Annotated in this window: 48 protein-coding genes (1 of these 48 running past the window's edge); 19 read left to right on the forward strand and 29 right to left on the reverse strand. The window is 60.8% G+C overall.

The window, feature by feature from the left end:
- Positions 1–630, forward strand: a 630-nt coding sequence (locus BN1115_RS09455) for a pyruvate kinase (RefSeq protein ID WP_042656176.1), incomplete at its 5' end; no start/stop codon positions are given.
- A gap of 555 nt (positions 631–1,185) precedes the next feature.
- Positions 1,186–5,061, forward strand: coding sequence for a DEAD/DEAH box helicase (locus BN1115_RS09460; RefSeq protein ID WP_042656950.1), 3,876 nt, complete (start codon positions 1,186–1,188; stop codon positions 5,059–5,061).
- 156 nt (positions 5,062–5,217) lie between these two features.
- Here BN1115_RS09460 and BN1115_RS09465 read toward each other — a convergent pair whose 3' ends face one another.
- Positions 5,218–6,111 (reverse strand): DNA replication terminus site-binding protein, encoded by an 894-nt coding sequence (locus BN1115_RS09465; RefSeq protein ID WP_042656951.1) that lies wholly within the window; start codon positions 6,109–6,111, stop codon positions 5,218–5,220.
- A gap of 523 nt (positions 6,112–6,634) precedes the next feature.
- Between BN1115_RS09465 and BN1115_RS09470 the strand changes: the two genes are divergently transcribed.
- Together BN1115_RS09470 and astE are read left to right on the forward strand one after the other, a co-directional pair.
- Positions 6,635–6,844: a DUF1127 domain-containing protein gene (locus tag BN1115_RS09470; RefSeq protein WP_042083987.1), complete on the forward strand. Its 210-nt coding sequence runs from the start codon at positions 6,635–6,637 to the stop codon at positions 6,842–6,844.
- Between the two features lie 295 nt (positions 6,845–7,139).
- Positions 7,140–8,165: a succinylglutamate desuccinylase gene (astE, locus tag BN1115_RS09475; RefSeq protein WP_042656952.1), complete on the forward strand. Its 1,026-nt coding sequence runs from the start codon at positions 7,140–7,142 to the stop codon at positions 8,163–8,165.
- A gap of 154 nt (positions 8,166–8,319) precedes the next feature.
- Here astE and BN1115_RS09480 read toward each other — a convergent pair whose 3' ends face one another.
- Entirely contained in the window at positions 8,320–9,870 is a 1,551-nt protein-coding gene (locus BN1115_RS09480; protein WP_042656953.1) for a lytic transglycosylase, read from the reverse strand.
- 70 nt (positions 9,871–9,940) lie between these two features.
- On the reverse strand, positions 9,941–10,705 hold the full coding sequence (gene gloB / locus BN1115_RS09485; protein ID WP_042656954.1) for a hydroxyacylglutathione hydrolase: 765 nt from the start codon (positions 10,703–10,705) through the stop codon (positions 9,941–9,943).
- A 72-nt stretch (positions 10,706–10,777) separates the two neighbouring features.
- Between gloB and BN1115_RS09490 the strand changes: the two genes are divergently transcribed.
- On the forward strand, positions 10,778–11,500 hold the full coding sequence (locus BN1115_RS09490) for a methyltransferase domain-containing protein (RefSeq protein ID WP_042656955.1): 723 nt from the start codon (positions 10,778–10,780) through the stop codon (positions 11,498–11,500).
- Here the strand turns inward: BN1115_RS09490 and rnhA are convergent.
- Positions 11,488–11,952 (reverse strand): ribonuclease HI, encoded by a 465-nt coding sequence (gene rnhA / locus BN1115_RS09495; protein WP_042656956.1) that lies wholly within the window; start codon positions 11,950–11,952, stop codon positions 11,488–11,490. The genes BN1115_RS09490 and rnhA overlap by 13 nt on opposite strands.
- 79 nt (positions 11,953–12,031) lie before the next feature.
- Here rnhA and dnaQ point away from each other — a divergent pair, with 79 nt between their 5' ends.
- Together dnaQ and BN1115_RS09505 are read left to right on the forward strand one after the other, a co-directional pair.
- A complete protein-coding gene (dnaQ, locus tag BN1115_RS09500; RefSeq protein ID WP_042656957.1) occupies positions 12,032–12,766 on the forward strand; it encodes a DNA polymerase III subunit epsilon in 735 nt (244 codons plus the stop codon).
- Positions 12,763–14,028 (forward strand): TIGR03503 family protein, encoded by a 1,266-nt coding sequence (locus BN1115_RS09505; protein WP_042656958.1) that lies wholly within the window; start codon positions 12,763–12,765, stop codon positions 14,026–14,028. The genes dnaQ and BN1115_RS09505 overlap by 4 nt, the downstream gene beginning before the upstream one ends.
- Before the next feature lie 93 nt (positions 14,029–14,121).
- Here BN1115_RS09505 and BN1115_RS09510 read toward each other — a convergent pair whose 3' ends face one another.
- On the reverse strand, positions 14,122–15,639 hold the full coding sequence (locus BN1115_RS09510) for an HD domain-containing phosphohydrolase (protein ID WP_042656959.1): 1,518 nt from the start codon (positions 15,637–15,639) through the stop codon (positions 14,122–14,124).
- Positions 15,640–15,960: 321 nt separating this feature from the next.
- Here BN1115_RS09510 and BN1115_RS09515 point away from each other — a divergent pair, with 321 nt between their 5' ends.
- The 6 genes from BN1115_RS09515 (at position 15,961) to BN1115_RS09540 (ending at position 22,985) form a co-directional block, all read left to right on the forward strand.
- On the forward strand, positions 15,961–16,764 hold the full coding sequence (locus BN1115_RS09515) for a siderophore-interacting protein (RefSeq protein ID WP_042656960.1): 804 nt from the start codon (positions 15,961–15,963) through the stop codon (positions 16,762–16,764).
- Positions 16,765–17,042: 278 nt separating this feature from the next.
- On the forward strand, positions 17,043–19,010 hold the full coding sequence (locus BN1115_RS09520) for a TonB-dependent receptor domain-containing protein (RefSeq protein WP_042656994.1): 1,968 nt from the start codon (positions 17,043–17,045) through the stop codon (positions 19,008–19,010).
- 109 nt (positions 19,011–19,119) lie between these two features.
- The gene (locus BN1115_RS09525) at positions 19,120–20,136 is read left to right on the forward strand and encodes a FecCD family ABC transporter permease (protein ID WP_042656961.1); all 1,017 of its coding nucleotides are present in this window, start codon (positions 19,120–19,122) and stop codon (positions 20,134–20,136) included.
- Between the two features lie 7 nt (positions 20,137–20,143).
- Complete coding sequence (locus BN1115_RS09530; protein ID WP_042656962.1) at positions 20,144–21,181, forward strand: FecCD family ABC transporter permease; 1,038 nt, start codon at positions 20,144–20,146, stop codon at positions 21,179–21,181.
- Positions 21,181–21,984 carry an ABC transporter ATP-binding protein gene (locus BN1115_RS09535; protein WP_042656963.1) on the forward strand — a complete coding sequence of 268 codons (804 nt, stop codon included), beginning with the start codon at positions 21,181–21,183 and terminating at the stop codon, positions 21,982–21,984. The genes BN1115_RS09530 and BN1115_RS09535 overlap by 1 nt, the downstream gene beginning before the upstream one ends.
- 83 nt (positions 21,985–22,067) lie before the next feature.
- Positions 22,068–22,985 (forward strand): ABC transporter substrate-binding protein, encoded by a 918-nt coding sequence (locus tag BN1115_RS09540; RefSeq protein WP_042656964.1) that lies wholly within the window; start codon positions 22,068–22,070, stop codon positions 22,983–22,985.
- Between the two features lie 116 nt (positions 22,986–23,101).
- Here BN1115_RS09540 and BN1115_RS09545 read toward each other — a convergent pair whose 3' ends face one another.
- From BN1115_RS09545 to BN1115_RS09560, 4 genes are all read right to left on the reverse strand, one after another.
- Positions 23,102–23,455: a copper-binding protein gene (locus BN1115_RS09545; RefSeq protein WP_042656965.1), complete on the reverse strand. Its 354-nt coding sequence runs from the start codon at positions 23,453–23,455 to the stop codon at positions 23,102–23,104.
- Positions 23,456–23,499: 44 nt separating this feature from the next.
- Positions 23,500–26,628, reverse strand: coding sequence for an efflux RND transporter permease subunit (locus tag BN1115_RS09550; protein ID WP_042656966.1), 3,129 nt, complete (start codon positions 26,626–26,628; stop codon positions 23,500–23,502).
- The gene (locus tag BN1115_RS09555) at positions 26,625–28,133 is read right to left on the reverse strand and encodes an efflux RND transporter periplasmic adaptor subunit (protein WP_042656967.1); all 1,509 of its coding nucleotides are present in this window, start codon (positions 28,131–28,133) and stop codon (positions 26,625–26,627) included. The genes BN1115_RS09550 and BN1115_RS09555 overlap by 4 nt, the downstream gene beginning before the upstream one ends.
- 300 nt (positions 28,134–28,433) lie before the next feature.
- Positions 28,434–28,919: a hypothetical protein gene (locus tag BN1115_RS09560; protein ID WP_244152251.1), complete on the reverse strand. Its 486-nt coding sequence runs from the start codon at positions 28,917–28,919 to the stop codon at positions 28,434–28,436.
- 408 nt (positions 28,920–29,327) lie between these two features.
- On the opposite strand from BN1115_RS09560, the gene BN1115_RS09565 reads away from it, so the two are divergent.
- The 3 genes from BN1115_RS09565 (at position 29,328) to BN1115_RS09575 (ending at position 32,201) form a co-directional block, all read left to right on the forward strand.
- Positions 29,328–30,515 (forward strand): OmpP1/FadL family transporter, encoded by a 1,188-nt coding sequence (locus BN1115_RS09565; RefSeq protein WP_042656969.1) that lies wholly within the window; start codon positions 29,328–29,330, stop codon positions 30,513–30,515.
- 148 nt (positions 30,516–30,663) lie between these two features.
- On the forward strand, positions 30,664–31,119 hold the full coding sequence (locus tag BN1115_RS09570; RefSeq protein WP_042656970.1) for a hypothetical protein: 456 nt from the start codon (positions 30,664–30,666) through the stop codon (positions 31,117–31,119).
- On the forward strand, positions 31,116–32,201 hold the full coding sequence (locus BN1115_RS09575; RefSeq protein ID WP_042656971.1) for an HlyD family secretion protein: 1,086 nt from the start codon (positions 31,116–31,118) through the stop codon (positions 32,199–32,201). Before BN1115_RS09570 ends, BN1115_RS09575 begins: the two co-directional genes overlap by 4 nt.
- A 60-nt stretch (positions 32,202–32,261) precedes the next feature.
- Here the strand turns inward: BN1115_RS09575 and BN1115_RS09580 are convergent, their stop codons facing one another.
- The 5 genes from BN1115_RS09580 to BN1115_RS09600 all read right to left on the reverse strand — a co-directional run bounded on the left by BN1115_RS09580 (position 32,262) and on the right by BN1115_RS09600 (position 40,612).
- Positions 32,262–35,366, reverse strand: a complete 3,105-nt coding sequence (locus tag BN1115_RS09580) for an efflux RND transporter permease subunit (RefSeq protein ID WP_042656972.1) — start codon at positions 35,364–35,366, stop codon at positions 32,262–32,264.
- A gap of 9 nt (positions 35,367–35,375) precedes the next feature.
- Positions 35,376–36,575 (reverse strand): efflux RND transporter periplasmic adaptor subunit, encoded by a 1,200-nt coding sequence (locus BN1115_RS09585; RefSeq protein WP_042656973.1) that lies wholly within the window; start codon positions 36,573–36,575, stop codon positions 35,376–35,378.
- A 322-nt stretch (positions 36,576–36,897) separates the two neighbouring features.
- Positions 36,898–37,704: an exodeoxyribonuclease III gene (xthA, locus tag BN1115_RS09590; protein WP_042656974.1), complete on the reverse strand. Its 807-nt coding sequence runs from the start codon at positions 37,702–37,704 to the stop codon at positions 36,898–36,900.
- A 236-nt stretch (positions 37,705–37,940) separates the two neighbouring features.
- Entirely contained in the window at positions 37,941–38,903 is a 963-nt protein-coding gene (locus BN1115_RS09595; protein WP_042656975.1) for an ion channel, read from the reverse strand.
- Positions 38,904–38,965: 62 nt separating this feature from the next.
- Positions 38,966–40,612 carry a tetratricopeptide repeat-containing response regulator gene (locus BN1115_RS09600; RefSeq protein ID WP_042656976.1) on the reverse strand — a complete coding sequence of 549 codons (1,647 nt, stop codon included), beginning with the start codon at positions 40,610–40,612 and terminating at the stop codon, positions 38,966–38,968.
- A gap of 412 nt (positions 40,613–41,024) precedes the next feature.
- On the opposite strand from BN1115_RS09600, the gene BN1115_RS09605 reads away from it, so the two are divergent.
- Positions 41,025–41,333, forward strand: a complete 309-nt coding sequence (locus tag BN1115_RS09605) for an Hsp20/alpha crystallin family protein (protein WP_244152253.1) — start codon at positions 41,025–41,027, stop codon at positions 41,331–41,333.
- A 51-nt stretch (positions 41,334–41,384) separates the two neighbouring features.
- Here the strand turns inward: BN1115_RS09605 and BN1115_RS09610 are convergent, their stop codons facing one another.
- Positions 41,385–42,443: an FAD:protein FMN transferase gene (locus BN1115_RS09610; RefSeq protein ID WP_082034823.1), complete on the reverse strand. Its 1,059-nt coding sequence runs from the start codon at positions 42,441–42,443 to the stop codon at positions 41,385–41,387.
- A 336-nt stretch (positions 42,444–42,779) separates the two neighbouring features.
- On the opposite strand from BN1115_RS09610, the gene azu reads away from it, so the two are divergent.
- Positions 42,780–43,220 (forward strand): azurin, encoded by a 441-nt coding sequence (gene azu / locus BN1115_RS09615; protein ID WP_042656977.1) that lies wholly within the window; start codon positions 42,780–42,782, stop codon positions 43,218–43,220.
- A 119-nt stretch (positions 43,221–43,339) separates the two neighbouring features.
- Here the strand turns inward: azu and BN1115_RS09620 are convergent, their stop codons facing one another.
- From BN1115_RS09620 to BN1115_RS09665, 10 genes are all read right to left on the reverse strand, one after another.
- Positions 43,340–43,897: a HutD family protein gene (locus tag BN1115_RS09620; protein ID WP_042656978.1), complete on the reverse strand. Its 558-nt coding sequence runs from the start codon at positions 43,895–43,897 to the stop codon at positions 43,340–43,342.
- 85 nt (positions 43,898–43,982) lie between these two features.
- Positions 43,983–44,642, reverse strand: a complete 660-nt coding sequence (locus BN1115_RS09625) for a YceH family protein (RefSeq protein ID WP_042057879.1) — start codon at positions 44,640–44,642, stop codon at positions 43,983–43,985.
- Positions 44,643–44,780: 138 nt separating this feature from the next.
- Positions 44,781–46,919, reverse strand: a complete 2,139-nt coding sequence (locus tag BN1115_RS09630) for a GGDEF domain-containing protein (protein ID WP_042656979.1) — start codon at positions 46,917–46,919, stop codon at positions 44,781–44,783.
- Positions 46,916–48,109: a sugar ABC transporter substrate-binding protein gene (locus BN1115_RS09635; protein ID WP_042656980.1), complete on the reverse strand. Its 1,194-nt coding sequence runs from the start codon at positions 48,107–48,109 to the stop codon at positions 46,916–46,918. The genes BN1115_RS09630 and BN1115_RS09635 overlap by 4 nt, the downstream gene beginning before the upstream one ends.
- Before the next feature lie 161 nt (positions 48,110–48,270).
- Positions 48,271–48,486 (reverse strand): HP1242/YdcH family protein, encoded by a 216-nt coding sequence (locus BN1115_RS09640; protein ID WP_042057872.1) that lies wholly within the window; start codon positions 48,484–48,486, stop codon positions 48,271–48,273.
- A gap of 276 nt (positions 48,487–48,762) precedes the next feature.
- The gene (locus BN1115_RS09645; RefSeq protein ID WP_042656981.1) at positions 48,763–49,374 is read right to left on the reverse strand and encodes a hypothetical protein; all 612 of its coding nucleotides are present in this window, start codon (positions 49,372–49,374) and stop codon (positions 48,763–48,765) included.
- Complete coding sequence (locus BN1115_RS09650) at positions 49,371–50,732, reverse strand: MATE family efflux transporter (protein ID WP_042057867.1); 1,362 nt, start codon at positions 50,730–50,732, stop codon at positions 49,371–49,373. Before BN1115_RS09650 ends, BN1115_RS09645 begins: the two co-directional genes overlap by 4 nt.
- A 105-nt stretch (positions 50,733–50,837) precedes the next feature.
- A complete protein-coding gene (locus BN1115_RS09655) occupies positions 50,838–52,661 on the reverse strand; it encodes a SulP family inorganic anion transporter (RefSeq protein WP_042656982.1) in 1,824 nt (607 codons plus the stop codon).
- 71 nt (positions 52,662–52,732) lie between these two features.
- Positions 52,733–53,323, reverse strand: a complete 591-nt coding sequence (locus BN1115_RS09660) for a nucleotidyltransferase family protein (protein WP_042656983.1) — start codon at positions 53,321–53,323, stop codon at positions 52,733–52,735.
- Positions 53,310–53,570 (reverse strand): GNAT family N-acetyltransferase, encoded by a 261-nt coding sequence (locus BN1115_RS09665; protein WP_005337747.1) that lies wholly within the window; start codon positions 53,568–53,570, stop codon positions 53,310–53,312. The genes BN1115_RS09660 and BN1115_RS09665 overlap by 14 nt, the downstream gene beginning before the upstream one ends.
- A gap of 194 nt (positions 53,571–53,764) precedes the next feature.
- Between BN1115_RS09665 and BN1115_RS09670 the strand changes: the two genes are divergently transcribed.
- Positions 53,765–54,061 carry a hypothetical protein gene (locus BN1115_RS09670; protein WP_128821643.1) on the forward strand — a complete coding sequence of 99 codons (297 nt, stop codon included), beginning with the start codon at positions 53,765–53,767 and terminating at the stop codon, positions 54,059–54,061.
- Positions 54,062–54,064: 3 nt separating this feature from the next.
- Here BN1115_RS09670 and BN1115_RS09675 read toward each other — a convergent pair whose 3' ends face one another.
- The 4 genes in view from BN1115_RS09675 to BN1115_RS09690 are tightly spaced (at most 18 nt apart) and all read right to left on the reverse strand, a layout consistent with a single transcriptional unit that may run on beyond the window.
- Positions 54,065–55,249 (reverse strand): iron-containing alcohol dehydrogenase, encoded by a 1,185-nt coding sequence (locus BN1115_RS09675; RefSeq protein WP_042656985.1) that lies wholly within the window; start codon positions 55,247–55,249, stop codon positions 54,065–54,067.
- A gap of 18 nt (positions 55,250–55,267) precedes the next feature.
- A complete protein-coding gene (locus BN1115_RS09680; protein ID WP_042057858.1) occupies positions 55,268–55,786 on the reverse strand; it encodes a hypothetical protein in 519 nt (172 codons plus the stop codon).
- Positions 55,767–56,387, reverse strand: a complete 621-nt coding sequence (locus BN1115_RS09685) for a TetR/AcrR family transcriptional regulator (protein WP_042656996.1) — start codon at positions 56,385–56,387, stop codon at positions 55,767–55,769. Before BN1115_RS09685 ends, BN1115_RS09680 begins: the two co-directional genes overlap by 20 nt.
- Before the next feature lie 11 nt (positions 56,388–56,398).
- On the reverse strand, positions 56,399–57,671 hold the 3' portion of the coding sequence (locus tag BN1115_RS09690; RefSeq protein ID WP_042656986.1) for a coniferyl aldehyde dehydrogenase. It continues 173 nt past the right edge of the window; only the last 1,273 of its 1,446 coding nucleotides appear in the window; its start codon lies off the right edge, out of view; it ends in the stop codon at positions 56,399–56,401.

A 57,671-nucleotide genomic window follows, 5' to 3' on the forward strand; every position in this document is an offset into this window, starting at 1 on the left:
ATGATCATCGCCAAGTGCAATAAAGCCCGCAAAGTGGTTATCACTGCCACCCAGATGCTGGACTCCATGATCAAGAACCCGCGTCCGACCCGCGCCGAAGCTGGTGACGTGGCCAACGCCATCCTGGACGGTACCGACGCAGTGATGCTGTCCGGTGAATCCGCCAAGGGTAAGTACCCGCTGGAAGCCGTGACCATCATGGCCACCATCTGCGAGCGTACCGATGCCGTGATGCCGTCCAACCTGTCTGCTGCCAACGACAGCAACAAGCTGCGCATCACCGAAGCCGTATGTAAAGGCGCCGTAGAGACCTCCGAGAAGCTGGACGCCCCGCTGATCGTGGTCGCTACCGAAGGCGGCAAATCTGCCAAGGCCATTCGCAAGTACTTCCCGAAAGCCTGGATCCTGGCTATCACCACCAACAAGAAAACTGCTGCCCAACTGGTGCTGACCAAGGGTGTGGTTGCTCACGTGGTTGACAGCATCGCCTCTACCGACGATTTCTATCGCATCGGTAAAGAAGCCGCGCTGGAAATCGGCATGGGTCTGAAAGGTGACGTGGTTGTGATGGTCTCCGGTGCTCTGGTACCGAGCGGCACTACCAACACCGCTTCTGTTCACGTTCTATGAGTTAGTTGTACGCAATATCGATAACACGTCCTTTAATGAGAACTTGATGGTTGTTCACTCGGGATTCTCGGGTGGTTGATTCGTTTGGCACCTAAAGTTCTCCAGAAATGCCCCGAGTGAACAATCCACAGAGAGAGTACACCAAGTGAATTTAGCCACCTGACGCGAGGTGACATGCTCATCCTGTACACGGAACGGGTATTTATTCCCACTCCCTGTGAGGGTGAACAAGGCGGTTGAAGTGTGGTTCATTGGGTGCGAAATAATGGTATCTTGCCGGTAAATGTTGAAATCGTTTTCAGAAATCCTTTTCAACTGTGATCCGCTTCAAAGCTTTTTCGGGCGCCAACCTCTAGCATTGGCTCCACGAATTAGGGGCTTGCGCTCCCGATTTTCCCGCTGTGGGAGGTAACCGGATGATCCGGCTATTTCCTTCGTTACTTTCGACGGTCATCATGGATGGCCGTTTTTTTTTTGAGTTATTTCACGGTAAAGGGTCGAGCCGCTGGCGCTTTACCGTTAAAATTCCGCTTTTGCACTTGCCCGTGAGTCTTGATGTCTGCGTCCACCCTCTCTTCGGATAGTTATGCCCTGCTCGCCACCCTGCAATTGCAGCGCGTCGCCAGTACCCGTTTGCTGCAAGATCAACTGGCGATGGGCCATGCCCTGATCGATAAACTGACCCGACTGCAGGATGCGGGGCTGGTCAGATTGCGCGGGGAGCAGCAGTGGAGCCTGACCGCCGAGGGGACGCTGGCGCTGATCCTGGGGGTACGTGCCGGTCTCTGCCCGGAGCCGGACTGGAGCCGGGTGCCCTCATTGACCGGGCAGGATCTCACTCATGCGGTGGTGCGCGAGCTCTGTCGCGGCAAGGCGGGGGAGGTGCCAACCTATTTTTCGGCCAGCGATCTGCTGACCCTGCTCGATACCCCGGATGCTCATCAGTTGCTGGCGGGCTCCAGCCCCGCCTGGCAGCAACTGCTGCTGGAGCACTTTTCGCTACAACTCTTGCTCGATGCCCCCTATGAAGAGCGCTGGCCGCTGGCCCATGCGCTGGTGCGCTGCGCCCCCGAGGTGCAGGCCCGGGCCAAAGCGTTCGAGGCGGAGTGGCGCTGGCTCTGCGGGGATGGCGAGAGTACGTCGCCAATCGGCGAGGGCAACGATGACGTCATCGGCTGGCCAGCCCTGCAGGCGCTGGCCCAGCAGAGCCAGAGCGGCCCGCTCGGCGAGCGACTACTCACCGCGTTGGGGCAGTGGCAGGCGGCCGATGAGGGCGAGGCGGGCCAGTGGCCCCGTTCGTTCAGCGCCCTGCTCTGGCTTGGCTGGTTGCAGCAGGCCGATCCCGTCATTGCCAGCGAACAGCGCAAGAAGTGGCAGCGCAGCCTGACTGGCCAGTTCCCTCTGCTTGCCGACCTGCTCAGCCAGTGGGCAGGCGATCGCCACGGTCAGGCGGTTGGCCTGTTCGATACCCTGCAACTGCCGGTGGAGGAGCTCCACTGGGGCTACCTCTGGCTCGATCTCTGCGCGCTGGCCCGTCACGGTGCCCAGAGCCCGCAAGTGGCCATGCTGCACAAGTGGGATCTCTCCCATCTGCTCGATGCCGAGCCCCATCATCGCCTGATGGCGTTTTGTCAGGATCTGCTGCGCCTGTTGTTGGGCGAAGCGGCCAAAGGGGCGCCCCTTTGGCCGCTTCGCGGCAGTGAGGAGAGTGCCCCAGAGAGCAGTGACGAGCAGGATGAGGAAGGGGATGAGGACAAAACCGCCGCCTCTGCCAGCTGGCTCAACTGGTTGCAGGGGCTGGGGCGCTCCAGCGGCGTACGCAAGCCGCAGGAGCGGCTGGTGTGGCTGCTGCATGCCGAGGGCCCCGAGCTGGAGTGCAAGATCCAGAAGCTCAGCACCAAGGGGGAGTGGACCGCCGGTCGCCGGGTCGATCCGGCCCTGCTCTCCACCCAATATGCCGCCATGCTCGATGAGCATGACTGGGCGCTGGTCCGCACTCTGCCACGGGTGATGGGTCGGTTGCCGCGGGATGTCTGGGCGCCGCTGGCCGATCACCCCCGCTTGTTCAACGCCAAGGGGCAAAAGCTGCAACTGGCCATCAGCGCCCCCCTGCTGCAGGTGGTCGCCACCGAACAGGGGATGAGCGCGCAGCTCTGTCCCGATGCGGCCGCCCGCGGGGCCCATATCATGCCGCTGGCACAAGATCTGTGGCAGCTGATCCTCACCCCGCAGCCGCTGCTCGCCCGCTTGCCAGCGCTCGAATCCATCCCGCTGCTGCCCGCCGAGGGGCTGGCCGAGCTGCAACGCACGCTGGATGCCATTCCCGAGCTGCCCTGGCACAGTCAGGTGGAGGGGCTTAGCGGCAACGCCCAGCTGGCTCCCTGGCCGGGTATTCCTTCGGTGCAGCTGGATTGGCAGGATGGTCAGCTGTCGGTCAAGCTGGTCACCCGCTTTGACGATCTGCCGCCCCAGCCCCTTGGCAAGGGTGAGCCCATCGTGCGGCAGGGGATCAAGGCGTACCACTACTGGCAGCGGGATCTGGCGGCCGAGAAGCTGCAGGCTCAACTGCTGCGCAATCAACTGCCCATCGGCCTGCCCGGCAGCGAGTGGCTGCTGCAGGGGGAACAGGCGCTGGCGCTGGTCAATGCCCTGCCCGAGCTGGTGGATGCTGGCGTGGTCATTCACTGGCATCAGGACAGCGCTCGCCTCAAGAGCCTCGATGAAGCGGCCCTGAGCCTGCGCATCGAGCGGCGCCAGGACTGGTTCCAGGTCGAAGGGGCACTGGCGCTCGATGAGCACCAGATCCTCGACCTGCGCCTGATTTTGCGTCAGATGACCCCGGGCCAGCGCACCGTTCAGCTTGACGAGAAGACCAGCCTGATGCTGAGCGACAAGCTGGTGGAGCGACTCACCATGCTGGGGGCCATGCTCGATGAAGAGCAGCGCATCAACAACAAGCTGGCCTATCCGCTCACCCGTCTGCTCTCGGTCATTACCACCGAGGGGGATGCGGCGTGGCAATCCCTGCAGCAGGAGTGGCAGCAGGAGGTCGAGTGCCCTGATGAGTTGCTCACCGGCCTGCGGGACTATCAGAAAGAGGGGGTGTGCTGGATGGCGACCCTGGCCCATCACGGTTTTGGTGCCTGTCTGGCCGATGACATGGGTCTGGGCAAGACGCTGCAGGCGCTGATTGTGTTGCGGATGCGCCAGCACCTTGGCCCTGCGCTGGTGGTGGTGCCCAAGTCAGTGGTCACCAACTGGCAGGAGGAGGTGGCCCGTTTTGCTCCCGAGCTGGATGTGGTGGTGTTCGAGAACCCGGCCGAGCGGGAGGGGATCATTCGCGAGGCCAAGGCCGGTCAGGTGATACTCATCAACTACGGCATGCTTGGCAGCCTGGCGGAGGCGCTCAAGTCCCGCCGCTGGTCCAGCATGGTGCTTGATGAGGCGCAGCAGATCAAAAACGCCGGCACCCAGCGCGCCAAGCTGCTGTTCCAGCTGGAAGGGGATTTTCGCCTCGCCCTCTCCGGCACTCCCATCGAGAACCATCTGGGTGAGTTGTGGAGCCTGTTTACCTTTATCAACCCGGGGCTGCTTGGCAGCCTTGGCGAGTTCAAGCGCCGCTTTGGCAAGGCGGTCAAGGATCCCCAGCACATGGCGCTGCTGCGGGCGGTGATCAGCCCCTTCATCCTGCGGCGCCTCAAGCAGCAGGTGCTGACCGAGCTGCCGGACAAGACCGAGATCATCCACCACATCAGCCTCTCCCCCGAAGAGCGCCAGCTTTATGAGGCGACCCGACGTGAAGTGGTGCAGCAGGTGCAAAGCGCCGATGGCCGCGCCCTGATGCATGTGCTGAGCGGCCTGACCCGGCTGCGCCGTCTCTGCTGCTCGCCGGAGCTGGTGATGCCCGAGTGGTCACAAACCAGCAGCAAGCTGGACGAGGCGATGGCGCTGCTGGAAGAGGCGATCGACGGCGGTCATCGGGTGCTGGTGTTCAGCCAGTTTGTCGACTTGCTGAGCCTGCTGCGCGCCCGCATCGAGCAGAAATCCTGGGATTACTGCTATCTGGATGGCGGCTGCTCCGCCAAATCCCGTCAGGACTCCATCCTGCGGTTTCGTCATGAAGCGGTACCGCTGTTCCTCATCAGCCTCAAGGCGGGGGGCACCGGCCTCAACCTGACCCAGGCAGATACCGTACTGCACCTCGATCCCTGGTGGAACCCGGCAGTGGAAGATCAGGCGAGCGATCGGGCCCACCGGATGGGGCAGACCCAGCCGGTGACCGTATACCGGCTGGTGTGCGAGCAGACGGTGGAGGAGAAGATTGTCGCCCTGCACGACGAGAAGCGGGCGCTGGCCGATGGCCTGCTGAGCGGCCAGTCCGAGGTGCGTGGGCTGGATGTGGAGAGCCTGCGGGCCCTGCTGATGGGCTAATTGGCGCCGCTGCCTTCCATACAGCCTATTGATATAGAGAAGGGGAGAACATCCAGAGATGTTCTCCCCTTTTTCATTTGGGATGCAGATGCGGGATACGTCGTTTATCGCGGCAAGGCGGCCCAGTTATCCCTGATCCAGCTATTCCTGAGCCGGTCATCCCTGATAGAGATAGAGGTGCAGCCGCTCGATGATGGGCTCGCCGCCAATCTTGCGATCCCGCCGCGCCTGTCTGCTCTTGGGGGGATAGTTGCCCAGATGGGTGACCGCGGGCGGGCTGTCCGAGCAGAGCAGCAGCGGCAGGCTCGCCTTGATCTGCTGTTTGCGCGGGGTGCGCTCCAGCCAGAGCAGGTTGATCATCGGATGAGTCTTGACCGGACGGCGGATCCGCAGCTCGGCATCGGCCGGCAGGCGGCGAATGTCGTACACCTCCTGATCCACCATCTTGCTCCACTCCTCGTTGTTGGAGAGGGCCGGTATGTAGCGGCGGCTGCGCTCCAGCATCTCCAGCACCTGCTCGCGACTGAGGCGATTGATGGTCTGCTTGTCGGCCCAGGTAAAGCCGAGGGATTGCAGCTCCCCCGCCAACAGGGTCAGCTTGCGGTAGACCTGCAAGGTGATCACCCCGGGCAGGGCGGTATGTACCAGCTCGAACTTCTCGTCCCGCCCGCCTGCCTGCTGCACCAGTGCCTTGAAATCGAGCTTGTGCTGGTTGATTTGGTCGATCAGCGGTTGCAGCAAGAGGGCTGCGGCGGCAGGAAAGCGCAACCAGCCGGGCAGCCGGTGAGTCGCCTTGGTGGAGCAGCCGGGGCGGGCGCTGTGGTCCCGATAGGCAGCGAGGGTGGCCGCCAGTGCCTCTTTACCGTTGAGATAGCCCACCTCAATCTGCGTGATCGGGTCGTGCTCTTCCCCCTGCGCAACTGGGGGCAGGGGATAGACATGGGCCTCCTGCAGGTCGAGCTGGCCGAGCAGATCGGCCAGCTGGTTGAGAGAGGCTTCAATGGCGGCCATCTGTTGACGCAGGGCGGCGGTCGGGGTAAAGGTATCCATCGATGATCCTGTGGTTTCATCCGCCGTTGACGGCATAAGCTATGGCGTCAGGGCAGGGGAGTAAACTACTGTATAAATAACCATACCAGTATGCCGGTTGCGCGCCAAGGGGCGCGTTTATGAGTAGTCATTGAGGATGCTGCGCGGGAAGAAACGTAAGTTTGTTTTATGTTTCATGGTGTTAATTGCATATCACCAAGAGATCATTGAATTAACAATCGAATGTAATGACGGGGTTGCCAGCCATGGCGCGTCCATTGGTGAGTGCATAGGCAATGCGGTAAATTGCATATGTAAGATGGTGCCATGCAGCACAATATGCTGCGGGCAGTGGATGGTCGAACGGTGATTTAATTATTCGTTATAAATCAAAGCATTAAAATTGTATCAGTCATTTTTTTACTATTAGTTTTACTAATGTAATGTATCAAAATTCGTCAATTGAGTCGGCTCAGCTCCCTGACTAAGCTTTGCGCATCAAATAAAGCCCAGTGCGTAAACACATATTCCGAGGAGCCACATCATGGCCAACATGACTTATACCGAAACCGGTTACCAGCATTCCAGCCAATTGAATCTGGCTGCTCGCGTTAAAATGACCGTTCTGACTTGGCTGGAGCGCAGCCGCAGCCGTCGCCAGCTCTCCGAGCTGCCCGAGTACCTGCTCAAAGACATCGGCCTGAACGAAGCTGACCGTTATCAAGAGACCACCAAGCCGTTCTGGCGTGGTTGATCAGCCGGGCATGGATGCCTCGTTTTTCTGCTGATCCGTTTGCTGCTCTGCCCCTGTGGCGCCCGGCTATCAGGCGGGCAATAGTCTGTTTTATCTCCCCCCGTTTTTCCCCTGTTGTGCGTTGATCCTCTTTCCTCTCCTCTTTATTTCACATTGCTATAGCGCCTCGCTGTCGTCGCTCGATTGTTATCACAATTGTGTTGTTAATGTTTGAATTTGTTTAAAAAACGATTTGAAGCCGCGATGCCTTGCGTATAATCCGGCCATAGTGTTCCAAAGCAAGAGGGTGAGACGGATGATTCCCCAGCACGATTTTTTGGCCCTGACTCGCAGCAACGAGTGGCAGCTTGAGCCCTTTGATTTTGAGCTGCCCGATGGTACGCGGGTCAGCGTCTGGGATACCGGCGTGCTCTGCCTGGAGCCTGCCAGTGGTGCGGGTGATCAGCCCGGGGGATACAAGGATATCGTCCTCTCCTGCGGCATTCATGGCAACGAGACCGCACCCATCGAGATCTGTAACCAGTTGCTGAGCCGTCTGCTCGCTGGCGAGCTGAGTGCCCGCCATCGGGTGCTGTTCCTGTTTGGCAATCCGGCGGCGATGAATCTGGGGCTGCGGGAGGTAGAAGAGAACATGAATCGGCTCTTCTCCGGTGCCCACAGCAAGGGGGAGGGGCTGTGCAATCGGGAGCGGATCCGCGCCATGCGCCTCGAGCAGTATGTGAGCCGCTTCTTTGCCGATCCGGCTCGTCCCCGCTACCACTACGACCTGCACACAGCCATTCGCGGTTCGCGCCACGAGAAGTTCGCCGTCTATCCCTTCCCCCACGAGCGGCCCCACTGCCGCGAGCAGGTGCAGTTCCTCGGCGCCTGTGGGGTACGCACCATTCTGCTCTCCGCCAGCCCGACCACCACCTTCAGCTACTACAGCTCACGCCAGCATGGGGCCCATGCCTTCACGGTGGAGCTGGGCAAGGTACGGCCATTTGGCGAGAACGACATGACACGTTTTATCGAGACCCGGCAGGCACTGCAGGAGCTGGTCACTCAGGATGAGGTGGCGCTGGAGCCGTGGCGGGCGGATGATTTCACCCTGTTTGCCATCGATCGGGCGATCACCAAAAAATCGGAGCAGTTTCGCTTCCTGTTTGCCAGCGATGTGGACAACTTTACCGAATTCCCGCAAGGGTTCGTGCTGGCTGAGGATGGCGAACTTCGCTACACCGTCGAGCAGCTGCGCGAGGCGGTGGTCTTCCCCAATGCCAACGTGGCGATTGGCCAGCGCACCGTGTTGCTGGTGGTGCCGACAAGGCTCTGGGAATAGTGGTGGAGCGCTTTGCCCGCAGCGCGGCGTCCGCAGGCGGCACCAAACCATTGTTTGAGTGGGTGGCTCGGATACAGCGGTTAGCCGCAGGAATAAAAAAACGGGGCCAGTCAGATGACTGGCCCCGTTTTGTATCGGGTTCAAGCGGTGAGGCTTAGCTGTTGTTCTTCACAAACAGGGTCAGCTCCTGACCGGGCTTGAGGTAATCCCCTTTATCCAGCTGGTTCCAGCGCATCACATCGTTGATGGCCACCTGGAAGCGAGCTGCGATGGAGGAGATGGAGTCGCCACGGCGAACCTGATACACCATCGATTTGTCGTTCTTATTCCCTTGCTTGGGATAGACCACCAGCTTCATGCCCGGCTTGAGTGCCGACTTGGCGTTCAGGCCGTTCCACTTGGCCAGCTCGGCATGGGAGACGCCGTGCGCCTGGCTGATGCTCCACAGGTTATCACCCGAGCGCACCTTGTAACTGACCTTGGCCTTCTGGCTGCCACGGCTGGCCAGCTGCTGCGGCTTGCTGGCGGCACTTGCCTTGCTGCTGACCTGACCATGGGTCGGGATCACCAGTTGCTGACCGCGACGCAGGCTGTTGCTGCGCAGATTGTTGGCCAGCTTCAGCTCGCTCACGCTGACGCCGTGATTCTGGGCGATGCGCGACAGGGTATCGCCACTGGTGACCTGATAGGAGCGAGTACGAATACGTTCGCGCTTGGGCAGATCGGTCAGTGCCAGCTCCAGGGTATCGGCATACTCGATCGGTACCAGCAGGCGGTAAGGGCCACGGGGTGACATCACACCACGGCTCAGGGCCGGATTGACCTCCTTGAGCTCTGATGTGCGCAGTCCCGCCAGTTGGGCGGCCACGTTCAGGTCGAGCTGGCTGCCTGTCTCCACCACCCGCAACTTGGGCTCGTTGGCGAGCACTGGCAGCGTGACGTTGTATTTGTCCGCATTGCTGATCATGTCCGCCATGGCGAGGATCTTGGGTACATACATCCGGGTTTCGCGGGGCAGATCGAGCGACCAGTAGTCAGTCGGTTTGCCGGCACGCTGATTGCGCTGGATGGCGTTGCGCACCCGGCCTTCACCGGCATTGTAGGCGGCTAGCGTTTGCAGCCAGTCGCCGTCAAAGAAGCGGTTCAGATACTCCAGATAGTCGAGCGCCGCATTGGTGGAGGCCAGCACATCGCGCCGTCCGTCATACCAGTTGTCGTGGCGCAGACCGAAGTTCTTGCCTGTGGCGGGGACAAACTGCCAGAGTCCAACCGCATTGCTGCGGGATCGGGCATGAGGATCAAACATGCTCTCGATCATCGGGACAGTAATAAGCTCCATTGGCAGCTCACGCCGTTCTATCTCCTCTACCATCAGATAGAGGTAGGGTTCAGCCCGGCTGGCAATGGTCGCCAGATGCTTATCATTACGCAACAGCCACTCTCGTTGTTGGCGGATGCGGGCATTATCCGGGGTTTCCAGCTGCATATCATCGCTGATGCGCACCCACAGATTGTCCGTATCTTCCATTTCGTCCAGCTGTTCATCGCCAAACAGGAAATGGGAAGAGTGTTTTTTATGCGCTTTTTTCTTGACCTGGGGGGACTTGATCGGCTCGATTGCCGTTAGCGCCCGGTCATCCTGATGGCTCAGGTTTTGGCAGCCGCTGAGCAACAGCGCTGCCAATAAGGCCGTTCGTACCTTCATCTCGTTCCGGTCATTTTTAGGAAAAACAGCCCGCATCATAAGGGGCAATGGCCCCCTGATCAAGGTTTGTTCAAAAAACGTCCTTCCACTGGCGTAGGATGGTGAAGGTATCTACCGGATTTTTCACGCATTTTAGCCCGTGATTTTCAGCAGAAAATTTCACTGAATCCTGCTCGCAGCGCAGAAAAATGTTGAAAGTGCGTTCATCCCCCAACCGGGTTGGCAGGCTTGGCAGCCCTTGTTGCCGCAGTTTGCTGATCAGCCCGATCTGGCGGCGGATCGCCGGGTTGTCCGGCTCGACCGCATAGGCAAAGCGCAGGTTGGAGAGAGTGTACTCGTGGGCACAATAAATGAGTGTCTCATCGGGCAGGGCGGCGAGTCGTTGCAACGAGTGGTACATCTGCTCCGGCGTCCCTTCAAACAGGCGGCCACAACCGGCCGAGAAGAGGGTATCGCCACAAAACAGCATGCCGTTGCCATGGTAGGCGATGTGGCCGCGGGTGTGACCGGGCACATGGATCACCTCGAGGGCGAGGCCGTGCCAGTTGATCTGATCGCCATCTTCGAGCCACTGACCGTGGTGATCCGGCATCGGGTCCAGTTTGGGGCCATATAGCCGGGCATGGGGAAAGTGGCGGAGCAGGTCGGTGACGCCCCCGACATGGTCGTGATGGTGATGGGTCAGCAGGATGGCGTCGAGCACCAGCCCCAGTGCCTCGAGCCGCTCCAGCACCGGGGCGGCATCGCCCGGATCGACCACCAGACAATGATTCTCGTGGCGGATCAACCAGATGTAGTTGTCATTAAAGGCTGGAACTGTGATCACTGGATACATGAGTCTGCTTCTCTTTAGGGAGGGTATCTTATATAACAGGATGGCGTTCGAAACCCCGAGTTGAGCCCTATTATGCAGGTGGCACGTACCGAACAACAAATCGAGATCCCGACCAGCTGGTCTGCATTGCCTATGGGGGACTGGGTGGCGGCCGAGATCCAGGAGCGGCTCGACAACTGGTGCCCCAATCTGTTTGGCTATCATCTGCTGAAAATTGGCGCCCTGAGCGCCGAACTCTCCTGCAAACGCTCCTCCATCCGTCACCAGATCGGGGTTGCCCCCGGTGGACGGCTGCTCGACATGTATGGCGATCCCCTCGATCTGCCGGTACGCACCGGCAGCGTCGATGCCTGCCTGCTGGCCCACTGCCTCGATTTCTCTGCCGATCCCCATCAGGTGCTGCGCGAGGCCGAAAGGGTGCTGACCGACGATGGCTGGCTGATCATCAGCGGCTACAACCCCTTGAGCCTGGTCGGGATCGGTCATTGTGTGCCGTTCTTGCGGCGCAGGATGCCCTGGTCGGCACGGATGTTTACCCCGGGGAGGGTGACGGACTGGCTGCATCTGCTGGGATGCGAGGTAATGTTCGACGAGCGCTTTGGCTACTCGTTTATGGGGAAACAGAGCTGGCACAGCTGGTGGCAGGAAAGCATCGGGCGGGATTACTGCAGGGTGTTTGCGTCGGTCTATGTGATTGCGGCCCGTAAACGGCGCTTTCCACTGATCCCGGTGCGGCGGCGCTGGCAACTGCCCAAATCCCTCGCCACACCGGGAATGGCCCGTCAGGGCTGGTAGCCGGTATCCTCGGCCAGATCCTTGCCGCAGGCGGCATCTCTGGCCAGTTCGTCGCACCGTTCGTTCTCGGGGTGGCCGGAGTGACCCTTGACCCAGAGCCACTCAATCTGATGGCGAGCCACTTCCGCATCCAGCTCCTTCCAGAGATCGACGTTCTTGACCGGCTGACGGTTGGCGGTCATCCACCCTTTCTTCTTCCAGCCTATGATCCACTGGGTGATCCCCTGACGAACATACTGGCTGTCGGTAGTGAGGCGCACCTTGCACGGTTCGTTGAGGGTGCGCAGGCCCATGATGGCGGCCATCAGCTCCATCCGGTTATTGGTGGTCAACTTGAATCCGGCGGAAATCTCTTTGCGGTGGGTGCCGTAGACCATCACGGCTCCGTAACCACCCGGGCCCGGATTGCCGAGGCAGGAGCCGTCGGTATAGACATCAATCTGTTTTAACATGAGCAATCAATCTGTTTTAGCATGAGGCTTGGGGTAAACTAGCGAGTAAGTAAAGCCGAAGTTTGACATAGATTGGATCATGAACACACCCCAACTGAATCGCCAGATCATTCTGGATACTGAAACCACAGGTATGAATACGGCAGGCGGCCCTGTCTATCTGGGTCACCGCATTATCGAAATCGGCTGTGTGGAGGTGATCAACCGCAAGCTGACCGGTAACCACTATCACGTCTATATCAAGCCTGATCGTCTGGTCGACCCGGAAGCGATCCAGGTGCACGGTATCACCGACGAGTTCCTGCGTGACAAGCCATCGTTCAGCCAGATCGCCGACGAGTTTATCGAATTCATCCGCGGTGCCGAACTGATCGCCCACAACGCGCCGTTTGACGTGAGCTTCATGGACTACGAGTTCAGCAAGCTCGGTCTCGGCTTCAAGACCGCCGATATCTGCTCCATCACCGATACCCTGGCGATGGCGCGGGATCTCTTCCCCGGCAAGCGCAATAACCTGGATGTGCTCTGCGATCGCTATGGCATAGACAACTCTCACCGGACATTGCACGGGGCCTTGCTCGATGCGGAGATCCTGGCAGATGTCTACCTGCTGATGACCGGTGGCCAGACCAAACTCAATCTGGCCAGTGAAAGCAACGAAAACGAAAGCAATCAGGACACCAGCATTCGCCGGCTGGAGAGCAATCGGCCCGCCCTCAAGGTGGTGCGCGCCAGCGCCGAGGTAGAGGCCCTGCACGAGGCGAGGCTGGATCTGGTGCAGAAGAAGGGAGGAAGTTGTCTGTGGCGGCAATGAGCAAGTGGTGTGCCGGTCTGCTGTTGTTGCTCTCGCTGGGTGCGTCGGCGACCGAGGTGTTTGCTCCCTCCGATATCCCGCTGCTGGATAACCGCTTTCGCATCGATTACGGGGTGAAGGAGATCACCTTCATCGTCAAGCGCAAGCCGGGCACCCCGTCGGTGATCCTGGTTCGTCCCGATGGCAGCAAGCTCTACGTGGGCAAGGTCAAACCCGCCGAGGTGGGTTGGTTGGCACTGCCGGAGCACGATCTCATTACCCTGCGCAATCCCATGCCGGGTCCCTGGCAGGCGATTGGTGAGGTGGACCCCGACAACCGGGTGCGTATTCTCTCCGATATCCGGCTCGATATCGCCGCCCTGCCGATGCAGCTCTATCAGGGGGAGGTGGTCAAGCTCAAGGCGTGGTTGCTGATCAATGGCCAGCCGCCGAAAGATAAATACTATCTCTCTGACCTTGGCATGACCGTCAAGCTGCAATCCTTTAGCGATGCCAGCCAGCAAAAGGTCGTGCTGGATCAGGTACTCGGCCACTATCGCGATGACGGCAAGGGTCTCGATGAAGTGCCGGGTGACGGTATCATGACTGCGGAAGTGACACTGCAGGATATTCCCGGTGGCAAGTACCGCGCCATGTTCAGTACCGGTAATCAGGTGTTTGTCCGCGCCCGTTATCAGGATGTACTGCTCTACCCCTATCCGTTCAGTTATAACCTGGCGCCGCCTTCGGAAGAGCTGGGTGCCAAGTTGTCGCTGCTGATCGACCGTGATGAGCTGGCTCCCGCCTCCGTGGTGATCAAGGGGAGTGTGACCAGCAATGTGGGCGGCCTCTACGAGTTCAGCGAGACTGCCAGTGAGCCCAAGCTTGATATCGATCTCTCCATCATCAAGGAGGTCGGTCAGCATGTGGTGAAAGCAACCCTCTATGGCACCACTCGCCTCGGCCGCGAGCTGAAAATCGAGTTGCCGGTCAAAACCTTCAATATCTTCCCGCCGCCTCCCCCTCCCGTAGAGGTGGTATCGGCTGCCGCACCGGCATCCAGTGCCGAGTCAACCCATGAGGCTTCGGCAGGGGAGGAGATGGGCTGGCTGATCTGGGTATTGGCGGGTGGTGGCGTGCTGTTGGTGATGCTGGGTGGTGTCGGCTTTGTGGTGATGCAAAAACGGCGAGCCTTCAAACGCGCATTGGCGGCGGCACAGGCCGAAAGTCAGCAGTCCGGGCAGCCGGCAGCCAAGCTGGATCTCAACCTGCCGGAGCAGTAACCGTCGCTCTGCAGTGGCGTGATGCCAGATATAAAAAACCGCCCTGATAAGCAGGGCGGTTTTTTTGAGTTCATAAACGGAACAAACCGGATATCAGTGTTCGCCGATATAGACATCCTTGTTCTGCTCGCGGATCTCGAGGAACTTGTCCAGATTGGCCAGCATCAGCTCGACCAGCTGGGGGTCGAAGTGCTGACCCTTCTCCTCCTCAATCAGCGCCAGCACCTTGTCCAGTGGCCACGCCTTCTTGTAACAGCGATCCGAGCCGAGGGCATCGAATACATCGGCCAGTGCCACGATCCGTCCCTCCAGCGGAATATCCATTCCCTTCAGGCCACGAGGATAGCCACTGCCATTCCACTTCTCATGGTGATTGCCGGCGATGGTGGCACCAATCTGGAACAGCGCCAGATCGCTGCCGGAGAGCATATCCTGCCCCAGCTGGGCGTGGGTTTTCATGATCTCCCACTCTTCCGGGGTCAGCTTGCCCGGCTTGTGCAGGATTGCATCGGGAATACCGACCTTGCCAATGTCGTGCAGTGGTGAGGCTCTTTTGATCAGCTCGCTCTGCTCTTCACTCATCCCCAGCAGCAGGCAGAACTGCTCGGTATAGAGCGCGACCCGCTTAACGTGCAGCCCCGACTCTTTCGAGCGGGTTTCGACCAGCTCGCCGATGCGATAGATGATCTCCCGCTGATTGTCGGCGATCACCTCGTTCAGCCGGATATTTTCCAGCGCCACTATGATGTTTTCGGTAAACAGGGTCAGCAGACTGGTATCGATCTGACTGAGTTGACGAGTGGTCTCGATATGGAACAGCAGGTGGTGGCGCTGGTTCTGGCAATAGAGAACCATCTGATTGGTGCCGTACACATTGCTGCGCTTGCCCATGGCCTGGCGCAAGATCTCCGGCGCCTCGGTGAGACGAATGGCAGGGTGACCGGGTAGCAATGGCTCCAGCAGTTGATCCTTCACCTCGTAGGCGTATTGCCTGACGTCGTAGATCTGGGTCTCGCCCAGATGGAGCAGGGCACTCAGCTGCTCCTGGGCCCCTTCGACAAACTGGCGCAGCGCCCGCTTCTCAAAGATCCCCTTGGAGGCTTCGATGACTTTTTCCAGCCCCTGGCGGTTGCTCTCCAGGGTGCGGATATCCCGATAGGAGCGCAGGCTGGCCCGCAGCAGGGTACGCAGCTTCTGGGAGGTGAGCTCGGTTTTATCCTTGTAGTCGTTGATGTCGTAGTTGGTGACCACGTCATCTTCCGGCGCCTGGCCGGGTTGGCCGGTACGCAGCACGATGCGCACCATCTTGTTTTGCAGCTCTTCACGGACATATTTGACGACATCGAGGCCCGCGTGGTCGACCTCCATCACCACGTCCAGCAGCAGCAGCGCGACATCAGGGGTGATGGCCAGCAGCTTCTTTGCCTCTGCAGCGGAATAGGCATGCAGAAAGTCAATGGGGCGATTGTCAAACTCGAATTTGTTCAAGGTGATTTTGGTGATGCGATGCACTTCGGGCTCATCGTCAACAATCATCACCTTCCAGCCCGCTTGTTGCGTGTCGGGAAGGGCGAGATCATCATCATCAATAATCAGGATTTGGTCATCCATCATACAATCCTGTTTGGCATCCTGTGCTTACATTAACTGCTTCACTAAGGATAGGAAACTTATTGAGAAATAAAATTTGATCTCGAAAAACAATGGTCGAATAAGCAAATGGAACCTCCACTTCCGGTGACCGTTGGCGAGGGCTTTCTTCGCACAATCATGAGGCTGGATTGCATCCACGTCACTCGTGCTCTCGATTGCCGCACCACATCGTGCGGCTCTTGCACATCCCTCCCGCGTGGCCGACGAGAATCAATCCTATTTGATAATAATTCCTATTTGCGTGTAACATGGGCGACACACTCAACGAGGAGCCCCATCGTGTCCCCATCTCTGCCTCCCAATCGCCCCCGTCTGCTGACTGTCAAAGCCGTTACCCGGATCACCCCCCATTTGCGTCGCATCACCTTTGGTGGCAGCGAACTGGCTGACTATCCCTTTACCTGCGGTGGGGCCCATATCAAGGTGATGTTGGCCCAGCCCCATCAGGTAGAGCCGGTGCTGCCTGCCATGACCCCAAACGGCCCGCGCTGGAGCAATCCTGCGGACAAGCCGGTGATCCGCACCTACACCATCCGCGCGTTTCGCCGTGATGAGCAGGAAATTGATATCGACTTTGTGCTGCATGGTGACGGTGGGCCCGCCAGCGCCTTTGCTACCCATGCCAAGCCGGGGGATAAGGTGATCCTCTCCGGGCCGGGGGGGCCCAACCCCATGCTGCAACCGGCCGATCACTACTGCCTGGTGGGGGATCTCACCGCCTTGCCCGCCATCATGGCGATGTGTGAGGTGATGCCTGCCGAGGCCAGAGGGGAAATTGCGATTCTGGTGCCGGATCAGTCGGATGCTCAGCCGTTGACGCTGCCGGTCGGGGTGCGCTGTCACTGGTTTGTCGGCGAGCCCGAGCTTAGCGGCCTGCTGGAGCATGTGGTTGCTCTGCCGCTAGTGCGCGATGGCGGCTTCTTCTGGCTGGGTGGGGAAGAGGCGCTGGTGTTGCCGCTGCGCCGCCATTTTCGGTCTGTGCTCGAGGTGGATCGCCAGTCGCTCTACGCCGTGCCGTACTGGCGGCGGGGCAAGAGTGAAGAGGCCTATCACCAGACTCGTCACGATGTGATGGATAATTAAGCGGATGCGAAAGAATACCTGATTTACACTTGCAAATAAAAATGATTTGCATTTAGTATTGCGCCGTCCCGATGTCAGTCGGCACGGCGTTTTTGTTATTGATGGCTGCGCGTGGCATAGCACAACGCAGGCCCTGCCGTAATGCACTGATGTTCGGGGTAATGGGGTATGGACGACAGTTCATGCCAATGAACTCCATCACTTTGCACCGGGTCTGGCGAGGTCAGACAGGGATGTCGGTGGTGTTGGCCTTGGTTGTTTTATGTGGAGTGTTGATGATGCGTACATCATCCCGACGATTTGCAGTGCATCCGCTGGTGTTGTCCCTTTTTGCCCTGCCAGTTCTGGCCCAAGGGACTGCGCCTGCCGCCGCTCATGAAACTATGGTGGTGACGGCGAGTAAAACCCGGCACAGCGAGCTGACCGCCCCGGCCAGCGTCTCTGTGGTGACCCGGGCCGAGCTCGACAAGCTCAATGTCAATGATCTGACCGGCGCTCTGAAACAGTTGCCGGGGGTCAATATCAGTCCTGCTACCAGCTACGGCCGCAGCGAGATCAAGTTGCGCGGGCTGGAGGGGGATTACACCCTGTTGCTGGTCAATGGCCGGCGTATCAGCTCCCGCGACGCCCTTACCTCCGGTTATGGCAATGATTTCGATCTCTCCGCCATCCCCATGGCGGCCATCGAGCGTATCGAAGTGATCCGCGGCCCCATCTCCTCCCTCTACGGTGCAGATGCGCTGGGTGGGGTGGTCAACGTCATCTTGCGCCAACCCGGGGAGAAGACCGAGGCTGCGGCCACCTATACCTTCAGCGACCCCACCGACGGTCACGGCGGGGATATCAACAAGGCGAGCGCCTATGTGGGCGGGGCGCTGATCGACAACAAGCTGCTGGCCAACCTGGTGGTGGAAGGGAACCACAGAGATGCCTGGCAGAGCGAGCAGAGCATCAATCCCAAGGCCGATGCCATCGAGCAGCGTGAAAAGCTGGGGATCCTCTCCAACGTCAAATGGCTGATCGATGATCGTCAGGATCTGGATGTGGGGATGAACTACGCCAAAGACGATCGGGAGGCCCACTGGAACAACTACGGCCAGACGCCGCGCAATATCCAGCAGATGGAGCGCCTGGGGCTCAATGCCACCCACGTCGGCCGTTGGGATCAATTCGACAGCCGGGTCGGCTATGCCTTCGAGCAGGTTGATCTCTTTGATGACTCCGAACTGATGACGGCGCTGAGCAAGACCAGCGGCGATGTGAGCCAGACCAACCACACCTTCGATGGCCAGCTGAGCGGCAATCTGGGCAGCCACCTGCTGACCAGCGGTGCCGAGTACCGCATCACCGAACTCAAGCATAACGTCAACCTCAAGGGGGGCGATGTCAGCGTCAACCAGAGCGCGCTTTATCTGCAGGATGAGTTTGGCTTTGGCGATCTGGCGTTGACCCTGAGCGGCCGGGTCGATCACCACGAGACCTATGGCACCGAGTTTAGCCCCCGTGGTTATGCCCTCTACAGCCTGACTGACAACTGGGTGGTCAAGGGCGGCATTGGCAAGGCGTTCAAGGCGCCGACCATTGCCCAGTCCAACCCGGATTATGCGGTAGCCGCCTGTCGCGGTCGCTGCGCCGTGGTGGGCAACCCGGACCTGAAGCCGGAAACCGCCGTCAGCTACGAGTTGGGCACCGCCTACGATGGTTCGTTCTGGGGCGCGGGTGTAACGGCCTTCCACAACGATATCAAGGACAAGATCCAGAGCGAGGCATGGACCTCCACCTGGCGTCCGGCGGTGATGACCTATCAGAACGTCAGCAAGGCCCGCATCAAGGGGGTGGAGCTGAGCGGCTGGTTTGATCTCACCGATAACCTGACCCTCTCCAGCAACGTCACCCTGATCGACGGGGAAGACAAGACCAGCGGCAAGGATCTCTATCGGACGCCGGAGCATACTGCCAACGCCAAGCTGGAGTGGCAGGTCATCGAGAGCCTGAGTACCCAGCTCGGCTGGAACTACACCGGCAGCCAGATCCTCCCGGTTCCGCGCATGAGCGGCACCACCTATGAGACGACAGCAGGATTCCACACCCTGGATGTCGGGGCAGTCTGGAGCGCCACCCGGGCACTGGATCTGAAGTTCGGACTCAACAACCTGACCAATACCAAGCGTGACTGGGTTGCTACCGAGGCCGATCAGATCCTCGACGGGCGCACTGTCTATGCCGGTGTGGCCTACAAGCTGTAATGGCTGAGCGGGAGCCCGCACTGGCGGGCTCCCGTTGTCGCCGCTGTATCACCCCGGGTGACGGCTTTTATTTCAACCACATGGCATTGCAATCATAAGGAGTTAAAGGGTGTTTAGAGACCAGACCTCGCTGTTCTGGCTGGGATTGTTCCTCCTGTTCATACTGCTTTCTCTTTCGCTCGCCACCGGTGCGGGCGTCTATGGTGCCCGCGAGGTTCTCGGCTACCTGATGGGGGATGCCCGCTGGGCTGGCGACGAGAAGCTCGCCATGGTGCTCAATACCTTGCGGATCCCGCGCACCCTCTGTGCCATGGTGGTCGGTGCCTCTCTCTCTCTGGCTGCCTCCTTGTTGCAGAGCGCGACCCGCAACCCGTTGGCAGAGCCCGGCCTGCTCGGGGTCAACGCCGGTGCTGTCTTTGCATTAGTCGTGGGGCTCACCTGGTTCGGGGTGGAGTCCGCCTACGGCTATCTGCTCTGGGCCGGACTCGGCGCGCTGCTCGGCAACGTGATTGTGCTGGGGCTCGGCATGATGATTGGCCGCTCCAACCCGCTCAAGCTCATTCTGGTCGGGGTGGCGCTCTCCGCCACCTTCGGCGGTCTCTCCAGCTTTCTGCTGCTCTCCTACAAGATGGTGCTGGAGCAGTACCGCTTCTGGAACCTCGGTTCCCTGTCGGCGGCCAATCTCGATGCCATCATTGCCGTGCTGCCCTTCGTGCTGGCGGCGTTTGTCATCACCTTGCTGCTCTGTCGCCAGCTGACCCTGATGCAGATGGGGGACAGTCAGGCCCAGGCGCTCGGGATCCGCCCCAACCGGGTGCGGATCGGCGTGCTGCTGGCCGCTACCCTGTTTACCGCCAGTGCCATCGCCATCGCCGGTCCCATCGGCTTTGTCGGCTTTCTGGCCGCCTACTGTGGCCGACTGGTGGAGCCGGTGAAGCTGTCGGTGCAGGTCTGTTTCTCCGCCCTGTTCGGCATGTTGTTTCTGCTGTTGGCCGACATTCTGGCGCGCTGGCTGATCCAGCCGTTCGAGTTGCCCAATGGCGTCATTCTGGCCCTGATCGGCGCACCAGTGCTGATCGCCATCGTTCATCGCGGGGGCTTTCGAACCCTGCTGACCGTCAAGTGAGGGGCTGATGCGTACACCTACCGATATGCTCTGCCTGCGGGCAGGCAACCGCTCTTTGCTGATCCATCTGCCGAGCTGGCGCTGGCTGGCTCTGCTGGCCATGGCGCTGCTGGCGTTGGGTCTGCTGGCCCTGAGCGTTGGCGGCGGCAAGCTCGGCTTCGCCGGGGTGGTCAACACTCTGCTGGGGGAGGGGACGCGGCTTGAGCAGCTCACCCTGTTCAAGATCCGGCTGCCGCGCATCCTTGGAGTGGTGGTCGCTGGGGCGGCCATGGGGCTCTCCGGCTGTCTGGTGCAGACTCTGGTGCGCAACCGGCTGGCCACACCCGACATGGTGGGGGTCAACAACGGCGCCTCTCTGGCCATCATCGTCTTCTCCCTCTACCTGACCGTGGGTAGCTGGCCCTGGTGGGCGGCACCTATCGGCGCTATCTTCGCGGCGCTGGTGCTCTATGCCCTCTGCCGCAAACCGGGTGAACAGGGCTATCTGTTCGTGGTGATCGGCATCGGCCTCTCCGAGCTGTTCGAGGCGCTCGGCCAGTTCGTGATGTCGACTCAGGCCTTGTTGCACTTGAGCTCCCTCTATCTGTGGAATATGGGCAGCTTTATCGCCGTGGGTTACAGCACCATCACCCCCATCGCCATCCTGTTGCTGCTGCTCTGCCCGTGGATCGTCTATCTCTCCCGCTCGCTGGCGGTGCTGCGCTTTGGCCCCGAGATGGCCAGAGGGCTTGGCGTCAACGGCGATCGGGTGCAACTGGGCATTCTGGCGCAGGCCATTCTGGTGGCGGCGCTCGGCACCGCCATCGGCGGCCCCGTGGTCTTTATCGCCATGGCAGCCCCCATTCTTGCCTCCTGGCTGGTGAAAGACCGGGTGGTGCCGCTCTGGCTGGCAGCACTCAGCGGTGCCCTGCTGCTGCTTGCCAGCGATACCCTGGTCCGGGTGCTGGCCAGCCCTCACGAGGTGGCGACCGGCATCATGACCCGCATTCTCGGCGGCTTGTTGCTGCTGTTTCTTCTCGTTAACGATCGCCAGAGGGCTGACTGATGACGCTCACCGTAAATCGCCTCCACTTCGCCTATCAGCAGACCCCCATCCTGCGGGACATCTCTTTCAGCGTGCCGAGGGGCAAGCTGGTGGGGATCGTCGGCCCCAACGGCTGCGGCAAATCGACCCTGCTCAAGCTGCTATCCGGCCAGATGAAAGCCCAACGCGGCGAGATCCTGCTCAAAGGCAAGCCGCTTGCCAGCTACCCCATGAAGGGGTTGGCGCGGGAGCTCGCCTACCTGCCCCAGCGGCCAACCCTGCCTGCCGGCATTCTGGTGGAGCAGCTGGTGCAGTATGGCCGCCACCCCCATCAGGGCTGGTTCAATCAGTGGGGCGAGGAGGATGCCCGCATGGTGCGCAGCGCCGGCGAGCGGATGCAGCTTGAAAGCATCTGGCAGCAGAGCGCCGCGTCCCTCTCCGGCGGGCAGGCGCAGCGGGCCTGGCTTGCGATGATCCTGGCGCAGGACAGCGACATGGTGCTGCTCGACGAGCCCACCAGCGCCCTCGATATCGGCCACCAGACCGAGGTGATGGAGGCAATTCACCGCATCACTGCCGAAGGCAAAACCGTGCTGCTGGTGATCCACGATCTGGCGATGGCGGCCCGCTACTGTGACGAGTTGATCGCCATCGGCGAGGGGACCATTGCCGCCATGGGCCCGGCCCGGGAGGTGGTGACCAAGGATCTAATCGACCGGCTCTACCAGACCAGTGTCGACATTCTGCATGCCCCCGGCGACGGGGCGCCCATTATCGTGCCCCGTCGTCACGAACATGGCCGCGCCCTGCGTTCGGCGAGTTGAGTCATATGGGCCTGCTCTGTGGGCCAACCGAGTGTATCCTCGCGGCCGATTATCCGGGCCGTGCAACGAGAAGGAGTGAGATGATGAAGCGTTTTGCCGCCCTGGCAGCAGCCATCCTGATGCTGGCCGCGCCGCTGGTTCAGGCACAGGAGATGCGTGAAGTGACTGATGCGTTTGGCCAGAAGGTGCAGGTGCCAGTCCAGCCAACGCGGGTGGTGGTGCTGAGCGAGCTCGAACTCGACAGCACCCTGACCCTGGGGCTGACCCCCATCGGCGCCGTCAATGGCCGTGGTCAACCCACCTTGCCTCGCTATTTGCTGAACAAGGCGGGCATGGGGATCCAGGTGATCGGCGATCTCGACAGCCCCAATCTGGAGGCGCTGATTGCGCTGGAGCCCGACCTTATCCTGACAGGCCAGACCCGTCCCGAGCTGCTGACTTTGCTGGGGGAGATCGCGCCGACCGTGGTGACTAGCAAGTGGGGGGAGCCGTGGCAGGATAGCTTCCGCCGCACCGCTCACACCCTCAACCGCGACCAGCAAGGAGATACTTTCTTGCTGCAGTATGCCGAGCGGTTGACTCAGGCTCGCAGCAAGCTGGCCAAGCATCAGGGGGAGAGCATCAGCATAGTGCGCTGGAACCCCAAGGGGCCGAGCTTTATGTATCAGGGCACCTTTGCCAGCAGCGTAGTGGAGTCGATGGGGCTGGTACGCCCAAGCAAGCAGCAGGGTACTGGCGCACCCCACTCACCGGCGCTGAGTCTGGAGTCCCTCAACCTGCTGGATGCTGACTGGCTGGTGGTCGGTACCCTGAGCGCCAGCGGTGATGCGGTGGATGCCATGCGTCAGGCGGAGCAGACTCCAGCGTTCCAGCAGTTGCCGGTGATCAAGGCCAAGCGCTTTGGCGCCGTGGACGGGTCGCTCTGGACTTCGAGCGGCGGCCCGCAGGCGGCATTGCAGGTAATTGCAGATGTGGAGCAGTTGCTGGCAACCCGCAGCTGAGTGCCATGCGCACCAGAGGTTGACCCAACGAACAGGTTGACCAAAGAAGAGGGAGGCTGATGCCTCCCTCTTGCGTTGTCACTGTCTATCGTGACCTCTTGGCGAGCCAGAGCCGTTTATTGCGGCTGGATGGCTGTCACTGTGAGCTTGCCGCTCTGGCTTTCGGCATGAAAGTGGATGGCATCCCCCACCTTCAGCCCCTTGAGCTGGGCCGGATCTGCCACTCGAAAGACCATGGTCATGGCGGGCATCTTGAGATTCTCGATCGCCTCGTGCTTGATGCCGACCTTGCCGCTCCCCTCATCGAGGCGGGTAATGACCCCCTTGGTCATCACCATTGCGGCCTGTTCGCTCATCTCACCTGTCTGGCTCATCTCGTGCCCTTCATGGTGCATCATCTCTTCGGCTTGCAGGTTGGTCTGGGTGGCAAGGCCAAGCAACAGGGTCAGGGTCAGTGTCTTGTAGTTCATGATGGTTTCCTTATCGTTCAGTCAATATGGATCGTGAAATCGGGTTATTCGGATTGCGGGTTCGCGCTCTTGCCAAGGCTGCGGCTGCGCCACAGGTAATAGGCCGCTGGTAGCACCAAGAGGGTCAGCATCAGCGCGCTCACCATGCCGCCGATCATGGGTGCGGCGATGCGCTGCATCACTTCGGATCCGGTGCCATGGCTCCACATGATGGGCAAGAGGCCAGCGATGATGGTCACCACCGTCATCATCTTGGGGCGCAGGCGCAGGGCGGCGCCCTGGATCACCGCCCGATGCAGCCCCGCCTTGTCCGGCTTGCCACTGGCCACCAGGTCATCCCAGGCATGGTTGAGGTAGACCAGCATCAAGACGCCGGTCTCTACCGCCACCCCCGCCAGAGCGATAAAGCCCACCCCGACCGCCACCGAGAGGTTGAAGTCGAGCAGCCAGAGGGTCCAGATCCCCCCCACCACCGCCAGCGGTAGGGTGGTGAGAATGAGCAGCACCTCCTGAACGCGGCGAAACGCCAGATAGAGCAGCAGCACGATAATGGCGACCGTCAGCGGCACCACGTAGGCGAGGCGCGCCTTGGCCCGCTCCATGTACTCGTATTGGCCGGACCAGGTGAGGGCGTAGCCCGCTGGCAGGATCAGCTGCTTGTTCACCTCGGCCTTGGCCTGCGCGACAAAAGAGCCGATATCGCGGCCGCGAATGTCGACGTAGACCCAGCCGTTCAGGCGCGCATTCTCGCTGCGCAGCATGGGGGCTTCATCGCTGATGTAGACCCGCGCCACATCCGCCAGTGCGATACGCGCGCCGCTCTGGGTGACCACCGGCAGCAGCTCGAGGCTGGCCACCGAATCGCGATAGCTCTGGGGGTAGCGCAGGTTGATGGGGTAACGCTCGCGACCCTCGATGGTCTGGCCCACCTCCATGCCGCCCACCGCGGTGGCGAGCACCGCCTGTACGTCGGCGATGTTGAGGCCGTAACGGGCCGCTTTCAGCCGGTCGATATCCACCTTCACATAGCGACCACCGGCTACCCGCTCGGCGTAGACCGATGAGGCGCCCTCCACCTTGCCGACGATCTGCTCAAGCTGCTGGCCGAGCTGCTGGATCACCTTGAGATCCTGCCCCGCTATCTTGATGCCGACCGGGGTCTTGATGCCGGTAGCCAGCATGTCGATGCGGGTCTTGATGGGGGGCACCCAAGCGTTGGTGAGGCCGGGGAAGCGGATGAGGGAGTCGAGCTCCTCCTTGAGCTTCTCCGGGGTCATGCCGGGACGCCACTGGTCGCGTGGCTTGAGCTGGATGCTGGTCTCCATCATCACCAGATCGGCGGGGTCGGTGGCCGATTCGGCGCGCCCCGCCTTGCCGAACACGTTCTGCACCTCGGGCACGGTGCGGATCAGCTTGTCGGTCTGCTGCAAAATCTCCCGCGCCTTACCCACCGAGATATTGGCTGCCGTGGTGGGCATATACATGATGTCCCCCTCATCGAGCGGCGGAATGAACTCGGAGCCCAGGTACTTGAGCGGCCAGAAGCCCGCCACCGTCACTACGGCGGCGATGGCCAGGGTGGTTTTCGGACGGGCCAGCACGGCTTTGAGCAGCGGCACATAGCCCAGGCTTAGCCAGCGGTTCAGCGGATTGGCCTGCTCCGCCAGCACCTTGCCACGGATGAAGTAACCCATGATCACCGGCACCAGCGTGATGGCGAGCGCGGCGGCCGCCGCCATGGCATAGGTCTTGGTGAAGGCGAGGGGGTGGAACATCCGCCCCTCCTGCGCCTCTAGCGCGAACACCGGCAGGAAGCTGATGGTGATGATCAGCAGGGAGAAGAAGATGGCGGGCCCCACCTCGATGCTCGCCTCGGTGATGATGCGCCAGCGGTTCTTGTCGGTGAGCGCTTCCCGCTCCATGTGTTTGTGGACGTTCTCGATCATCACTATGGCGCCATCCACCATGGCGCCGATGGCGATGGCGATGCCCCCGAGCGACATGATGTTGGCGTTGATCCCCTGCAGGTGCATCACGATAAAGGCCACCAGAATGGCGATGGGCAGGGTGATGACCACCACTAGCGACGAGCGCAGGTGGAACAGGAAGGCCAGACACACCAGCACCACCACGGCGAACTCCTCCACCAGCTTGCCGGAGAGGTTGTCGATGGCGCGCTGGATAAGGTCGGAGCGATCATAGACGGTGACGATCTCTACTCCTTCCGGCAGGCTGCTTTTCAGCTCCGCCAGCCGCGCCTTGACCCCGTCTATGGTGTGCTGGGCATTCTCGCCATAGCGCATGACGATGATGCCGCCCACCACTTCCCCTTCGCCGTTGAGCTCGGCGATGCCGCGCCGCATCTGGGGGCCGGTGACCACATCTGCTACATCCCCCAGCAGCAGCGGGGCGCCGCGCACAGTGGTACCGAGCGGGATCTGCTTCAGATCCTCGACGCTTTTCAGATAGCCGTTGGAGCGCACCATGTACTCCGCTTCCGCCATCTCGATGACGGAAGCGCCGGTCTCCTGGTTGCCCTGTTTGATGGCAGTCTCGATAAGGGAGAGCGGAATGCCGTAGGCGCGCAGCTTGTCCGGATCGACCCGCACCTGATACTGGCGCACCATGCCACCGACTGTAGCGACCTCGGAGACCCCCTCCACCGTCTGCAACTCGTACTTGAGGAACCTGTTTTGCAGCGAGGTGAGCTGGCTGAGGTCATGCTTGCCGGTTTTGTCTACCAACGCGTACTGATAGACCCAGCCCACCCCGGTGGCATCGGGGCCGAGCTGGGGGCGGGCGGAGGCGGGCAGGTTGGGGGCCACCTGACTCAAATACTCCAGCACCCGGGCTCGGGCCCAGTAGAGGTCGGTGTTGTCGTCAAACAGCACATAGACGAAGGAGTCGCCGAAGAAAGAGTAGCCGCGCACCGTAGTGGCCCCCGGTACCGCCAGCATGGCGGTGGTGAGCGGGTAGGTGACCTGATCCTCCACCACCTGGGGCGCCTGGCCCGGATAGGAGGTTTTGATGATCACCTGCACATCGGAGAGATCCGGCAGGGCATCCACCGGGGTTTGCTTGACCGACCAGAGCCCCCAGGCGGTGAGCATAAGGGTCAAAAGCAGCACCAGAAAGCGGTTGCCCACGGACCAGCGAATAATCGAGGGGATCATGGCTTGGCTCCCATATTGTGCTGGCTATGGCCCATCCCTTCTATCTCATCTTTTGCCTGCTCCAGAGCGTGGCCGCTGGTCGGGGCCTTCTCCTGATGGATGGTGGTGATGCGGTACTCATCCCCCTCCTGCATCACCTGCAGGTGCAGGGGCTGCCCCTCGACCAGCTTGCTGATATCGACCCCGTCGGCGACGGTGAACTCCATCTCCATGGCGGGCCACTGCCACTCGGGGATGGGCTGGTGGGAGACCATCAGGATACGGTTGGCCAGATCGATGCTTTCAACCTCGCCCTGGGTCCACACCTGAGCGGGGCGCACCGCTGTCATGCGCTGGAAGTCCGAATCGATGGCCGACTCGGAGTCGAGCAGGAACTGGGCCGAGCTGACGATGTTATCCCCAGCCTCTACCCCTGCCTTGATGGCAACCTTGTCGCCAAACTGGGGGCCGAGAGTGACGGCGACCGACTTGAAGTTGCCATCCCCCAACGCCAGCACCAGCCGATCCTGACTGCCGGTGCGGATTACCGCTTCGCTCGGCACCACCAATTGCGGCTCTCCCTGCCCGGTGCGAATGCTCACCTTGGCAAACATATTGGGTTTCAAAAACTCGTCCGGGTTGTCAAAGCGCAGCCGCACCTTGAGGGTGCGAGTAGCGGCATCGAGGGTCGGATAGAGGTAATCCACCTTACCTTGCCAGCTGCGGCCGGGGGCATAGTCGAGGGTCATGGTGACCGGATCCCCCACTTTCAGCTGGGCGGCTTGACGCTCGAACACCTCGGCACTGACCCACACCTGCTTGAGGGTGCTGATGTTAAAGAGCGCCGCAGCGGGCTCAACATACTGGCCCTCGCGCACCTTGAGCTCGGAGACATAACCGCTGCTGGGGGCGTAAATGCTGATGGTTTCGCGCACCTGACGGGTGCGCTTGAGGGCTGAGATTTGATCTGCCGGTACCTGCAGGGACTTGAGCTTGCCCTCGGCGGCGCGCAGCAGCAGGGGGTTGGCGGTGTTGAGAGCGAGCAGGTATTCGTGCTGGGCGTTGACCAGATCCGGTGCGTAGAGCTCGTAAATAAGGCTCCCCTTGCTCACCTGCTGCCCTTCACTCTTGATGGCGAGGGTGCGGATCCAGCCCGCCATGCGGGCGTTGATCGCCTCCAGCCGATCCTCGTCATACCCGACATAGCCCACCGTCTCGATCTGCTGGTGGATAGGCAGTCGCTCGACCTTAGCCAGTCGCACCCCCAGTTTCTGCTGGATCTCGGGGCTGATGGTGACGGTGCCCGGCGAGCCGTTTTTTTGTTCCTCATAGACGGGGATAAAGTCCATCCCCATGTTGTCCTTGGCGGGGGCATCGCGCTTGTCGCGGGGATCCATGGGGTTGACCCAGTAAAGGGGCGTCTTCTCTTTGGCGCTTGCGCCATCGGAGGTCTGTTTGGCGGCCCAGTAGCCGCCACCAGCTCCAAGGGCAAGCAGCAGGGCCGACATCAGGACGGTCTTGTTCATGACTGGCCTCCGGCGCGGGTCTGCATGCAGAAAGTGCAGGAGGATAAGGGGCCCGCGAAGGCAGCAACCTTGGACGGTGAAAAGTGGGCTGGTGACATAATACGTCTTCTCTTGTGCAGGCCGCCGGTCGGGTGAGGTGCAAGGCATCACCAAAGGGGCTGGCGGCAAACGGGGCGTTGCTGACGAGTCAGCAGACGCACGGCTCCCTGTTGCTGGCGGGGCCAGTGGTCACAGGGTTAAGCAAGGCGTGCAGACACGAGCAAGGTCAACCTTGCCGCAGGCACGCAGTAGAAGATCGTTCTAGTGACGGAGCACCGACAGCATCAGATGTCGGCGCGGCCAAGAGGGAGGGTGAGTACCGCGGGATCGCAAGAAGGGGTCGCGTAGCCAGTTGTCCAGTACGCTGCTCGCCGCTCCAGGGGGCAGTAGCAGCAGCGGCAAGATAAACAGGGAGAGCAGCATGCCAAACAGCGGCAGGGCGTTGGCTGCGCCAGAGACGCCGGTCTGCATCTGGCAGTCACCGCTTGGGGTGGCGTCATCTCCCATCCCCTGATGGCAGAAGAGGGACGCAGTAGGGGATTGGTGTTCCATGACCGTCATCGACTCGTCGCCACCCATCACCATGTTGTGAGGCTGGGAGGCCATTTGTCGGGGCGAGGTGTCGAGCGCGGGTTGCGCCCCGTGCCAGCTGATGCAGAGGGTCAGATTGCAGACGAGCAGCAGTGCCAGCAATAGCCGGGCCAAAGCAACTGAGGGCAATCTTGCAGCAAGCTGGGTGAGTGACAATCCGGGCATCCTTCGGGGGCAGATGGCGGGACTGTAAACCTTGCCTCGAGGTGAAGGTCAATGGCGCCGGTTATGTAATGGAGAAACGGTATAGAGGGTAAATAGTTAAGCATTGCTTAACTATTGCGTATGCCCAACCCTAATGAAGCTTGCCGCTCATCCCGTTAGGATGCGCGCCAGTCAATCACCACTATTGAGTGATGGTGCGTTTCTCGCGTCCGGATGCCGGTTGCAACAGGGAAGCGGGCCTCACAACATGCTTGCCAGCCCCCTCAATAGCGTGACGCCACGAACGTGCAACATAAAGCCGTTGGCCTCCCGGATGCTGATTGCCAAACACAGAAATGTCATTTGTTGAGATGCACACCCTCTCGGGTGCCCCCTTGTTCACTATTCAGGAGTATCGAAATGCAGCAACGACTGCTGTCGCTGATGCTTGCCGCTTTGCTGAGCCCTTCAGCAATGGCTGGCGGCCTTGCCCTCTACGAAACCAGCACTGCCAACAGTGCGCTGGCCAACGCAGGGGCGGCCGCCCGTGCCCAGGGGGCAGAGACCATCGCCAGCAACCCGGCCGGTATGACCAAGCTGGAAGGTACCCAGCTGCAGGTCAATGGCGGTGTGGTATACGGCGATCTCGAGCTGGATCTGGACAATGGCGGCAACAACGGCGGCAATGCGTTGCAGACCGCGCCGCTCGGCAGCGTCTATCTGACCCATGCCATCAATGACCAGTGGGTCGCCGGTTTCGGCATGTTTGGCAGCCATGGTCTGGGTATCGATTATGGTGATGGCTGGAAGGGCAGCGGCTATGTGCAAGCCGCCAAGCTGACCGGCATCGCCTTTGCCCCGAGCCTGGCCTACCGCATCGACGCCAACTGGTCGGTGGGTGCCAGCCTGATCGCCATGCACGGCAGTCTGGATACCTCGCTGGATATGACGGCAAATCATTTCGCGGGTCGTGAGTTCTCCGATAGCGATTGGGCCTATGGCGGCTCCTTCGGGGTGCTCTACGAGCTGGATCAACACTCCCGCATCGGCCTGAGCTACTTCTCCGAACTGAAGTGGAAGCTGGAAGATCAGCTGTTTACCAAGGTCAATCTTGCCGGTCTGGGCGTCGATATGATGATCCCGCAGACCGTCACCCTGAGTGGTTATCACCAGCTCAACGACCAGTGGGCCTTGCTGGCCAGCGCCAACTGGCAGCAGTGGTCCCGCTTTGGTGACATTGACGTGAATTCTGCGCCATATAGCACCACCGTTGATATGCACTACAAGGACACCTGGCACCTCAGCCTGGGTACCCAGTTCGACGTGACGCCGACCCTGCGTCTGAGCAGTGGTATCGCTTATGACAGCAGTGCCGTGGACGATGCCCACCGTACCGTCAACTTGCCGATGGGTGAAGGATGGCGTTGGGGTCTGGGTGCCAGCTACCAGCTGAGCCCGGCCACCAAGCTGGAAGCCAGCTATACCCTGGCCTGGTTGGGGGATATGTCGGTTCATCACGATGGCGGGCTTATTCGCCCGGAAATCTCCGGCACCTACAACAACAGCTATCTCAACTTCTTCAATATCGGTGTGCAGCACCAGTTCTGAGGCGTGAGTCAAGCAAGCCCCCACAGGTTGGGGGCTTCTCCATCCTGCCCGTAGCCGGTCTGGTCATTGCCAACCGGCGCGGGGCATGAGCCGGGTGACCCTCGAGGGACACCCGTTTGATCACCCGTTACACGAGGAGCAACAGCGAATGTCATCACAACCTGCCTCTGCGTTAGCACGGTGGCTTTGGCGCCTGGCGTTTATTCTGGCCACGGCCGCTCTGGTTATCTTCTTCTCGAAAGGGGCCTGCATCTATCCGGTTGATGCGGCTCAGTTCAGTCATCCCCTGCCAGCCATTATGGTCCTGCTCGATTCCGAGATCTTTATGGGGGTGATCACCGTCATTACCCTCTATGTCGTGCTCTATCTGATCCATCTGTTGTGGCAACTGCACGAGATCGCCGTGCATCGTGCCAAATTGTCCGAGTCGGTACATATCACCCTGGTGTTCGCCCTCTCCCTGTGTGGGCTGTTTATCGACAAGACCTGGTGGGTGCTGGCCATCATCATCGCCTTTGCCCGCTGGGATGTGCTGGCCGAGCGGATGAGCCAGATCATCGGCCATGGGATTCGCCGTGGTCGTCATCAAGGGGAGCCATCGTGAAAGAGATCCTGCTGCCCTATATCCTGATCGTCTGGTTGCTGGTCAAGCTGAAGGTGCTGCCCTGGAACCTCAAGACCGGTTTCTGGAGCACCGCGATCGGGGCCTTGCTGGCCCTCGGATTGCTGACCACCTCCCGCCATCTGGCGCCGGTGGACTTCACCGATTCGGCCACGGTCAAGGCGCCTCATGCGGTGCTGGGCCCCTTGCTGGGCACCAACCAGTTCCACCAGATCGACGAGATCCATGTCGTCCACAACCAGCAGGTGAAGAAGGGTCAGCCTATCTACACCCTCGCCAACTGGGAGAGCGATGGCAAGGCACAAGCCCTGAGCCACCAGATCGATGCCCAGCAGGCCCAGATCAGCGCCGAGCTGAGCCAGCAGCGCGCCATTTTGTCGCGGCTGACCCTCAATCGCAAAGAGCTGGCGCGCTTGACCCAGCTGGGCAGTTTCTCCAGCATCCAGAGCCGCGATCAGTTGCAGGCCCAGATCGATGGTGATCTGGCGCAACAGAGTGCCAGCGAGGCCAAGGTGAAGATGATCGAGGCCCAGGTGCAGAATCTGGGGAGCGAGCTGGCGTTGCAGCAACGGCGGAACGAAGAGAAGGTGATCCGTGCCCCGTTCGACGGTCAGGTGTCGGTGGTCAATCTGGCCAACGGCTCGCGCACCGGCAACATGCACCTCTACGATACCTCGCGCAAGTTTCTGGAGTTTCGCATTCCGGATCAGAGCTACCGCGCCATTGAGCCGGGCCAGTTTGCCGAGTTCTATGTGGATGCCTATCCGGGGCGGGTATTCCGGGCTCGGGTTCACTCGGTGCGTACCGGCACGGGTGAGGCCCAGCTGAACGCGATGCAAGGTGATCAGCATGTGCGCCAGCATGTGGGCAACAACATGTCCAGCCATGGCCGTACCGTGGTGCTCGACATGCTGGAGCCGGAAGGGGTCGTGTTGCCCATCGGGGCGACCGGTTCGGCCTGGATCTCGGCGCACAAACCCCATCCGCTGCTCGGCTTTATCGACATCATCGGTGCTGCCACTGTGCGTCTCAAGGCGATGAAGGCCTATCTGTTTGCCATGTAACGCACGGACATAAAAAAGCCCCTCCGTGAGGGAGGGGCTTGGTTAGCGAGACCGCAGCGGTCAGGCCTGTTTCTCCGAGCGGCGCATGATGAGCCGGAAGAAGAGCGGGATAAAGAAGATGGCGATAAAGGTGGCCGCCAGCATGCCGCCGATCACCGGCCAGCCGAGGGCGTGACGGCTTGCCGCACCGGCGCCGCTGGAGGTGACCAGCGGCACACAGCCGAGGATGAAGGCGAGCGAGGTCATCACGATGGGACGGAAACGCAGGCGCGCCGCCTCCAGCGCCGACTCGATGAGGCTCATCCCCTCTTCGTGTTTCATCACCGCGAACTCCACGATCAGGATGGCGTTCTTGGCGGCAAGGCCGACCAGCGTCACCAGCCCGATCTGGAAGTAGACGTTGTTGGTCAGGCCCACCAGCCAGGTGGCCAGCAGGGCGCCGAACAGGGCAAACGGCACGGCAGTGATCACCGCAAACGGCAGGGTCCAGCGTTCATACTGGGCGGCCAGGATGAGGAAGATCATCACGATACCGAAGCCGAACGCGGTGCCAGCGCTACCTGCGGCCGCTTTCTCCTGATAGGCGGAACCGGTCCACTCCAGCTTGGCGTCGTTGCCCAAGGTGTCGTTGGCGACCGCTTCCAGCGCGGCGATGGCCTGACCCGAGCTGTAGCCGGGGGCGGGCTGCGCCATGATCTTGGCGGCCTGGAAGATGTTGAAGCGCTCCACCAGTTCCGGGCCGGTGGCGTCACGCACCGTTACCAGACTGCTGAGCGGGATCATCTCTCCCTTGTCGGAGCGGACATAGACATTGCGGATGTCGCTCTTCTTGGCGCGGTAGTCCGCCTCGGACTGCAACTGCACCCGGTAGGTGCGGCCGAACTGGTTGAAGTCGTTGACATAGACCTGGCCGAAGGTGGCCTGCATGGTGTCAAACACCGCATTGATTGGCAGCCCCAGTGCCTTGGCCTTTTCGCGATCAAGGTCCAGATAGACCTGTGGCACGTTGGCACGGTAGGTGGAGGTGACGCTGGCAAACTCCGGGCGCTCCTTGGCGGCGGCGAGGAAACGCTCTACTTCGCCAGAAAACGCCTGGGCGTTGCCGGTACCACGGTTTTGCAGATAGGCCTCGAGGCCGCCGGTGGTGGACATCCCCTGAATGGGGGGCGGGTTGAAGGAGGCGACAAAGCCATCCGCCAGCCCCATCAGGCTCATGCCCTGGAAGGTCTTGGCCAGCGAGAAGGAGTCTTGCCCGGCCCCCTGGCGCTCGCTCCAGTCTGTCAGGGTAATAAAACTGAGACCGCTGTTACTGATGACGGCGTTGGAGAGAATGTCAAAGCCCGAGAAGGTGATGACATCCTTCACATGGGGGTTGGCCATGGCTATCTGGTCAAACTTGTCAGCCACTTCCTGGGTGCGGCTCATGGCGGCGGCATCCGGCAGCATGACGGCGGAGATGAGGTAGCCCTGATCTTCGTTCGGTACCAGCTCGCCCGGCACTTTCAGGAACAGACCGTAGATGGAGAGCAGCAGCACGGCGATGATGGAAAAAGCCACACCCACCCGGCGGTTGAGGAAGGCCACACCGCGCACGTAGCGGTTGGTCAGCTTGTCAAAACTGCTGTTGAACCAGACGAAGAAACGGGCCGGTTTGTGGTGCCCTTCTTTCAGCAGCAAGGCACACAGGGCGGGGGAGAGGGTCAGCGCCACCAGACCGGAGATGGCGACCGAGACCGCGACCGTGATGGCGAACTGCTTGTACATCACCCCCGTCATGCCGCCCATAAAGGCGACCGGCAGGAACACGGCACAGAGCACCAGTACGATGGCGACCACCGGACCGGAGACCTCCTGCATGGCGAGAATGGCGGCCTCTTTGGGCGAGCACTTCTTCTCGCTCATGATCCGCTCGACGTTTTCCAGCACCACGATGGCGTCATCCACCACGATACCGATGGCGAGCACCATGCCGAACAGGGTCAGCAGGTTGATGGAGAAACCGAGCACCAGCATGCCGGCGAAGGTCCCGATCAGCGATACCGGCACCGCGATACAGGGGATCAGGGTGGCACGGAAGTTCTGCAGGAACAGGTAGACCACCACGAACACCAGCACGATCGCCTCGAACAGGGTGTGGACCACCTCTTCGATGGAGATCTTCACGAACTCGGTGGTGTCATAGGGGATCTGGTATTCGATATCCTGCGGGAAGCGCTCCTTGAGTCGCTCCATGGTGGCATGCACCGCATCGGCGACCGCCACGGCGTTGGCGCCCGGTTGCAGATAGGTGGCGATACCGATGGCCGGTTTACCGTTGGCGCGGGCGACCAGATCATAATCCTTGCCGCCCAGCTCGACCCTGGCGACATCGCGCACCCGGATCTTGGAGCCATCGGGCATGGAGCGGACGATGATGTCCTGGAACTCCTTCACATCCTCAAGACGACCCTTGGTCTGCACCGTGTAGGTGAAGTCGATAGGGGTCGTGGTGGGTTGGGCGCCGATCTTGCCTGCCGCGAACTGGGTGTTTTGCTCGCGAATGGCGCCGATCACATCGCTCGGGGTGAGTTCGAGCTGGGCCAGCCGATCCGGCCGCAACCAGATGCGCATGGCATAGTCGGTACCGCCAAACAGGGTGGTATCACCGATGCCGGGAATCCGCTTGAGCTCGTCGATGATGTTGAGCAGGGCGTAGTTCGACAGGTAGGTGGTATCAAACGAACCGTTCGGCGATTGCAGGGTCACTACCTGCAGGATGGCGGTCGATTTCTTCTTGACCGTGACCCCCTGCTTCTTGACCTCTTCCGGCAGCTGGGCCATGGCGGCCGACACCCGGTTGTTGACGTTGATGGTAGCCTGATCCGGATCGGTGCCGATCTCGAAGTAGACGTTGAGGTTCATCTGGCCGTTGGAGGCCGACCCCGATTGCATGTAGATCATCCGCTCGACGCCGTTGATCTGCTGCTCGAGCGGCGCCGCCACGGTCTGGGAGATCACCTCCGGGGTCGCGCCCGGATAAAACGCCGTGACAGAGACTACCGGCGGGGTGATCTGGGGATACTGCTCGATGGGGAGCGAACGCATCGCCGCCAATCCGCTCAGCACGATAATGATCGAAATCACGCTGGCGAAGATGGGGCGTTCTATGAAGAACTTGGAAAACATACGGGCTCCTTACTTGGCCGCAGACTGGCTGACCACCTTGGTGGTGATGGCCTTCATCTCATCGGCCGAGACCGGTTTGACCACCGCGCCGGGGCGAGCTTTCATCAGGCCTTCGACAATGTAACGGTCACCGGCATTGAGGCCACTGTCGATCAGCACACCATCGGTGACCACAGGTCCCAGCTTGACCGGACGCGGGATCACCTTGTTGTCGGCATCCACCACCATCACCATGCGGTCGGCCTGAGACTGGACGATGGCGCGCGGCGGCACCACGATGGCGTTTTTGCGCAGGCCCAGATCGATGGTCATGCGGACAAACTGACCGGGCAGCAGCACGCCGTCCTTGTTGTCGAAGATGGCGCGGGCACGGATGGTACCGGTCTGCGGATCGACCCGGTTGTCGGAGAAGTTGAGCTTGCCCGCTTCCGGATAGACGGAGCCATCGGCGAGGCGAATATGGGTGCGCCAGGTGGTGGCGTCCTTGGCTTCAATGATCCCTTTCTTTACCGAGTTCTCGAAATTGAGGCGATCCTGCTCCGAGTAGGAGAAGTTGACATAGAGGGGATCAAACTGGGTGATGGTGGTGAGCAGACCATTTTCGCCGCTGGTGGAGATGAGACTCCCTTCGGATTGGGAGCTCTTGCTCGCCATGCCGTTGATGGGCGCGGTCACCCGGGTGTAGCTGAGGTTGAGCTCCGCCTCTTTTACCATGGCCTGGGCCGCCTGATGGCTGGCGATGGCGGCTTCGTAGTTGGCGATGGTGTCGTCATAGTCCTTGCGGCTCACCACCTGACGCTTGAACAGGGGAATGATGCGATCCCGATCGGCGCGAGCCTTGTTGAGTCTGGCTTGCTCCTGAGCCAGGGTCCCCTTGGCCTGCTCCAGTGCCACCTTGTAGGGTTCGGGGTCAATCAGAAACAGCTCCTGACCGGCGGTGACCGGCTGGCCTTCCACATAAGTGCGCTTGAGCAGGATGCCATTGACCCGGGAGCGCACATCGATCTCGCGAAAACCGGCGGTCTCCCCCACCATCTCGCTGGTGAGTGGTACATCGGTCGGGGTGGCTTCGGCGACCACCACGGGGACTGCGGGCATGGTCTGGGCCGTCTGGGTTGTTTCGCCGCCGCAGGCGGTGAGGCCGCCAATCAGCGCTAGGGTCAGCACGCTACGTTTGTACATCTCTTTTCCGGCAAGGGGCACCTTCATCATCACACTCCTGTTCAATCGATCCCGGTTGCTGCGTTCAGCAAAACTCTCCATACACATCATTAACTTCATGATTAAAAAAACAACTTTTTTATGGAAGGAATGAGAGATGATAGGTCTGTAATCTGAACCCAGCCTTCTCAAGGTGGCAATTAAGGTTGCCAGTGAGTGACATGAGCGGGTCATATTGCCGATGGAGCGGGGGAGCCGGAGTGGATGGTTAGGCCCGGGTGAGGGGTGCTTGTGGTAAAAAAGGTGCCCTGAGGCACCTTGTCTGGATAGGCTGTTTACGCCCTTTTATCGCAAGCAACCGCGAGCCGCATCAGGCGAAGCAGGCCCAGATGGGGGCGTGGTCGGAGGGTTTCTCGATGCCGCGCAGCTCATAGTCGATGCCGGTCTCGGTCACTGAGTCCTTGAGGGCGTCGGAGGCCATGATGAGGTCGATACGCAGGCCGCGGTTATCGTCAAAGCCTCTGGAGCGGTAGTCAAACCAGGAGAAACGCTCGCACTCGGTGGGGTTGGCGGCGCGGAAGGTGTCGGTGAGGCCGAACCCTTTCAGCCGCTCCATCCATTCGCGTTCGATGGGCAGGAAGGAGCACTTGCCATCCCGCAGCCAGCGCTTGCGGTTCGCCTCGCCGATACCGATGTCGAGATCGGTGGGGGAGATATTCATATCCCCGATCAGCACCAGCTGGTCATCCGGGGTGTGGTTGGTTTCGAGGTAGTGCTGCAGATCCTCGTAGAACTTCTGTTTGGCCGGGAACTTGGTCTCGTGATCCTGACTTTCACCCTGCGGGAAGTAGCCGTTCATCACCTTGATGAGGGAGCCGTCTTCGCGCTCGAAGGTGGCCATGATCATGCGGCGCTGGGCCTCTTCGTCGTCGGTGGGGAAGCCTTTCTCCACCTTGACCGGCTTCTGCTTGCTCATGATGGCGACCCCGTAGTGGGCCTTCTGGCCGTGAAACTCCACGTGATAGCCCATGGCCTCCACATCGGCCAGCGGGAAGGCTTCATCGTGCACCTTGATCTCCTGCAGGCCGATCACATCGGGCTGGTGCTTGTCGATGATGGCTTGCAGTTGGTGCAGACGGGCGCGCAGGCCGTTGATATTGAAAGAGATGATCTTCATGTCCGGGATGCTCATGTCATTTTTATAAGTCGCTATTGGACTAGGAATCGGCGGTGGATGCAAGTTTGGGGGCTGTGACTGGTGCAGCTGCTTGGTAATCTGTTCACGATCCGTCGCGAGAGGTTGTCAGCAAGGTGAAGCGCAGCGCAGGAACCGGATTGTATATGTATACATGAGGATTCCGAGCAGCACATGAGCCTTGATCACAGCCTCGCAGTAGGAGCGTGGACAGGTTTTTAGCGGGTCATCTTCTTGACGAAAACCACCACAAACAGCGCCAGCGTGAAGCTGCCGGTGAAGGCCTCGAAGGCGGCGAAGATCCTGGAGAGGCCGACCGGGGTAAAGTCGCCGTAGCCCAGGGTGGTGAAGGTCACCACGCTGTAGTAGAGGCACTCGAGCAGGAAGATGGCGTTCTCTTCGAGGGACGCCTCTGGCCGGTAGATAAGGTGCTCACCCTGGAAGCTCAGGCCGCAGAAGAAGTAGAAGATGCTGCAGATAAAGATGAGCAGCAGGGAGAAGAACACCACCCGCATTGGCGCCTCGCCATAGCCGCAGAAGAGGTCGACTATCCAGGAGGTGAAGCGCTGGCTCGACCAGAGCGGCAACTGCAGGCGGCGCATGGTGAGCTCCTGCTGGATATAGCTGCCGGACATGGTGAAGATCCCCTGCGCCTCGGAGGCTTTGCGCAGATCCCGGTAGGTCTCTTCCGCCTCCTTGAACCAGATACGCGCCTGCTTGGGATCCCGTTCGCGCCGTCCCTTGCGATCCTGCATCACCCGTTTGCCGGTCTGCATGTTGTCGAGCCGGGTGTTGTGCCAGCGGATGCCGAGCAGGTTGACGTCATCGAGGGTGGCACACTGGAGGTTGGCATCGCTGAGATCGGCCTTCATCAGGCTGCCACCCTTCATGCGCAGGCCATAGAGATGGCCGCCCCGCAGATTGGCGCGATAGAGGTTGCACTGCTCCAGCAGGAAGCCCTGATCGGACTCCTTGTCGACCAGATTGAGGCCCGCCAGATTGGCGCGGGACAGCTGCAGGCCGTGGCAGAGGCCGCCATCACGGACATACTGTTCGAGCGCCTGTGCGGTGTGAGCTTCCTGATGGTTGGCGTGGGGATCGTGCCAGTGGCAGAGCTCGTGCTCGCCAGCCTCTTCACTGCAGTGGCGACCATCGGCCACCAGATAACGACATATCGCCATCCTCTCTTTCCCCCTTGTTGCCCGTCTGGTTTCAGCATAGGCGCAGCCACGGGAGAGAGGGATCAGCTCAACTGGTTGAACTCCTGACGCAGCTTGCGAAAACGCTCCTGCTGGGCCGGATTGAGGGGGATGCCGTCGAGCACGTCCAGGGTCTCCTTGCACTCGGTGCCAAATTCCGGGCTCTTGCGGTTTTTCTGCATCAGCTGCAGCAGCACCTGGATCTTGTTGAGGGCGGCACCGGTATTGGCAGGGGCGCGGCGCAGGGCCTCACGGAAATGGCCGAGCGCTTGTTCCAGCTCGCCGCTCTGATAGGCCTTGATCCCCAGATCGTTGAGCTGCTGATAGCGTTGACGTCGCTCCAGCACCGTCTTGTCATCCCGGGTCGCCTGGATGCAGGTGGTGAGCAGCCGATCCTCGTCTTCGGCCAGCAGCGCCTGCAGGCTCTCGGCATATTCGAATTCACCGAGCTGGTAGAGGGCGAGGATGGTTTCGCCGAGCAGGGTGGGGGGCATGGTGGCCGGTTCATCGAGCCAGTTCTGGTTGGCGCGATAGAGCATCTTCTTGCCCTTGAGCAGCTCCCCCAGCGCAATTTGCACCCGGGCCTGACAGATCTGCTCGAACACCGGGTAGTTGAACTCCGACATCATCAGCGAATCGCGGATGCGGGACAGGGCTGAATTGACCTGCTTTTGCAGGTTGGCGATGTGGTAGCTGTCATTGCTGTTGAGGGCGTAGAGGGTCAGGGTCTGGATATAGGCCCCCAGATAGTGGGGGGTGCGATGGATCGAGTTGCGCGATAGATCGATGAGGGCAAGCAGCACATCCTTGGCCTGGGCGTAGTCGTGGCGCTGCAGGCACACCTCCGCCAGTCGGCGGGAGAGTTGCACTGACTGGGGGGAGATATCCACCGCCCGTCTGAGCTCCTGCTGCGCCTGCTCGTCATGGCCGAGGGCCAGCAGGGACTCTGCCAGCCAGAGGTGAGCCTCCACCATCAGCGGGGTGTTCTTGAGGGTTGCCTGCAGATGGCTGACCGCCTCTTCGTGGAGTCCCAGAGTGTTGCACGCCTTGCCCAGCGTCAGGCGGGCCCAGCTGTTCTCTTGTCCGGCCAGCAGTTGGCGCATCAGGGCGCGTGCCTCCTGTGCCTGACCCAGCTTGAGGTGGGTATCGGCCTGCAGGCAGCGGCAGTAGTTGGCAAAACGGGGCACCGCATCGGCCCGCTCGGCACAGGCGGTAATGAGGGCCGCCAGATTGTCATCGGCCAGCGCGCTAAAGACGCTGGCCAGCGCGTTGCGCCGGGCGAGGGCGCGTTTGAGGCGAAACGAGAACTGCTCCTGGGAGAAGGGCTTCATCAGGTATTCGTCGGGTTCGGCTTCCAGCGCGCTCAGCACCATGGCGCGGGAGCTGTCGCCACTCACCATGATCACCACGCTCTGGGGCGGGATCAGGTCTTTGTCGCGCAGGCTTTCGAGCAGCTGGCGACCGTTTTCGCCGACCCCCAGATCGTAATCGATGAGATAGATGTCGAAACTGCCCTTCTGGCAGCGGCGCCGCGCATCCTCGGCGGTATTGGAGTAGGTGATGTTGCTGATCCCCAGATTGATCAGCATCGCCTTCATCATCACCTGAAACGAGCGCTGCTCATTGACCATCAGAATGCGTTGGGGCTTGGCTGGGCTCTTTTTTTCTGGCTCTTGTTCAGGTGTCTGCATCTGTCTGGGTCGAGGCGCTGCGGGCTGATGAGGGAAAGTGTGCCACCAAAGCGCGTGAAGTGGCAATCAATGTGCTTTTGTCGCCTCGCTTTCTGTTCGCGGGTCACGTTTTTTCCGGATTTATCGGGGCCATGTGGTTGATCCATATCAAATAAAGTTCAGATGGGGTGGCAGCCTGCGGCGCGCTTTTTAGACTGATAGAGGGGGCCGGAGAGACGCTCCGGTCAGCTGTAGACCCTATCAGGCAGGCATCAGGGCCTGCATCTGTCCATGGAACAATCAGGGAGGGAGCAAAAATGAGTCTGTTACCGAGCCGTACCAGTCTGTTCGATGACCTGTTTCGCGATATGGCGTCCGGCTTCTATATTCGTCCCCTGCACGGGGTCCGCTACCGAGCCAGATCAGGCTGGATTTGAAAGAGAGTGATGACAACTATCTGTTGCAGGCCGAGCTGCCGGGAGTCGCCAAGGAGGATATTCATGTGGATATCCATGGCAAGCAGGTGACCCTGAAGGCGGAGATCCGCCAGTTTGACAGCGAGAACAAGGATGAGCGAACCCTGCGCAGTGAACGCTACTTCGGCAGTGTCTCGCGTACCCTGGAGCTGCCGGTCGAGGTAGCGCTGGACAAGGTCAGCGCCAGGTTCGAGAACGGCATCCTCACCTTGCAACTGCCCAAGCAGGTGGAAACCCCGGCACCTCATCGGGTGACCATCGAATAACCCGTCATCAATGAACCCTAATGATAAGGCCCCGCTGTTGGGGCCTTATGTTCAGGAGCGTTTCTCTGCCCGCTTCTCTGCGAGATAAGGGGCAAATTGCGGCGTGTACTCTGCCTTGAATCCCTGTTCGGTTTTGACGATGAGATAGACCGCCAGCTTATGCTGCTTGGCAAAAGCCATCGCCTGTTCGGGGCCCATTACCATCAGGGCCGTATCGAGGGCATCGGCCTCCAGCGCGGTCGGGGTGATCACGCTGGCAGAGACCAGCTTGTGGGTGACCGGCTGGCCGGTGGCGGGATCGATGATATGGGAGTAACGCTGGCCATCGAGCTCGTAGTAGTTGCGATAGCTGCCCGCGGTGCTGAGCGCCATGCCGTTGGGGATGACGATATCGGAAAACGCCCCCGGCTGATCGGAGGGCTCGACGATGGCCACTCTCCACGGCGAGCCCTTGCTGTTGTTGCCTTTGCTGCGCACCGCACCGGCCACTTCGATCAGGTAGTTGTGTACCCCCTTGCCCTCGAGCAGGGCGGCAATCTCGTCGGAGGCGGCCCCTTCGCCGAGGGTGGAGAGGTCGAGATAGAGATCCGGTATCGTTTTTTCGAGCAGGAAGTGATCCCCCTGCGGGGTCAGGAGCAGCTTGTCGATGCCCACCTTGTGGCGGGCGGCGGCGATGGCTGCCTCATCGGGTCGCTTGACTGGCCGTTTGTCCGGGCCAAAGCCCCACAGATTGACCAGAGGCCCCACGGTCACATCCAGCTTGCCGTCGGTCAGCCGACCGGCATCAAGGCCCTGCTGGACGATGATGGCCATGGCGGGCGGAATGGCAAACGGGGTGTTGGCTGGCCCCTGATTGAAACGGGAGATGAGCGAGCCCGGATCGTAGGTGGAGATCTCCTTGTTCATTCGGGCCAGCAAGCTTTCTACGTCGCTTTTGAGGGCGGGCTCCCCACCGGGGTAGTTATCGCTCAGGGTCACCACATAGTAGGTGCCCATGGTTTTGCCCTGAATGCGGGTCTGGGCAGGCGGGGTGGGCTGGCAGCCGGCCAGCGCCAGCAGCAGGGTCAGCAGCAGGCCGCGCAGGGCCGCCACGGGGGTCATCGCAATCATCCGGCGCTCTCATCTGGAGAAGGTTCATATCGGGGCGCTAGCTTAGCCAAGGGGCGCCCGCTGGGCGAGCCCTGATAGGCGCAATTGGAGGGAAAAGGGCAGAAAAAATTAAACAGTTTTGAACCTGTGGCTGGAGCGGGTCGTATCGTCCATCCGTGAGGGGAGATATTGGCGAGTGCAGCACCATCTGGTGACCTGGCCCGCAGCTTTGGCCAAAAGCCATAGCCGATTGAAGACAATTGAGTAAAATGAAGGTTGATTTAGACGGCATCTTTGCGAAGCGTTAACCGCATCCGCCAAGTCGTTGCCATCCATTGCCAATCAAAGGAGAAGATGATGAAAAAGGCGATTACCCTGCTGTTGCTGAGTACCCTGGCTGCCCCCGTGCTGGCGGATGAGTGTGCACTGGTCATCGAAGGCAATGATGCCATGCAGTACAACCTCAAAGAGATGAGCGTGCCGGCCACCTGCAAAGAGGTGACGGTCACCCTGAACCACACCGGCAAGCTGCCTGCTACCGCCATGGGCCACAACTGGGTGCTGGCCAGCACCGCCGACTATCAGACCGTGGCGACTGCCGGGATGAGCGCCGGTGCCGAGAATGACTATCTGCCCAAGGATGATCCCCGTGTACTGGCACACACCAAGCTGATCGGCGGTGGCGAGAGCAGCAGCGTTACCTTCAAGACCGACGGTCTGGCGGGCAAGGATCTCACCTTCTTCTGCTCCTTCCCCGGCCACTTCGCCATGATGAAGGGCGCCTTCAAGGTCAACTAAGGCGATAACCGGCATCGAGCCGGTTGCCTCAATAGCAAAAGCCGGGATTACCCGGCTTTTTCATCTCTGCTGTTTGTGTGGCCTGGCATGACATGGCTGCATGCCCGCCGACTTTCGCGCTATTTAGCCTGCAGGGTAAAGAAGGCGATGGCGGTCTTCTTCTGGCATTCGAAGTGAATGCTCTTTTCGCCGGTCACCACCAGCGTCTCGTTGATGGCCACTTCTTTGTCCTGCACGGTCAGCTGGCCGCTCAGCAGGTGACAGAGGTAGGTCTTCTCTGGCTCGAGGGTAAGGGTCAGCGGGAAGGGGAGGTTCAGTACCCGCACGTTGGCGCTGATGCGATCCGGATGGTAGATAAGCCCCAGATCGGTCACCTCTTTTTTCAGCAGCTCGCAGTGGGTCTCCTCATCGCCGCTAAAGTGCGCCGCCTCGAAGGTGGCGTAGGGGTGGCCGTTGAGCACAAAGCCAGCCCCGCTCACCGGCAGCAAAATGCGCTGATAGCCGGGAAAGGGGGAGAAGGGGCCCGCGCTCTTGATGGGGGCCGAGCTCAGTCGATAGTCAAAGTCGAGTTTGGCAAGGCTCGTCCCCTTGGGGGAGATGAGGATCTGGCTGGTGGTGCCCTGCTGGTTTTTCCAGGGCATCTTCTGGTGGTCAGACTCTTTAATCAGGGTGATCACGGGCACTTCCTCACGATGAAAAAACGCAGGGAGCCGAGGACATCAGCCCCGGCTCCCTGATAGAGATTGGCGATGGTAAAGGCGATCAGCCCTGACCATCCAGTGCGGCCAGCCGTGCTTCCATGGCGGCGAGACGGCTCTTGAGCTCGCTCACCTCCTGCTCCAGCTCGCTCAGGCGATCGGCGGCAGGGGAGGCATAGGCCGCAGCCGGAGCGGCATCCATCATCGCCTGAATATCCACTTCGCCGCTGAACAGGTGAGCGTAGCGGGATTCGCGCTTGCCCGGCTCGCGCGGCAGCTTGACCACGTAGGGGCCACGTTCGATAAGGGCGCCGAGCACCGCATCCACTTCGGTGACATCATCAAAGCTGCAGAGGCGGTTGGTGCGCGAGCGCAGCTCCCCCGGGGTTTGCGGGCCGCGCAGCAGCAGTTCACAGACGATGCCGAGCTCCTGGGCGCTGAATTTCAGCTCGCCAAATTCGGTGTTGCAGAATCTGTGCTGGTAGCGGGGTACCCGGGCGTTGAAACCGGCGGTGTTGACCACCAGCCGCTTGCGGATCAGCTCGTCCACCACGGCGCGGATATCGAGCTCGGAGAGCTCCAGCACCGGCTCGCGGTTGCTCTTCTGGTTGCAGGCGTTGACCAGCGCATTAAGGGAGAGGGGATATTGATCCGGGGTGCAGATCTCTTTTTCAATCAGACAGCCGATGACGCGGGCCTCCAGCGGGCCAAGTACTAACTCCATTTCCTACTCCCTTCCGAATCGAAACATCAAGAGCCCCTATCTTAGTCATGGCCCGCGCCGCGTCTAGCGTTGCGCGCCATTTTTGCGAGGTCATCAGGGGGTTGGCGAAAGGCTCGCCAACGCCGGAGGCATCCGGTTTTACTGCTGCTCCTGATAGAAGCGCGCCTTGTCGGCATACATGGCATCGTCTGCTACCCGACTCAGCTCTGCCAGCGGGGTCTGGTCGCTGCTGCTCCAGCCGATGGCAAAACGCAGCGGGAAGCTGTGCTCGCCATGCTGCACGATGGCGTGGTGCTGGCTTGCTTCCAGTCGGGCTGCCAGCCGCTGACTGGCAAGGTGATCGGCCTCCGCCAGCAGCACGAATTCGTCGCCACCGATGCGGAAGATCTTCTCATCCTGACGGCAGAGGGTGCGCAGCTGGCGAGCCATCTGGATCAGCAGGGCGTCGCCCGCCTCGTGCCCATACTGGTCGTTGGTGCGCTTGAGGCCGTTGAGATCGAGCATGAAGAGGGCTAGGTGGCGCTCGGGATGGTGCGCCAGCACCGCCTGATAGTGATGGAAGGCCTCTTCGAACGCCTGCCGGTTGGGCAGCCCGGTGAGGTTGTCGGTGCGGGCGACCCGCGCCAGCTCATCGGTAAAGAGTCGCCCCTCGATGCCCACCGCCAGCTGCTTGGCAAACAGCCGCAAGATGGCCCTGTCTTCGGACTCCAGCCCTTCGGCGCTCACCATCAGATAGCCAAACAGCACGCCGCTCTGGCTGCCGGGCAGGGTCATGATCTTCCAGAGCGTGTTATCCCACTGGCATTCGGAGTGTCTGATCTCTTCATCTATCAGCTGGGCCAGCTTCTCCTGCAGGGCATCCCGCAAGGGGGCATCCACCCCCTGGGTCAGGGAGTAGTGAGGCTCTCCGTCGCGGCGGATCACCAGCCCCCAGCGGTGGCCGGGATAGAGCTGGGAGAGCTGCAACAGGGCGGAGCTGGCCAGCTCGGCAATATCGATATCGAGCTGCTGGTGCAGGCCGAACTGCAGCCAGGATTGCAGGATATGGCGGCTGCGCTCCTCCCGGCTAAGGGCCGAGCGCAGGGCGGTCGTTTGCGAGGCCACCTCTTGCTCCAGCTCGTCGTTGAAGCCGAGCAGCCGCTGGTTGAACGCCTCTTTCTCGCTATTGGCGCGCTGCAGCTGTTCGTTTTGCTGGTAGAGCGCCCGCACCTGGGCCGAGATGGTGCTGGCCATCTCCTGCAGCAGCTGGCGCACCTCGTCGTACTCGACAAAGCGCAGCGGTGCCTGCTGTTGCTGGTAGTTGCCCTTGCCATAGCTGCGCACCAGCGCGGCCAGCGAGCGCAGCGGTCGGGTGAGCCAGCGGGTGAGCCAGACGCAGCCTATGGCTACCAGCAGCAACATGCCGACAATGCTGCCAGTCAGCAGCTGCTGGGATTTGTTGAGCTCGCTGACCCTGTCATCGCTGTAGCTGTAGAGGGTGATGGTGGGGGTGATCTCCTGCTCCAACTGGGGCCAGCCAATGACCAGGGGTTGCGCCATCTTGCTTGGCTCCCTGTCATCCATCGCGTTGGCGCTCTGGTGAGCCCCTTCGTAGAGACGGTTCTTGCCCTGAGAGATCACCAGATATTCGCTCCCCTTGAGATAGGGCTCCAGCAGTTGGGCCATCTGTCGCCAGGGGAGGATGGCCATCACGAAGCCTGAAGGGGTCTGCATCACCCCTGCGCGCTGGTGATTGCGATAGATGGGGGCCACCAGTGCCAGCCCGCCGCTGCGGTTCCGCTCCATATCGCCGACCAGCACGGGATCATCGACGGGCAGCAGCAGATGCTTGCCCTGTTTCGCCTCGCGGGTCTTGCTCCAGGCCATCAGCTGCGGCATCAGATTGCTCGATTCGAGGTGGGAAGCCTGGCCATTGATGTACTCCACCACCAGCCCCTTGTCATCGATGAGGTAGGCCGAGGTGAGCAGGCTGTTGGACTTGATGAAGGCGGCCAGTGCCAGTCGGGCATGGCTGGAGAAGAGGAAGTTGTCGAGGGCCTGATGGAGCACCCGATCCTGACTGAGCTGATTGATCTGGGTGCCGATCATCTCGCTGCGAAAGCGGGCTTCGCGGGTCATGCTGGTGAGGGCCCGCTCCAGCTGTGACTGTTCGCTCTGGGCGATGATCTGGTGCTGGCGGGTCAGCAGCACCACGCTGGCCAGCAGCGCCGGCAGCAGGGCCACGGTGAACAGGATGATGATAAGGGTCGGGCCGAGCCGAACGGTGCGATGGTTCATGGTGCTTTGACCTGCCGGTACTGCTGATCGGCCAGCTGTTGCATGTAGCGGGCGGTGTCGGCGGCACTGATCCCTTCTTTAAAACGTTCGAATCCTTTATCCATCGCTTGCCAAGCAATGGACATGGCGCTGTCGGAGGGCATGGGGGTGGTTAGGGTGAACTGTTCCAGCAGCACTTTTTCCCGAGGCGTGGGGTTGTGGCTGATGGTGGCAAAGGCCTGCTGATTGACCGGCAACAGTGCCCCCTGTCGATAGATGAACTGCTGAATATCCTGACGCTGGAGAAAGGCCATCAGCGCTTTGATGACGGGTTGCCGATCCTCATCGTCCATCGCCCAGCGGGAGGCGCCCATCACGTAGGCGCCGCTCATGGAGTGCATGGGGCGCGTCTGCCAGTGGGGCAGCAGGGCGACCCCCAGCTGATCCCCCATGTTTTTCACCAGATCATTGAAAGCCCAGTCTCCGTTGATGAGGTAGGCACTCTTGCCCTCGTTGAAGCGGGCGAGGGCAGCGTCATAGTCGCAGTCGGGATCGATCCACTGTTCGCTGGCGACGGTGCGGTAGGCCTCCAGTGCCTGCACCATGGCCGGGGTGTCGAGGGTGATGCGCCCTTCGGTCACCGGCGAGCCGCCAAAGGTGTGCAAAAAGGCGGCGAAGTAGTACATGTCGTGATAGGGCCAGCTGACGGGGTAGACCCCCTTGGCCTTGAGGGTCGGAGTGATGGCAGCCAGTTGCTGCCATTGGGTCACCGGCGCCGAGACCAGCTTCTTGTTGTAAAACAGCATCAGGTGGTTGCCCTGCATCATGGGCATGCCCCAGCGTTGGCTGTCTAGGGTGACATAACGCAGGGCGCTGGCCATCAGTGCGGGGGAAAACCACTCGGCGGGGAGGGGGGCGAGGGTCATCTGGCGATAGAGACCGATAAAGTCGGACGGGATCAGCATCAGATCGGGCAGCCCCCTGGCTTGCGCCGCCAGCAGGAGATCCGCCTTGATCTTGCCCGGTTCGATCTGGGTGACCCGCACGCTGTGGTTGCCTTCCTGATTGAAGCGGGCGATCACCTCGTCGATCACGTAACCGGCCTGCTGGGAGTGCCACAGCTCCAGCTCCGGCTCCTGAGCCCGCAGGGGCTGGTTCAATGCGAACAGGCAAAGCAGCAAGAGATGATAAAAGGATCGTTTTATGCTCATGTTACCATCACCGTTATACCTTGAATTCCAAAGGGAAATGTAACAAACAACCGGCAATGTCGGTAGGCACGGGCGCCAACTAATTGACTGAAACGACAAAAAGCCCGGCTCTTGGGCCGGGCTGGAGGATAAATTGCTTATCCGGGTATTCTTCGAGGCATCTAGTGTGGATGTTGTTTGAGGATGTCGTATATCTCCTCTTTCAGTTTGAGTTTCTGTTTTTTCAGATCCCTCACCTCGGCGCTATAGTCGCTGGCGTGATGCTTTTCCAACTTTCTAATCTCCGCATCCAGGTCGTTGTGCAAGTCAAACTTCTTCTGGAAATGGACATCACTGCTCTTAAGTTTCGAGATGAGTTCTCTGTACTCTGGGAACATGTAATGGAACCTCCTTGGTTTCGTTTGATTGTGCCTGTAAGACCAAAGCTACCCCTTAGTGCCGGGGATAAATGTGATCCTGATCGAATTTGGGGGCAATCATTTGGAGTATTTGGCGGGATATTTATAACTTGTTGAATCAAAACAAGATAAGTGATTTATCAATCTGAATGGTGCACAAAACTGTGCGGTAAGTCACAACAGGGGCGACGCTGGCGTGAGGGGTCAGGATCAACAAAGGGGCCGTGTGGCCCCTTTGTCTGGGTGCTGGCGACGTTACTGTTTTTCTTCGTCCGCCTGCTCTTTTTTCTTTTTCTTCTCGGGCAGTGGCTTGCCATCGCGGTGGATCACCTTGCCCGCTTCAAAGCCAATCTGGGCGGCCAGTTCTTCCAGATCCGCCGACTTGGCCTGATCCCCGATGGCATAGCGATAGTTGGCGATGCTCAGCTTGTCAGCCACCGGCGTGCCCGGGACGATTGGCTCACGCCAGCCCTGACCGATGTGGGCCACCAAGGTGCCGTTCATCAGCAGCTCGCCGACGATCTCCTGGGTCGGGTTGCCCTTGCCGTAGGTGAGACCCTGCGGGTGCTTCTTGCCGACCAGCGGCTCGTTGCTGGCGGGCATCAGCTTGGTGCGGATCAGCCACTTGGGCTTCTTGGTGTTGCCCACCGCCTTGCCGGTCTGGTACTCGTTGATCTTGATGGTCTTGATCATCTGGGCCATGAAGTCCTTGGTCAGCGCCTTCTGGGCGTCGCTGGTTTCATCGATGGCGATGGGGGCCACATACCAGGTCTGGGTGGCTTGAGCCTTGGAAGCGGCAGGGGCAGTTTGCGCCATGGCCAGGGGGCTGAGCAGGATGGCAGCCAGCAAGAGTCCTATCTTCTTCATTGTGATTCCGCTTTTGTTTCAACAAGAATTTTGTTTTGCCAGCGACGACTGCGCCAGCGCCAGAACATGGCCAGACCGCGCACCCACTCGTCGCAGGCCAGCGCCAGCCAGATACCGACCAGTCCATAGCCCTGCATGATACCGAGGAAATAGGAGAGTGGCACGGCAATTCCCCACATGGAGAGCAACGCCATGTAGAGGGGGAAACGGGCATCCCCGGTGGCCCGCAGGGCGTTGATCACCACCAGATTGAAGGTGCGGCCGGGCTCGAGGATAAGGCTGATAAGAAACAGCTGCGCCACCTGGGTGATGATGTCGGCATCATCGGTAAAGAGGCTGATGATGGTGCGGCCATTGAGGGCCGCCGCCACGGCGATGACGCAGGTGACCGCCAGCCCCAGCTTGAGGCTCTTGAGCAACTGTTGATAAGCGCGATCGAACTGTCTGGCCCCCGCCAGATGGCCGATGATGATCTCGTTGCCAAGGCCGATGGAGAGGCCAAACAGCAGGATAAACAGGCAGATCTGGAAGAAGTAGGACTGGGTCGCCAGCGCCTTGTCCCCCAGCAATCCGACAAAGGCGGTCACCACCATAAACTGCAGCATCCAGGAGAGGTTCTCCCCCGCCGCAGGCAGGCCGATATGGAGCACCTTGCCCAGCATCTCGCGGCTGGGGTGGACGATATCGCGCACCACCAGTCGAATGCCGGTCTTGCGGGCTACCAGCCACACCAGCAGCACCACGCCGACCAGTCGACCAGCGACCGTGCTGATGGCCACGCCAGCGACCCCCAGCTGGGGCAGGCCGAACCAGCCGTAGAGCAGCAGCAGGTTGCCGACGAAGGTGATGAGGTTGACGATCAGGGTCACATACATCGCCTGACGGGTGTGGCCGTGGGCGCGCAGGGTGGCCGCCAGACAGAGGGCCGCGGCCTCCGGCAACAGGCAGAGACCGATGATCTGCAAGTAAAGCGTCGCGTCGCTCATCAGGTTGGCGGGCAGGTTCATCAGCGCCAGCATGGTGCTGGCCCCCGCCATCACGCCGATGGCAGCCACCAGTCCGATCAGCAGGTTGAAGCCGATGGCGGTGTGGATCACCACCCGGCTCTTCTCCCGATCGCCCGCGCCCAGATACTGGGTGATCACCACGCTGGTACCGATGCTGACGAAGCTGAACAATGTGATGGCGAGATCGAACACCTGATTGCCGACCGCCAGCGCGGCCACTCCCTGATAGGAAACGTGACCCACCATGAAGGTATTGAGGGCGCCGGTTAAAAAGTGCAGGGCGAGATCGATAAAAAGCGGCCAGGTCAGCGCAAAGAGGGTGCCTGGGCCTGCGTGGGATTGAGATTGCATGGCATGTCCAACAGCTGGGAGGGCACGGGGGAGTGCCCTCTGGGGGCGCATTTAACACCAAGGTAAAGGCCGGTGCAATCCTTAGGGGATTGCCCGGCCAAGGGATCAGGCAGGCGTGGCACCCGCCTCCTGTTCGCTCGGCAGGGTGAGGCGCGCCGAGTCAGGCAGGGCATCATCCTGCGGCCAGTGGGAGCGGATGGCATCGGTAGTGCTCTCCACCACCGCATCATCCTTGAACACCGGCTCGCGATAGCAGCGGGTCAGGCGCAGCGCCTGATACATATCCGGGCAGAGGATGATCCCCTCATTGCCCACCCGCACGCCAGCCTGCTGTAGCCAGTGGGTCATCTGGCCGTGGCGACCCGCCATCACCATATGGATGCCGCGCCGTTTCAGCTCCTTGTGCAGCTCCCCCACCATGCTCATCACGCTGATGTCCTGATGGGTAAAGCAGGCGACCGCATCGATCACCAGACACTTGGGGGCTCGGGGATCCTGCACCAGCAGGGCCAGCACCCGCCGTTTGAAGTAGGGGGCGTTGAAGTAGGTCAGCGGCGAGTTGAAGCGATAGACCAGAATACCCGGGATCGCCTTGGCCTGTTCGTTGTCCCCCAGGGTGCGTACCACCCCCTCGTCATCCATGCCGAGCAGCTGATCGGTGGGGCGCATCACATTGCGCAGGAATTGGAACAAACCGAGCAAGACCGCGAGCGTGATCCCCGGGATCACCCCCATGGTGAGCACGCTGATAAAGGTGACCAATGCCAGCCAGAACGCGGAACGATCGGAGTTACGCAGTGCCCACAATCCGCGAAAGTCAGTGAGCGAGAGTGAGGCCATCACCAGCACCACGCCGAGGGCAGCGGTGGGAATGTATTTGAGCGGCGCCGTCAGATAGAAGGTGATGAGGGCGATCACCGCCGCGGCGATGATAGAGACCAGCTGGCTTTTGCCGCCGTTGGCGTCGTTGACCGCGGTACGGGAATCCGCCCCGCTGATGGCAAAGCCCTGAGAGACCGCGGAGGCGAGATTCGCCATACCGAGGGCGCGAAATTCCATGTCCGCGTCTATCTCGTAACCGTTCTTGGCGGCAAAGCTGCGGGCGGTCAGCATCATGGAGACGAAGCTCACCATGGCCAGGTTGAGCGCAGGCAGTACCAGTTCCCGCATCAGGCCGGGGGGAAATTCCGGCATCTGGAAGGTGGGCAGGCCGGAGCCCACCGCCCCCAATGTCGCAATATCAAACTGACCCAGATTGAAACCCCACACCAGCCCGGCGGTCACCACCATGGCGACCATGGAGGAGGGCCATGCCGGTTTGTAGCGCTTGGCCAGCAGCAGGGTGAGCAAGGCAACCAGGCTCATGGCCAGGGTCGGCAGGTGGGTCTGGGTAATGTAAGTGGTACCGTTGGCGATCCGCTCGATGAGGTAACGTTCGCTAAAGGTGAAGCCGAAGATTTTGGAAAGCTGGCCCACCATGATGGTGATGGCTACCCCGTTGAGCAGCCCCATCAGGATCGGGCGGGAGAGGAAATCCGCCAGCACTCCCAGCTTGAAGCGGCTGGCAATCAGGCACCAGAAGCCGGTCATGGCGGTCATGGTCATCACCAGTTGCCAGTGACGGGTCGGGTCGCCTGCGGCCAGCGGCGTCACCACGGCGGCTATGACCGCGCAGGTGGCGGCATCGGGGCCGACAATCAGTTGGCGGGAGGTACCAAACAGGGCGTAGACCAGCATGGGCAGGATGCAGGAGTAGAGGCCGACGATGGCGCCAACCCCGGCGAGTTCGGCATAGGCGATGGCGACGGGCAGCGCCACGGCCGCCACCGAGAGTCCGGCGCGAAGGTCTGGCATCAACCAGGCGCGCTGGTATTGCAGCAGGGCGGCGAGGCCCGGTAGCCAGCGTTCGAGAGAGAAGAAGTCGCGCATTATTTAACCCATTGAGTTACAACCAGCTTTTCCCATAGTGTGCCCAAGGTTATCGAAAGATTGCAATCAGGTTATGGCCAGTTTACCTGAAGGTCAGGCCAGATAGCCTGCCAGCGTTTCTCCTTGATGCGCTGGGTAAAAATCTGTTTGTCCTGGCGACATCTGGGGTTGGCACTCACTTGCAGCGACCAGTTGATGGCAAAGCCGTAGGGGGCGAGCCACTCAAACTCGCCATCCCGGGTGAGGCGCACGCCGATACAGGTCGGCACTTCGACCCAGTGGCTCAGCGCCTCCAGACTGCTGGCAAACGGTGCTACCAGCTGCCGCGTGTGCATGCGGGCCTGATTGCGCACCTCCCACTGCTGACCCGGCAGCCGTTTAGCCAGCCAGGCTTCGTGTTCCGCCTCGGCCAGCCCTTGCGGATCGTTTTTATCGAGATAGATCAGGTCGATGTCGTTGAGCGGGGTGGGCACCGCCTTGTGGTGAAGGTGATCCCAGATGAGGTTGCGGATAAAACCGGCTCCCAGCGCCCAGTCGGGCAGATTGAGCTCGGCGGCGGCTTGCAGGCAGGCCATCCGCTGCGGATCAGCCCGAAGCAGGGCTTCGGTTTTGGCTTGGTATTGCTGTTCTAGGACGGTGTTCAGAGGTTCAGTTGTTGGCATTGCGGCGTAACCAGACATCAATGTAACGGCAGCTCGGCACTATAGTGAGCCCCTCCGCCTGAGTCCAGTTGAAGAAGGCGCGCGCCAGCTGATCGGCAATCCCCTGTACCCGCAGCTCGGGAGGGACGAAGGTGCTGTAGGCGTCGATGGTTTTGGCATCGAGCCGCCGGTAGCGCAGTCTCGACTCCTTCCCCTCCACCATACAGATAAACTGCTGCTGGTTGGCCTGATGAATGATGTCGCTCATGGTGGGCACCTCTGGCATAAAGTTGGGTCTCTCGGCACAACATAACTGTTAGCCAAGGTATAGAACAGATAGTGGATGATGTATCGATTGTTATCAGGATTATTGAGCCAGCTCTTGCTCTCTGACTTTTATCTTGGCACGAATCGATGTGGCAATAATCTGCACGTTTGGAAGAGGTAAAAATGGACACGGTAATGTTGAAAGTTACCCGGAAGGTGTTGGCTCAAAGTCAGAAAAGCCCAGATCAGCGGCAGATTTCGGTTTCCGATGCATCCAGCCCTGAACTCAAGGCTCTGTTTGAAACGGCAGGGAAAAATAGAAAAATTCGACTCTTGTTGGCCAAGAGCCTCTCTTTATGGATGGGGAATACGGGGGCTATTTGGTATAGCCACAACCAAGATAACCAAGGGGATTTTGAGCGACTCTTTACATTGTTGGCGCACCATCCCGATGCGCCATTCCAGTTTATTTGTGAGGTTGCGGCCGACTAGTCACTAGGCCCAGGCCCGCTCCAGCAGGGTAAGTAACTGCTCACGGTCGGCGTCCTTGCGATTGAACAGCATGGCGCCGTCGTTGAGCGCCAGATCGCGTATCTCGGTCAGTAGCGAGCGATCGCTCACCCCCGCTTCGCTCATGGTGCGCGGCAGCTTGACCGCCTGCCACAGGGTGTCGCGCAGGGTGCGAATGGCTGTGATGGTCGCCTCCGCTCGCTGGTGGGCCGGAGTGGCGGCAAAGCGCTCGGCCCCCACCAGCGGCAGCAGCAGGCGGGCCAATTCGCCATCCACCTCGGGACGGTTGTAGTCGAGCACGGTGGGCAAAAAGAGGTTCATGCACAGCCCGTGGGGCAGATGGCAACGGGCCCCCAGGCTGTGGCCGAGGGCGTGCACCAGCCCGACCATGGAGTTGGAGAAAGCCATGCCAGCTAGCGTTGAGCCTTCTGCCAGTTGCAGCCGCAGCTGTTTGTTCTGCGGATCGTGGATGATTTGCGGCAGGGCGCTGGCGATTTTCTCCACCGCCATCAGGGCCAGCGCATCGCTCACCGGATTCTTGGCGGTGCCGATAAAGGCCTCGATGGCATGGGTCATGGCATCCATGGCGGTGGCGGCGGTGATATTGAGGGGCAGCCCCTGGGTCAGGCGCGGGTCGAGCACCGCCAGCTGGGGCAGTAGGAAGGGGGAGGTGAAGGGCACCTTGCGCCCGCTCGCCTCATCCTTGATCACCGCCACCAAGGTGACTTCTGATCCTGTGCCCGCCGTGGTGGGCACCACCGCCAGCGGCTTGAGGGGACGAGTCAGGCAACCGGCGCCCGAGTAGTCGAGCAGATGTTCGCCACCCATGGAGGTGAGAATGTTCACCGCCTTGGCGGTGTCGATCACCGAGCCGCCCCCCAACGCCACCAGACTGTCGCAGTCGAGCTCGCGATAGCGTTTGGCGATCCGCTCTACCACAGCGGTGGAGGAGTCGGCCGGGATCTCGTCCCAGATGGCGGCAACCGGCAGATCCCCCTCGGCCAGCACATTGGCAAGCAGGGTGGCAAGACCGGTGGCATTGACCCCCTTGTCGGTCAGCAGCAGCGGGCGACGCGCCCCGAGGCTGGCCAGCTCGCTGGCCAGCTGCTCCAGCGCCTGTTCACCGGCCAGCAGTTTGACCGGGCAGAAGAAATCGTAATAGCGGCTCATTTCAAGGCTCCTTGCGCGTTAGCCGGTCACCAGACCCAGATAGATGTTGCAGGCCCGGCCGAATTTGTTGGTCGGGACGGGATAGTGGCGCAGCAGGGGCCGCGCGATAAAGGCGGGCAGGATCAGGGATTGCATCTGCTCAAGCCCCCGCACCAGTTGCATGGCGACGGTCAGATCCCCCTCCACCAGCAGCCGGTTTTCACCAAACGCCTGATTGACCCCGAGCCGAAAGCTCAGGGTGCGAAAAGCGATATTGGGGTGCTTGAAGCGCACCCGCAGTGGATGAATGGTGGCATGAGGGGCGACCGGCGCGCCGGGATACCAGCGGCCACCCTGCTTGTGCATGTTCATGGCGTAGCCGATGCCGCCCACTTCGAGGCGGATCGCCAGCCCGTCCGGCAACGGCGCCAATTCGCGACGTACCGCCTCGTCGGTGCGGGCGGCGCGGCAGAGGGTGCGACCCACCACCCAGAGCAGGGTGATGATCCAGAGGTGGCGGCCAAGGGCGGCCGCAGATTCAAACATCCTTGTTTGCATGGGGATTGGCTCCTGAGATGGCTGACCAGAACAGGGCGAACGCACTGGCTTGCCAGTAGTCGTCCTCTCCCAGCTCCGGTTGATCGACAAACAGTGATGCGCAGGCGAGGAACTGGCCCTGACACACCTCCAGCAACAGTGGCGCGGGAGCCTGCATCAGCTCGCCGCTGGCCTGCCCCTTTGCCAGCAGGGCGGGCAGAAAACGCAAGGCATCGTTCAGGATCTGGCTGCGGGCCGGTCTGGCCAGCAGCGGGGAGTGAAAGAAGCCCAGCACGAATTTGAGTTCATTGGGGTTAGCCAGCATCCACCTCATCGCCAGCTGCCAGTAGTGGCGGGTCTGGTCGTACAGCGGCAGGGTGGGGTCTGCTTCATGGATGGCGGCCCCCATCCGGGTTTTCACATCCTGATAGAGCTGGAGGATCAGCGCCTCCTTGCTCGGAAAGTGGTGGAACAGGGTGCCGTTGGCCACCCCGGCCGCTTTGGCGATACGGGCGGTGGCGGCCCCCTGCAGGCCATCTTCGGCGCAGAGGGCGAGGGCGGCATCCAGGATCTGGCGGCGCTTGTCGGTCATGGCTGGTGGCGGTGGGCTGGTCTGATCCATGGTCATCTCCATCAGCGCAGGAAGAAGGCCATCATCAGCTTCTGGATCCAGCTGTGGTAGGGGGGATGGATCAGGGAGCCGGTGGTGAACTTGCCGCGGGTCAGCACGGTTTTCGCCTTGGAGAAGGTAAGGAACCCCTCGTGGCCGTGGTAGTGGCCCATGCCGGAGGCGCCGATGCCGCCAAACGGCACATCGTCGGCGGCCACCTGAAACAGGCTCTCGTTGATCGCCATGCCGCCGGAGTGGGTCTCCCGGGTCACTCGCGCCTGCAACTGGGGGTCGAAGCTCATCAGATAGAGGGCCAGCGGGCGGGGCCGCTCGGCCACATAGGCGAGCGCCTCCTCCAGCGTGTCGTAGGGGATGAGCGGCAGCAGCGGGCCGAAGATCTCCTGCTGCATCACCTGACAATGATGGGGCACCCCGGTCAGCAGGTGGGGCACCAGCAGGCGACGCTGGTCGTCGCGGGCAGGGCTGCCACAGGGGTGGAGTTCGGCACCCGCCTGCTCGGCCTCATCCAGCCAGTTGACGAGGCGCTGATACTGGCGATCGTTGATGATGGCGCCGTAGTCGGCACTATTGAGCCCCTGCGGGTAGAGCTTGCTGAAGTGGCTGCGATAGGCGGCGATAAAGTGCCCCACCTCGCTGCGGGGCAGCAGCACATAGTCGGGGGCGACGCAGATCTGCCCGGCGTTGAGGCTCTTGCCGAAGATCATCCGCTCGACCGCGGTGGCCACCGGCATGTCGGGGGCGATGAGGCAGGGGCTCTTGCCACCCAGCTCAAGGGTGAGCGAGGTGAGCTGGGGTGCCGCCGCGGCCATCACCAGCTTGCCCACCATGGTCGAGCCGGTAAAGAGCAGGTGATCGAACGGCAGCGAGCTGAACGCGGCCGCCATCTGGGCATCCCCCTCGATGATGGCGATCTCGTGCTCGTCAAACACGCTGGTGAGCATGGTGCGCAGCACGGCATTGGTATGGGGAGTGAATTCGGAGAGTTTCAGCATCGCCCGGTTGCCCGCCGCGATGGCAGTGATGAGGGGGCCAAGGCTCAGCATCACCGGAAAGTTCCACGGCACTATGATGCCGACCACCCCGAGCGGCTGGAAGTGCACCTCGACCCGGGCGGGGGCCAGCAGCAGGCCGGTGTGGCGGCGGTGAGGCTGCATCCAGCGCTTGAGCCGTTTCTGGGTGTAGTTGATCTGCATGATGCAGGGCAGCACATCGGCGATCAGGCTGTCGTAGTGGCTGCGCTGGCCATAATCCGCTGCCAGCGCCTTGCACAGCTCT

It is taken from the genome of Aeromonas allosaccharophila (genome assembly GCF_000819685.1).
GTDB lineage: Bacteria > Pseudomonadota > Gammaproteobacteria > Enterobacterales > Aeromonadaceae > Aeromonas > Aeromonas allosaccharophila.

Bases quoted from the DNA above. Each gene is read 5' to 3' on its own strand.
- BN1115_RS09545 (WP_042656965.1), bottom strand. From the start codon at position 23,455: ATGAACTACAAGACACTGACCCTGACCCTGTTGCTTGGCCTTGCCACC.
- BN1115_RS09625 (WP_042057879.1), bottom strand. From the start codon at position 44,642: ATGGAGTTAGTACTTGGCCCGCTGGAGGCCCGCGTCATCGGCTGTCTG.
- BN1115_RS09610 (WP_082034823.1), bottom strand. From the start codon at position 42,443: ATGATTGCGATGACCCCCGTGGCGGCCCTGCGCGGCCTGCTGCTGACC.
- BN1115_RS09470 (WP_042083987.1), top strand. From the start codon at position 6,635: ATGGCCAACATGACTTATACCGAAACCGGTTACCAGCATTCCAGCCAA.
- BN1115_RS09460 (WP_042656950.1), top strand. From the start codon at position 1,186: ATGTCTGCGTCCACCCTCTCTTCGGATAGTTATGCCCTGCTCGCCACC.
- azu (WP_042656977.1), top strand. From the start codon at position 42,780: ATGAAAAAGGCGATTACCCTGCTGTTGCTGAGTACCCTGGCTGCCCCC.
- xthA (WP_042656974.1), bottom strand. From the start codon at position 37,704: ATGAAGATCATCTCTTTCAATATCAACGGCCTGCGCGCCCGTCTGCAC.
- BN1115_RS09490 (WP_042656955.1), top strand. From the start codon at position 10,778: ATGCAGGTGGCACGTACCGAACAACAAATCGAGATCCCGACCAGCTGG.
- BN1115_RS09660 (WP_042656983.1), bottom strand. From the start codon at position 53,323: ATGCCAACAACTGAACCTCTGAACACCGTCCTAGAACAGCAATACCAA.
- BN1115_RS09685 (WP_042656996.1), bottom strand. From the start codon at position 56,387: ATGGATCAGACCAGCCCACCGCCACCAGCCATGACCGACAAGCGCCGC.
- BN1115_RS09645 (WP_042656981.1), bottom strand. From the start codon at position 49,374: ATGAAGAAGATAGGACTCTTGCTGGCTGCCATCCTGCTCAGCCCCCTG.
- BN1115_RS09535 (WP_042656963.1), top strand. From the start codon at position 21,181: ATGACGCTCACCGTAAATCGCCTCCACTTCGCCTATCAGCAGACCCCC.
- BN1115_RS09640 (WP_042057872.1), bottom strand. From the start codon at position 48,486: ATGTTCCCAGAGTACAGAGAACTCATCTCGAAACTTAAGAGCAGTGAT.
- BN1115_RS09555 (WP_042656967.1), bottom strand. From the start codon at position 28,133: ATGAACAAGACCGTCCTGATGTCGGCCCTGCTGCTTGCCCTTGGAGCT.
- BN1115_RS09580 (WP_042656972.1), bottom strand. From the start codon at position 35,366: ATGTTTTCCAAGTTCTTCATAGAACGCCCCATCTTCGCCAGCGTGATT.
- BN1115_RS09520 (WP_042656994.1), top strand. From the start codon at position 17,043: ATGCGTACATCATCCCGACGATTTGCAGTGCATCCGCTGGTGTTGTCC.
- BN1115_RS09600 (WP_042656976.1), bottom strand. From the start codon at position 40,612: ATGCAGACACCTGAACAAGAGCCAGAAAAAAAGAGCCCAGCCAAGCCC.
- BN1115_RS09465 (WP_042656951.1), bottom strand. From the start codon at position 6,111: ATGGATACCTTTACCCCGACCGCCGCCCTGCGTCAACAGATGGCCGCC.
- BN1115_RS09510 (WP_042656959.1), bottom strand. From the start codon at position 15,639: ATGGATGACCAAATCCTGATTATTGATGATGATGATCTCGCCCTTCCC.
- gloB (WP_042656954.1), bottom strand. From the start codon at position 10,705: ATGTATCCAGTGATCACAGTTCCAGCCTTTAATGACAACTACATCTGG.
- dnaQ (WP_042656957.1), top strand. From the start codon at position 12,032: ATGAACACACCCCAACTGAATCGCCAGATCATTCTGGATACTGAAACC.
- BN1115_RS09585 (WP_042656973.1), bottom strand. From the start codon at position 36,575: ATGAAGGTGCCCCTTGCCGGAAAAGAGATGTACAAACGTAGCGTGCTG.
- BN1115_RS09540 (WP_042656964.1), top strand. From the start codon at position 22,068: ATGAAGCGTTTTGCCGCCCTGGCAGCAGCCATCCTGATGCTGGCCGCG.
- rnhA (WP_042656956.1), bottom strand. From the start codon at position 11,952: ATGTTAAAACAGATTGATGTCTATACCGACGGCTCCTGCCTCGGCAAT.
- BN1115_RS09670 (WP_128821643.1), top strand. From the start codon at position 53,765: ATGTTGAAAGTTACCCGGAAGGTGTTGGCTCAAAGTCAGAAAAGCCCA.
- BN1115_RS09530 (WP_042656962.1), top strand. From the start codon at position 20,144: ATGCGTACACCTACCGATATGCTCTGCCTGCGGGCAGGCAACCGCTCT.
- BN1115_RS09550 (WP_042656966.1), bottom strand. From the start codon at position 26,628: ATGATCCCCTCGATTATTCGCTGGTCCGTGGGCAACCGCTTTCTGGTG.
- BN1115_RS09675 (WP_042656985.1), bottom strand. From the start codon at position 55,249: ATGAGCCGCTATTACGATTTCTTCTGCCCGGTCAAACTGCTGGCCGGT.
- BN1115_RS09505 (WP_042656958.1), top strand. From the start codon at position 12,763: ATGAGCAAGTGGTGTGCCGGTCTGCTGTTGTTGCTCTCGCTGGGTGCG.
- BN1115_RS09480 (WP_042656953.1), bottom strand. From the start codon at position 9,870: ATGAAGGTACGAACGGCCTTATTGGCAGCGCTGTTGCTCAGCGGCTGC.
- BN1115_RS09595 (WP_042656975.1), bottom strand. From the start codon at position 38,903: ATGGCGATATGTCGTTATCTGGTGGCCGATGGTCGCCACTGCAGTGAA.
- BN1115_RS09635 (WP_042656980.1), bottom strand. From the start codon at position 48,109: ATGAGCATAAAACGATCCTTTTATCATCTCTTGCTGCTTTGCCTGTTC.
- BN1115_RS09570 (WP_042656970.1), top strand. From the start codon at position 30,664: ATGTCATCACAACCTGCCTCTGCGTTAGCACGGTGGCTTTGGCGCCTG.
- BN1115_RS09665 (WP_005337747.1), bottom strand. From the start codon at position 53,570: ATGAGCGACATCATTCATCAGGCCAACCAGCAGCAGTTTATCTGTATG.
- astE (WP_042656952.1), top strand. From the start codon at position 7,140: ATGATTCCCCAGCACGATTTTTTGGCCCTGACTCGCAGCAACGAGTGG.
- BN1115_RS09650 (WP_042057867.1), bottom strand. From the start codon at position 50,732: ATGCAATCTCAATCCCACGCAGGCCCAGGCACCCTCTTTGCGCTGACC.
- BN1115_RS09655 (WP_042656982.1), bottom strand. From the start codon at position 52,661: ATGCGCGACTTCTTCTCTCTCGAACGCTGGCTACCGGGCCTCGCCGCC.
- BN1115_RS09565 (WP_042656969.1), top strand. From the start codon at position 29,328: ATGCAGCAACGACTGCTGTCGCTGATGCTTGCCGCTTTGCTGAGCCCT.
- BN1115_RS09680 (WP_042057858.1), bottom strand. From the start codon at position 55,786: ATGCAAACAAGGATGTTTGAATCTGCGGCCGCCCTTGGCCGCCACCTC.
- BN1115_RS09630 (WP_042656979.1), bottom strand. From the start codon at position 46,919: ATGAACCATCGCACCGTTCGGCTCGGCCCGACCCTTATCATCATCCTG.